Genomic DNA, 57,671 nt, shown 5'->3' on the forward strand with positions numbered 1-57,671 from the left:
TGAGTCTTTTCTTCCAATTGGACAAAAGTCTCAGAAGAGATGAATGACAGCCATTTTTGTATCATTTTTCGGGATGGCGCTTTGCTTTGTTTCCAGAGCAGCTCTGGCTGAATTTTAATGGTGCTGCTCGCACGGAGTTCCACGACCGGGACGAACGCATCAGTGGCTCGCACTCGCAAAATGTAATCACCGAACAATGGATCATAAACATAGTCGGTAGAGTCCTCATTGAGGCGGTAATCGCCCTGGCCGCGTTCGACCTTGATGGGGATTCGCTCAAGCTTTGCAACTTGAGTGTTCGAAACCTGATAATACCAGTTGGTGGTAATCGCCTGATTTAGAGCAGAATAATCAGCTCGGAGATCGGCCAGATCTGTCAGCTTTCGGCCCACAGTTGGATCCGAATAATTCCGTTCTCGATGTGTGTATTGAAACGCCACCGAAAGTCGTTTCCAATCACGTAATTCCCAGTTTGCGGTTTGAGTGATGGCTTCAGATTCGCGTTTGAACCCCCCAGCGTCCCATTTATCTTGCTGGCGCTGGCTAATACCAAATGAGACGCCCATTCTGTGCCAATCGACCAATTTGAGCATTGGTCCAATCTCGTAATACCGGAACCCCAGCGCCATTGAATCTTGAAATCGCTCCTGTTTTTGTTCGGCCTGAAAATCGAGCGAGGATTGCAGCTTCCAGAGGGAATATCTGCCGCTGCCAAATTGTCGAACCCAGCGACTCGTGCGTTGTTGCTCGGGCGCATCGCTGGAGATGGACTCGATGCGGTACCGAAGCTGGGGGATTTTTTGAAACAGGATTTCTGACCCCATTTCCCAGCGTCGGGACTGAAAACTATCGCCGCGCTGGTTCTCGCCCAAAGCGCCTGTGATTTTGAGGGGCTCGGCTGGAGAATAACCCCCCTGAAGCTCGAAGATTCGTTCGGACTGGGGAGCGAGATTGATCAAATCCCATTTGCGATTTTTTTCCACCTCTTCAGAACGATCGATGTATTGAAACTGCTGATGGACGCGCCGAATGCGACCCAATAGATCGAATTGGCCGAACTTCTTGCCAGCAATTCGAATCGGCTGCTGCTTGAACCCCAATCGGGCAAGCATGGCCATCCCAAAATTATCATCATCATCTCGGTCAGAAATTAGATTTCGATCAAAGCGACTCGCGGCCAGTTCAGTATGGATCTGAAAATGTTTGCCAGGCTGATAGGCGAATGCCAAGTCGATGAGATCGTGGCTCTCTGGCGGCGTCAAAAATATCACCGGCAAGTAGCTTCCCTTTCCAGGTCCGACGTATTTGTAATTGGCGTAACCAGCCAATTGATACGAGCCATTATTGGGGCCGACGTAATTGAAGCCAATGTTATAATCGCCAAGGCCTGGACCAACATACCGATAGAACTTCACCCCAGCGGAATCGACGGCGACATAATTTCCTTTGCCTGGGCCGAGATAATTAACCCCGGAAACAAAGGCCGAATCGCGATTGTCCCCAGCCTGTTGGAGACGGTTGCGGTTGGCTTCAGTGAGGGTGTAATCTAGCGGATTGTTCTTATTATCAGCTTCGCGCAGCATTCGGACGCCAAATTTCAATCGTTCATCATCGGTGGCTGTTGAAACGTCAATCCCATAAAGGCTGCGCTGAAATTTCTGATCCGAATATTGAAAGTCCACAGTGATTCGGGAGTCAGCCGTAATAAGGCGATGGCGTGTGAATGTGATTTGGCCATTGCTGTATTCAATCACATAATCATTGTTTTCACCGCGGGTCATGAGTTGGCCATCGACCCACACTTTTTCCGTGCCAGCCAGTACGATGATGTCGATCTGCCCGCGGTCACCTTTGAGCTGATAGGGCCCCTGATTTCCCTCTTGACCCAAGAAGAAATTTGTAGTGAATTTTCCGCGGGAGACGGCAGCCGAAATCGCCCCCTTTGTTCTTCCCAGTTCAAATGAACCCATCACTCCCTGCAATTTTCGATTGTAGGGACTGAACTCGGTCCCTTCAAAGCTCAAATAATAATCGCCTAAGGTTGATTGGAACTGCTCTCCTTTGAGTTGAATGAACACCTTGTCAATTTCCTGCAGCGTCTGAGTGTTGCCCTCAGGCTGAATGGGCGTATTCTGATCAGTGAGAGCTGCAACGACCTCCAATTTTTCAGCGATCTTGCCTGAGATCTGCATTCGCAGCCCAGATTCCAGCTTTAGCCCTTGGTTGCTTCCAATGCTGATACCTCGCACAATGCTACCGTTTTGCCTTAGGGCCGAAGCGCTTTCAGAAGCGCCACGCCGCGAAACGATCGAGCTGCGGACGGCCGGAGTGGACGAGTCCGACGGCTGATAGACCATCAACTCCCGATGAAAATATTGCGCTCGTATCGGCAGCGGAATGAATTGATAGTAAATTTGAAGCTTCTGCATCCCTGCAATCGGCTTCAGCCAGATCAATTTGCCACGGCTATAGTCGATCTGATAATCAATTCCTTGATACAATTTGGTACTGTCTCGATAAATCCGCTCAGAGCCTCTGATCAAAAAACTGTCGGGAAGGCTATAGACCGTGGTGCTGGAATCAACGGATAGGCTGAAGTTCCGTTCGAACTGGCTATACCTGTGTTGAAATTGGGAATAGCCGTTGCTAATGATTATGATGGCCAAAACGCATGTCAACCAATAAATTTTCATAATGAGCCGAACAAGGTGTGTTTCTAATTCGATCTGGAATGATAATACAAAACGGCGGGCTAAATAGCAAGCCAATTTTTTGTCAGTTTTGGACTAAGCGGGTAATTGCGCAAAGCTCAATCAAAAGCTAATGCCAAAACTCAAGCGGGAGCGAAGCTGCGATGCGACCGAACCGCCTCAATTTTATCCTCGCAACGGACCTCAACTCCCGCTATCTGTCCTGTCCCGATCACTGATCACTGATCACTGATTACTGATTACTGATCACTGATAATCATCTCTTTTTCCAGTCCATATTCAGCGGTTCTACTGTTGGGAAGATTGAGAAATTCGCTTGTTTGAGCTTCAACTGGAAATCAGCTACATCTTTTTCAAAAAGCTGATTGAATTGATCCAGTGCTTTTTGCATGGCCTCTTCAGCCTGATGCAAATACATCATCTGGGAATCGGTTGGTTTTTCCCAGGAAGATGTCAATGAATTGGAAACATACCATAATTTGCGACTGACATTTTCCTGGCGAGTAATACCCTGTTTGGTGGCATCGTCGACAAAGAGATGCAACACCTGCTTCAACCGCTTTTTCAATTCATTCGCGGCAGTCTTTAATTCTTTTGTTGCTGGAGCTTCTTTATCTTCATTTATTTTCTCCAGCACCAGGTCCACGCTTTTTTCCACCTTCCGAATCCGCTCGACCGCCTCGGTGACCACCTCGATTCGTTGTCCCACGTGAAGCAACGTTTGATACTTCTCCAGCCGTTCCGCCATGGGGATTGAGACTCTGGGATCTGGCAGGACCTGGAATTTTTCAATTGCCTCATTGTTTCCCAATTTTATCTTCACATAATAGGTCCCCGGCAGAACCTCTGGTCCGGCGGGAGCAAAGCCGCGGGCGCGACCCGTGATGCTGGGCATCTGCCAGCCGTCGCGGCGCAGATCCCACCAAGCCCGGTTGATACCCTTCTTCATTGGGCCATCAAATTTGCGAATTACCTGCTGCGTTGAATCCAAAATCTCGATGGTGATTGTCGGTTCCTTTGCCCTCTGCTGTTCCTCAGCGGATGCATCTTTTTGTTCGGATGGCTCTTGTGTTTCGGCGCGGTTATCTGTTTTATCCGGTGGGATTAGATAATAGCTGATCATTGCGCCATAAGGTCGTCCCTCTCCGCTGAACATGGCATCGGCTGGGAAATGATAGCCAGCCGCCGGGCGGATGGTATGTTGATATGCGGTTGGTACTTCGAAAATATGCAATGGCCTTTCGATTATGCTCTTTGAAATCGATCGCAGCGGCCGAACGTCATCCAAAATAAACGCCGCGCGACCATGCGTGCCGATCACCAGGTCGTGTTCCCTGGGGTGAACGATCAGCGCCCGCACCGGGACAGTTGGAACCCCATGTTTCCACTTCATCCAATTTTTGCCATCATCAAAACTGATGAATAGCCCGAACTCCGTTCCAAGGTACAATAGATTCTTGTTGACTGGGTCCTGTTCAATCACATGCACAAAACCCCAGCGCTCCGGAGAATTTTTGGCCCGAGAGGCCGTTGGATCGTTTTTGGTCAGGCTCTCCCATTTCTTCCCGAAATTCTCAGTTTTATAAATATAAGTTGTCCAGTTGCTCCGCTGATGATCATCGAATACCACATAAGCCGTTCCAGCATCGAATTTCGATGGCTCAATATGAGGACACCAGGTATTGGCTGGCAAATCTGGGATGTTCTTCACCACATTCTCCCAATTTTTGCCCCCGTCGCGGGTCACCTGCACATTGCCATCATCAGTCCCGACCCAGATTGCCCCACGTTGCACAGGGCTAGGCGCAATGGTCAAAATCGTACAGTGATTTTCGGCATGGGTGACATCGTAGGTCAAGCCCCCGCTCTCGATCTGCCGCTGCTTCTCTGGATCATTCGTGGTTAAATCAGGGCTGATGATCTGCCAACTATCGCCGCGGTCGGTGCTCTTATGCACAAATTGGCTGCCGTAATAAACGGTATTCGGCTCGAACGGATCAATGGCAATGGCAGCGTTCCAATTGAAACGCAATTCGATCCCATCAGGCGCTGCCGGCCGAATGTCCTTGCGCTCCCCAGTGATGCGATTGAAACGGGTGAGATAGCCTCCCTGAGACATGCTATAACCGATAACAGGATCATGCGGATCGCTCAAAGTGGCAAAACCATCGCCAAAGCCGACCTCTTCCCAATGATAATTTCGAATCCCGCCCGTCTCCCAAACATCGCTGGGGCCGCACCATGAACCATTGTCCTGCATCCCACCATAGACATTGTAAGGAAGCTCCATATCGATATTGATGTGATAGTATTGCGCTAAAGGCAAGTTCTCTACAAAACGCCACGTCTGGCCTCGATCGTAACTGATCGCCACACCACCATCGTTCCCATCAATCATAAAATTGCCGTTATCCGGATGAATCCACAGCGCATGATGATCCGAATGAATCCGCGAACGAATGCGCTCAAATGTTTTGCCCCCATCTTCGCTCACCACCAAATTGGTATGCAGGCTATAAACACGGTTTTCGTTCTGAGGATCGACGCGGATATCCGCATAATAAAAGGGACGAGGGTTGACATTGGGAGATTGATTCACGATTTTCCAATTTTTTCCCCCATCATCGGAGCGACACAGGGCGCTCTTTTTCGCCTCAACCAGGGCATAAACCACTTCAGGATTGCTTTTGGCGATCGCCACACCGATGCGTCCCAATTCGCCCTCTGGCAATCCATCTTTGCTGGTGATCTTTTGCCATGTTTCTCCCCCATCATAAGTGAGATAAAGTCCACTTCCCGGACCACCTGATTTGAAGAACCAGGGCCAACGTCGATGTTCCCACATCGCCGCAAACAATTTGTTGGGATTGCTCGGATCCATCACCAGATCAGCACAGCCGGTCCGTTCGTCGACGAATAAGATCTTCTGCCAGCTTTTGCCGCCATCCGTTGTTTTGAACACGCCGCGCTCTGGATTCTCTCCCCAGGTGGTTCCCAGCGCGGCCACGTATGCCACCTCTGAATTGGATGGATGCAACACCACCCGATGAATTTTTTCGGTTTTCTCCAGGCCTAAAAATACCCAGCTATCTCCAGCGTTGAGGCTCTTGTAAATGCCATTGCCCACACCCACGCTGTTCCGAGGGTTACCCTCGCCCGTACCAACCCAGACGATGCTCGGGTTTGCCTGAAATACCGCCACTGCGCCGATCGACGAAGCGGGCTGATCATCAAAGATCGGTTTCCAAGTAATACCCCCATTTATCGATTTCCATACCCCACCAGTCGCTGAACCCACGTAAATGATGTTGGGGTTGGAAGCCACTGCCTCAATAGTGCCGATCCTTCCGCTCATCCCGGCCGGCCCAATGCTGCGCGCCTTCATACCAGCAAATAGCTCAGGATCAAATTGGGCGAGCGCATCCGATTGGGTGCTTATTGGCAAGATCAGTGCGAATAATAAAAAATACCAGGCATGCTTTCTCATTTTCTACTCCTTCCTAATTTTTAAATCCTAAAAAAGGATATCATGATGTGGTGTGAGCTTTCGATGTAATAGAATATAGCAGATAAAATATCGAAATCAAGCTGAAATTCACTATCAGATTTAAAATTTGCAGTAACCATCATTCCACGATTCCAAAGCGCTTTTGCACCGAGGCATGATTTTGAGGATCATCGTTCCATGAAACCGTAACGCTCATGAGATAATCTCCAGCTTTTAGCTTACCCAAATCGAGTTCAATCAGCTCCAGCTCACGATCCTGAACCGGCGTGCGCGTTTGATCGAGGGAGATAAAGCCATCTTTGGCGCGGGTCAGCCATCGGAGAGCGCGCTTCAATGCCCCCTGACTGACTTTGTCTTTGGCTATCTCTAATTTGAGTTTGAATTGGTTTGAGATAGCAGCCGATTTGAGGTTATAGACCTCGAAATAACAAAAAACCGGTCGTTTTTTTTGTACCTGCTCGAAAGGGTAGGGGATTAGTCGCACATCCTGGATCGTCCGAACGATCGATTGGGGCAATTTATCGATTTTTTGGGGAGAGAAATAGAATTGGATGTCGCTGATCATCACTTTGGGCGCTGAGAAATCCCGAACGACGATCGGTTGTTTAATAAATCCGACCTGCTCTGTCCCACTCATGCGCAATTGTAGGGTGATATCTCCAACGATTGGAAGAGCTGAAAATTGTATTAAGCCGATCGCATTGGGAATTTCTTGAATCAATGAGGCTGAATAGCAAGTGGAATCCTGAACATGACGGACTGGAGCAAACATCTGATCCCGAATCAGGGTCTGGTATTCTATTGTGAGTAATTCTGAAAAGCTGTTCTTGGTGATATTGCCGCGAAACGGCATCCGAAAATGAATCTCAATTCGAGTCGAATCATGATCCCCTCGGAATTGAGCCACATCGGTCGAAAAATGGATTTTGTTGAGATCAGAGTGGATCGGTACGAAGAAGCTTGGAGCGGTACTCACGTAGCGAGTTGTCTCGATCTCTTGAATTTTTTTTTGTTCGAGCAAACGCTCATGCGGCAAACGCCGGTCTTTTTGGATGGTGTTACTAGAGCGCATGACGGATTGGTTCAGCAAATCCTGTTGAATTTCCAGTGCTAGATTCGCAGCCCGGGAGAACGACGGTGTCAGATGAGCGCGGGATTGCACCAGATCACCCCAATACCAGGCCATGTTTTTAGCAATGCCACTTTCGATTGCCTGGCTGAGATCGCTGACCTGGCGAAAATCATCCCCCTGCTTCACGAAATGAATGACAAACTCCAGCCCAAGATCTCGATAAACCCAGCTTTCATTGGGATAAACGAAATATTCCGAAGCTGGGGGAAATCCACCATAAAGCTGGCTGATATAGCGATAAACCTGGCGATCTTTGAACAAATTTATTGACCTGCGGCCGCCACTATCCTGATAGCGGAGCGACGGCTCACCATACTTGAGATAGATTTGGCCACGGTCGTCGAAAAACGGCGTCCTGACGCTGGAAAAATGGCGTTGAACATAATTCCATCGCGTCAAAAATGCTTCCAATAAATCATGCCTGGGCGAGAGAGGATTTGGTTGTTGCTGAAGCCAATAGCCTCTAATGAATGATTTTCGCTGATCAATGGAGCTGAGTTTTAGATAGGATGTCTTTGTATTATTATCGAGCAGTGCCAAAAACGGAAATTCGAATTTTCGCTGAAAAATCGCTTCATCAGCTGAGGATAATGAATCAAAATAGGCATGTGCAACCGGGATTTCACCTTGACTTGCTATCTGGAGAAAAGCGCTTTTCACGGAAAAGATCAGCAGCCAAATCGCAATTTGTAAGATGAGGTTGAGATGTTTGATCGTTGCTAATTTCATGATGGTCACCCGGATTTCCGTATCAAAACGAATGAACCATCCTATAAAAAGGCACAAGCATCCGATGTTTGGATGCTTGTGCCCGAAATCAATCATGAAATAATGATGTTATCATGGATGGCCTAGGTTGGGGTTGATATTTCGCTCGCGCTCAGTAATTGGGAAATAGCGCCAGGAGCCGGCTGGGAGATGCCAGGTCTTGAACTCGCTATCCAGCCGTCGCTGATCCAAAAGCCGAGCGCCGGTGACGAACAATTCCTTATCGCGCTCCGTAATCAGAACGTTCATATCCGCACTGGCTAATGGGCTGAGCCCATGAGAAGCACGGACTTTGTTAATTCGGTCAAGCGCGCCGGCTGAGTTCCCAGCTCTTAGATCACATTCTGCCAACATCAATTCGTTCTCTTGCCAGTTCATGAAAGTGATCGGCGAGGATTCGTTGGGATATTTGCCCTGCCGATAATACATGACCTTGTTATTTCCGAGTATCGAATCGATTGGCACACGGGCGAGTTCTGCTGGATCGTCGATCACATACTGCCTGAACCTTGGCGCCAGCACCGCTTGGGTTCTTCCCTTTCCGGCTTGTTGCCAGAAATAATTGTCGGACTGGATGCTATGCTTGGATTGGAACGGCTCATCTCCCTCAATCATGCCGTTCTGGGCGAAATTTCGCACATTCGCGAAGTCGCCTTTCAGAAGATAAATCCGAGCGATCAAGGAGTTAATCAGCCGTTTCTGTGCATCATTGGCAAGGGTCAGTGCCTGCTGGAATTTTTCAATGGCCAAACCGAACATTTCATTAGATGGAATAAACGGGCCATTGTCGATCACGCCGCCGCCCTGTTCCTGGCTTAAACCGAAATAGGCGCCGTAGATGTAACGCGCAATGCCGCCATACAAATTGCCATTAAACAGCGCCTCATTTTTTAAAGCCTCATTGGTGAAGGTGATTTCACCGACGCGACGGATGATGTCATCCGAAAAGAATCGCAGCTCACCCAGAGCATTAAATACGCCATCCACGGAATTATTATCCAACGTGATTTGTCCTTCATCGATATCGCGGAACGTCGGAAAAGTCGCGTTCGGGACATTTGAGTCAAAGAAAAGTTCATCGGAAAGCAATCCGGCCAGGACCCCTAACTGATCATGTGTGGTGGCAAAGCGGGTTTTCAATCCGTTAATGACAAACGGGGTCTGGCTCTCACTGGTCAATCTGGCATCCTCGACCTGATCGATGAGCGGGTCTACCGATGTGGCATAATCCTCGCATGAGCTCCAAATAAGCAGCGAGGATAATAGCAATATTAAAAGTGCAGTTAGTCTTTTCATTGAATGTGCCTCCTTATCCTAATCCTATAAGGAAATTCTTAGCCAAAGATTATAAACTCTCGGATTTTGCAGCGTCAAAAAGTCCTGCCCACGCTCCAGGCTTCGAGCTCCTGAGAAATTCATCTCGATATCTGCCCCGCTGTACTTGGTCGCTGTCCATAGATTTCGGCCAGAGACTCCGATGACCAAATCGGATATGTAGCGGTTGGCATAAACTTTATAAAGGAGGTCGCGGAAGCTGAAGCTGAGGCTAATCTCGCGCAGCTTGAAATAGTCGGCATCCTCAATGAAATTGCCATCATAACGCCGATCCATTTTCGCATATTCTACCGCCGCTGCCTTGTATTCCTCTGAGCCAACTTCGGCCTTTTGAATGTTGTCATACCATTCTTTAATGCCGAGGATGTCCTGCAGTTCTCGATAACGTTTGTTATTTGCTCCGATGCCGAAAGCATTGCCCAGGTAAATGGCAAATTCTTTGGTATTGTTGAACATCTTATGACCAGTCGCCCAATCGGTCAACACGTAAAGGCTGAAATTCCGCAAGAACCTGAGGTTCATCGTGAACGAACCAGTGTAAGTCGGAATTGGAGTGCCAAAATTCACCCGCAATTCTTGACCATTTTCGTCCTTCAACACATCTGGGCCTTTATAGGTGCCATCAGGATTGAACAGCGCACCGACTACCTTCTGGGTGTAAAACGCATGTTTTGGGAGGCCTTCCTTAAACACGTTGAGGTCGAACGCATCGAAAATCGGCTGCGCACCACCCAAATCTTTGACCTTATTGGTCTGATAATTATTGGTCACTGAAAGATCGAGCTGGAGATTCCGGCGATTGATAAGTCGGGCTTGTACGAGAGACTCGATGCCCCAACCTTCTACCGCACCGATGTTGTATGGCACGGCTGTGGCGATCTTGCCAGTCGATGGCGCATTCCGAAACTCGATGATTGAATTTTGGGCATATTGCCGATAGTACGAGAACTCCACAGAATAATTAGTGAACAGTTCTGCATCAAATCCAAATTCTAGTTCTTTGATGCGCTCTGGTTCAATTTTTGGATTGCCAATGGCAGACAAAACTGCACCCGCACCATAGCCAGACGGCTCTGCCCGCCACAGCAATGGGATGCCATCGATGGTGCGCGGAAGCACCCCGGTCTCGCCATAGGCCGCCCGCAGTTTCATCAGATTGAAGAAGGATGGGAAAAACTTATATCGATCCATGCGAACCGCAAAACTTGCTCGCGGATAGAAAATGCTGGGCGCCTTGGAACCGATAGAACTGGCATAATCATTTCTGAGCATCAAAGAGAAGAAATATTGATCGAGATAAGAGAACGAATGATCCGTAAAGATGCCGGCCTCTCGTTCATGGCTGTAGGTCTCATCTCCTCCCTCAAATGTCTCGCCAGCGCCGATGTTGGTGATCAACTCAGTGAGATAATCCTTCTTTTGAATGTTGAATGTTCTCAGCTTTCGATCGAATAATTGTGCGCCCACCACCGAACTGATGTTCAAATTCGGCAGCGGTGAATAGGTGTAGCGGGCATCGAGATTGTAGGTGAATTGGCGGTTTTGACGATTGTAAATAGCGCGCCGACCTTTCGGATAGAATGAATATTTCAAGTTTGCTGGATAGGTCTGGTCGTTCCTCAGATCGCCATCATCGACACCAAATGTGAATGAAGCTTCAAAGTTTTTAAATGGATTATACTGAGCTCGAACTGACCCGATGAATCGGTTGGCTGCCCGGACATTTTTGAGTCCTCTCACAGAAGCGCTATCCGTGAACCAATAGGGCACCGGGGTCAATAATGTATTGCCCAAAAAACCAAAAATATTGTTGTCGTTATTGGGCAAACGATTCTCGGTGAGCGAATAACTGGTGTTCACATTGACCACAAGACGGTTGTTCGGGTAGATGTCGAAATTGGCTCGCAGTGTCCTTCGATCCAGATAGTTATTGGGGATGATCCCATCCTCGTAGCGACGGTCGATGCCCAGATAATATTTCATGAGACCCGTGCCGCCGTAAGCGTTCAAGGTATGCTGCAAAACTGGACCCTTTTTGAAAATGGCGTTGGCGTGCTTATAAGATAAGAATTCATCTTCGGTATATTTGTGAGATTGCTCATTATAACCAGTGACCACTTTATAGTCGATCGAAATGGCTTTCGGTGCACCAGGGACCATCTTGCCCTTCTTGGTCGTGATTAGGACTACGCCGTTGGACCCGCTCGTGCCGTAGGAGGCAGCTCCGGCTGGGCCCTTGAGAATATCGATGGACTCAATATCCTCAGGGTTAATGTCCGCCAATGTCGAGGTCCCCTGACCGCCAACACCAAAACCGATAACTTCAGAGTTGTCCACTCGGACGCCATCGATATAAATGACTGGTTGTTCGTTCCCATTCAATCCGCCACCCGATCGGACATTGAAGCGGATCGCACCACCTACGTTTCCTGACGCTGGCGCAATGTTCACTCCAGCCACTTTTCCAGCGATCAATTGTGAAATTTCTTGATAGGAGTTTGCAGTCGTTAGCTGATTGGCCGTCAAGCGGGCAACTGCCACTTCGGCCACCGATTTGGCGGTCTTCGAAGCAATCCCAGTGACAACAATTTCTTCGCCTCTGAACACGTCTTCGATCATTTCGAAACGTAAATTGGTGAGATCTTCGCTGGGAGAAAGTGTACGAACTTCGGTCTTATAACCAATGTAGCTAACGGTTAAATTGAATGAGCGGGTCGGCTCATACGAGAAGCTAAACCTCCCATTGATATCTGTGGCAGCACCAAAGGTTGTTCCCCGAATGTATACATTTGCTCCCGGCAAAGGAGCGTTGGTTTTCTTGTCAACCACCACGCCTTTGATCTCCTTCGCCAGGGTTGGCAAGCTCAGCGCTGCAATAAGCAAGCAACACAGCAAAAAAGTTAGTTTTCTCATTTTCTCTTTTCCTCCATTCATTGGTCCTCAAATACTGTTCATATTTTCGCTCGTTTCAGCTTTAAAGCTCACCTCCTTCCCCTGAAACAGAGCGTCTTGATGGGTGCTATTCGATTTTATAACTGATGCATCTAAAACAAGTAACCATTTAAAAGCGTTCAAATTCAATTTTAGCTAAAATAAATTTGATGAATTGGGGACGGATGAATAATGGGGCTCGTCCGTTCAGACGCATTCATCAATTTCGCTAAAATCAAATTCTCGATTTAAAAATGGGATGTAGGATGATAATAGTGGTGCAAGTGCTTGGTTTGAAGTTCAAATAAAAGATTAGAGATTTATTAACAAAATGCATGCCAGTTCAGAACATCAAAAAGTGCAAAAATTATCATGAATAGTGAACTATTTTTTCTATTGTTATTCAAATCAATTTTTCTTGTCGCCTGTCTCGAAATTATCGCAGTTGTGCACTATTTTTCACCCACGGTGCAATTCATTGCATGATTTTTTTACTTCGAATCGGTTATATTTGCTTGCCTCAGCAATGAATCCGCTTCGGTATTAATGGAAATCTGATCAATACTTTTTGCTGTCAGATTTGCATGGATCCATGGCAAAAGCAATATCCTTATTAGCCCGTTAATGAGGCGTCTTTGAATATGATTTGCGTGAAAAATATTGCTTGCATATCAGAATTAATCTTTTTATCTTTTTGTCAATAAAGCAGCAAACGCATAACACTTGCCTCGTTTTTCCAGAACCAATTTACGAAAGGGGTACTCAAATGAGAAAAAGGCACTACTTTCTTGCCTTCGCTCTTGGATTTTTGATTTTTTTGAATTGCGCCGTAATGCAGCCGAAATGGAAAAGCGTTCCGCTTTCCCAGGAGGAGCTCGAAACGATTGGTTTGCTAAATATTCAAGCAGATGAACTGAAAAAATTGAAATCTCAACCCCTATACAAATTTACCCCTGCTCAAATAGATGCTTATTTAGGCTATCTTCAGAGCACAGAGCCAAACCTCAGGCTACGGGTACAGCATTTGGCGCAAAAATGTCTAGGGCAACCGTATCAAATCTACCTGTTGGGCGAATTTCCGTTTGAAATATACGATCCTGACCCACTATATTCTATCGACAAAAGCGATTGTGTTGTGTTTGCCGAGCATATTTACGCCATGGCGTTAGCCTATGATTGGAAGAGCTTTTTTGCCATCTTGCAACGCATTCGCTATAAGAACGGCGAAATTGGTTTGGCGACCCGAAACCACTATACTGAGTTCGATTGGGATGTCAATAATAATTGGCTGGTTCAGGACATTACAGCCGAACTTGGTGGCGACCAAACCGCATGGGAAACCACGGTGGTGGATCGAGCCAAATTTCTTTCAAGATGGGGCATTGGTCAGTTCATCCCAGTTGAAAAAGCAAAATGGTGCTACCTTCCCTACGACCTGCTGCCCAAAGTGATCGATCAGTTGCAACCTGGAGATTTTGTGAATATTGTTCGGGGCTTTGAGAATAGCAAATGGGTTGGGCATGTGGGATTGATCACGAAAAGCGAAGATGGGACCATCAATCTATTGCACTCCACGCATCCACGAGTGAAGCAGGAGCCACTGATAGATCTCTATCGCAATGCCAAGAAAAATAATGAAGAACGAAAGCGATTCAATGACGAGGCTCGGATCAAAAATCAGAAGATCATGGCAGAGAACGAAAGGCTACGGGCAAAAAATCAAGGCAAAAAATCGCCGAAAGAGAAGCCATTGATCGCCTATAAGCCATATTTTTATGGGTTCAAATTTCTCCGCCTCCGGGAGGATCCACTCTGGGAATTGATGAAGCGGGATGGACCACTGGCGCCAAAACTGAAAATCGGCCCTGTATTTTAAATTTCGTTGGGCTGGATTTGGGATAGAGGACATGCATTGCGATCGAAGCTAAGATGGCTGAAACCAAATCTTGATTTTAGTCTTCAGCGGCTCTTTTTGACCAAGTTCGCCAAGTTGCATTTTATTCCACTATCCATCGGGTCATTTCAGTCGGTAGAATCATGAGACTTTGACGTCGCCGAAAACGTGCGAGATATAGATTTTCAAACGATTGAAGGCAGAAACATAATCTGGCGATTTGAATTCCTTATCGAGCAATAAGCCGCTGTGTCTTTCGCCCAACAATTTAATATCCCCGGCTAAAATTGAAGCTTTTAAATAGAAAGGCACATGTTTCGGTGTTATCACATGGATGTCTCCAAAAACACCAGTCACATTTATTTGCTTTTCTCCTGAAACAATTTTCAGCTCGATCAAATCAAGCGTTGTATCGCCACACTCATTTTTTATTCTACCAGTTTGAAATTCATGATTCTTCAATTTGATCTCCAAATCGCCGAACACATTGGAATAGTAAGCCTTTGGTGTATCAGATAGCGTTTGATCATCAACAAGTTGGCTTTTGGCAATATGGCGTTTTGTGCTAAGCAATCCCATGCGGATGCCTAAAAGGATCAGCAGGATGGGCCAATTTCAGCAATTACACGGCCAAGATCGATAATGCCAAGATTATTGAGCAAGATCAGCACACCGATGACAATGATAATAGCCCCTGCAAGCATTCTTCTTCGGTTGAAAATACCGCTCTGGAAATAATCACTCATTTTATCCCTTTCCGTTATTCGATTGTTACATTGGTGCGCTGATTTGATACGGTTCAAAGCTTTATGCGTTTCATTTTTATTACAGTCTGAGAAATAGATTGTATCGCAATAACGCCTCTGGCAGACCGCCTTTTAAAACAAATGCAGCGGCTCGCAAATCGTGGTGCTGAGTATCTGCGAAAGGTACAGCTACGCATAATCCGATCCCAGCAGCCCGAATAGCGATCGTACCGCTCTCACTGTCTTCGAAGCCAATTACCTGATTAAATCTCTCTTTCGGAATGCCTAACTGATGAAGGGCAATGCTGTACAAATCCCGATGCGGCTTAAGCCGGATCTCGCTCGAATCGGAAGCCGTGACAAAACCATCATAGATGAGCCGATAATCAGTAAATTTTTCAAGCAACAACTTTTTCCGAGCTGTACTAACAGGCCATTGCTCGATCTGCTGCTTTAGCACTCGAAAGACTTCTCCGAGCACTACCCTTGCTTCGTATAAAATAGAGGAGGTGACAACCGCTACCTTGAGCGGATGATGGTCGAATCTGTTTCCCAGCGTCGTCAGCTTGCTTTTTGCAGTTTCTATATCCAAATGCGGATCATAAGTGGCATCAGATCGAAACTTGTCGATGAGCATAGGCAAAAGGTTTTGTATTTCATCGCCAAGCCAGCCTTTGACCAGAGCTAAAAATTCACCTACACCAGGCATGGGTTCGATTAGATGAGCATCTGATCGCCCTAATATTTGTTCGGATAAGTTTTCACCTTTTCCCGCCTCTATCAGACTGAGAATCTCATGATAGCGCTGATAATAAATATCTATCCCAGCTCGGACGATTTCCGAGAAAGTCCTAGCATGGAACTTTGGGCCATATCGATCCAGCAAGCATGAAACGATCGATTCGACCATTTTCGGTTCTGATACCGGTTTTTTTGTAGCTTGGATAAGGTGATCGTCCATTAAAACATCCTGGCAGCCTAAGTTGATAAGATTATTTTTGACTTCTTCAGCCCGCCTTTTATCCTGGCCGTTCAATATCAACCACACTGCAGCTTGAAAATACGCGCGTTTCAATGCCTCTGGATCGATGAACGGACGGTACCTTTGGATCAGATATTCCACATGTCGGGTCGTGCTATTGCCAATAATATGAGGATAATCGATTGTCCGGTCCAATCCAGTCCAGCACTCCTTCGTCATCCGGCTGGTTATTTTTCGGATCATGTATTCCAATGAGTGCAAGCACAATGATTCGGTCGTGGTTGTCGTGCCGTCCATGTCCATCACGATTGCATGCAGTTGTTCAATTGGGTGGGTAATTTTGGGCGCCAGGGGATACACCTCGAACTCGGGATGGATGTAATCTGGGTTTTTTACTATAACAAATTCTTCGCCCAATTGGGAAATTAATTGTCCTGCCTGTTTAGCGTTGATAAATTTTTCCATTTGCGGTGCAGCATCCTCTATTTAAATAGGCCCAATAAAAAATTAATCATTTATCATGGTTCTTGCTGGGTTACTTAGCCAATTTATTCAATCAAATACTCAACAGATGCCAGCATTTGCAGGCATAACATTTAAGTATCAGCCAACGGGAATTATCACGGCAATGCATGGTGATTAAAAATTGAAGCTGAACATAAGAAAATTTTGGAAGTTTTTCAAGAGTTTTGTTGTGCGTGCCAAAAATGGCAAGAATCGAAATTGAAGAAATAGGCTGTACAGTCGCAATCATATCTTTTGCTTCACCATATTGATTTTCGAGAAAAGTTTTGCCCGTTTATGAAAAGTAAATTTTCTTTTTTTTATCCTTTGCTGAGATGATGATAATTTGGATCAGATCAATTCGACCATAGCTGATAGAGCTAAATTGGGAAATAGCTTAAAATGATCATTTTTCTCGGGCAAATTTTGGCTTGACTCTTATCGGAATATTTTTTATTTTGTGACACTTTAAGAGAACCATTTGACTAATGCTACGGATCTTTTGATGATCGTGCCCTCTTGGAGTTTCAGGATATTGCTTGAGAAGAACTGAAAATAAATCCATCTAATTTGGAATATGCCGGAAGTTTGAAGTTGCTTGGTTAAAGCTCGGAAAAAGGTGACTTTCGTCCTATTGCTGGTTTACTGATCAATTGGAGAGAATTCAAATTTAGACATTCGGACCTTATCGGAGGAGAGTGAACATGAAAGCAGCAAGGCTTTTTGTCCTGCTATTGGTATTGTGGGTTGTCGCTTGTTATGGACAGAAACTGGAAAGCAATCCGGAGATCGAGCGCCGGATCGATGTATTGTTGGAGCAGATGACGCTGGAGGAAAAAATTGGTCAACTGCATCAGGTAAGTGGTGTCAGTGATACGTTCAAACAACAGGTTCGTGAGGGCAAGATCGGATCATTTTTGAATATTCACGGGGCAAAACAGGCCAATGAACTGCAGCGCATTGCGGTAGAGGAAACTCGATTGAAAATCCCATTGATATTTGGGAACGATGTGATCCATGGCTATCGAACGGTTTTTCCGATCCCGTTAGCCGAGGCGGCCAGTTGGGATCCTGATTTGGTAGAGAAAACCGCAGCGATGGCAGCCAGGGAAGCGGCGGCCAGTGGGACACATTGGACGTTCGCGCCCATGGTCGATATCGCTCGAGATCCACGCTGGGGCCGTATCGCTGAAGGCGCTGGAGAAGATCCTTATTTGGGGTCGGTGCTTGCGGGGGCACGGGTGAGAGGATTTCAGGGCAAAGACTTGAGAGACCCGCTTACGATTGTCGCTTGCCCCAAGCACTACATAGGCTATGGTGCCGCTCAGGCAGGGCGTGATTATTTTACAGTGGACATGTCACTTCAGACCTTGCTGGATGTCTACCTGCCGCCGTTTAAAGCTGCCATTGAAGCAGGCGCTGGAACCATCATGAGCGCTTTCAACGAATTGAATGGCTTGCCCGCCTCAGCCAATCCTTACATATTGACTCAATTGCTGCGTAATGAGCTTGGATTCCAGGGATTTGTTGTCAGTGATTGGAATGCGATTGGTGAATTATTGAATCATGGAGTCGCCGCAACGCCAGCCGAAGCTGCAAAGTTAGCCTTGTCTGCTGGTGTGGATATGGATATGATGGGTTTTGTCTATCAAAGCCAACTTTCGCAACTGGTAAAATCAGGCGAGATCGATGAACGACTCATCGATACCGCTGTGCGTCGGGTATTGCGCATCAAATTCATGCTGGGATTATTCGATCGTCCTTATATCGACCCGCAATTGGAAACATCGCTCATTTTAAGCAAAGAACATCGGGAGCTGGCACTGGAAAGCGCCAGGAAATCCATCGTGCTTTTAAAAAATGAAGGCCAGATTTTGCCTTTGAGCAAAAATATAAAATCGCTGGCGCTGATTGGGCCTTTGGCCGACAATAAGCATGATCCATTGGGCTGCTGGCTCGGCGAGGGCAAAGATAGTGATGTGATCTCTGTTCTGGAGGGCATCAAAACTAAAATTCCAAGCGAGCGAATTCGATATGCGCAGGGATGTCCAATCGAGCGCAAATCTGGTTCGGGAATTTCGAAAGCGGTTCAATTGGCCAAAAACGCTGAGGTCGCAGTCCTCGTTGTAGGGGAAAGCGAAGCCTTGAGCGGAGAGGCATCCAGCCGGGCTTCATTGGACTTGCCTGGCGATCAGGAACAACTGGTGAAGGCGGTGTTTGCGACGGGCACTCCAACCATCGTTGTGCTGATGAACGGTCGGCCGCTGACCATCCCATGGATTGCAGAACATATCCCAGCGATTATTGAGGCCTGGCAGTTGGGCGTCGAATCGGGAAATGCCATCGCTGATGTTTTGTTCGGTGACTATAATCCTGGTGGAAAATTGCCAGTAACATTCCCGAGATCCGTTGGGCAGATCCCCATTTTTTATAACCACAAGAACAGTGGACGTCCTCCGGCTTCAGAAAAATACAGCTCAAGATATCTCGACCTTCCGGTCACTCCGCAATTTCCGTTTGGCTTTGGCTTGAGCTATACACAATTCAAATTCAGCAATCTTCAAATTCGCATCGAAGGTGCTGGACGCGACAGCCAGGTGAACGCCGGTATCGAAGTTGAGAATGTCGGAAAGCGGAGCGGCGATGAGGTGGTCCAGCTCTACATCCGAGATCTCGTTGGCAGCCTCGCTCGTCCAGTGAAAGAACTGAAACGATTTCAGCGGATCCACCTTCAACCAGGGGAGAAAAAACTGATCGAGTTTCAATTGTCAGCAAACGAGCTAGGTTTTCACAACCAAAACTTGGAATATGTGGTAGAGCCAGGTGCTTTCAAAATCTGGATCGGCAACAGTTCGGTTGATGGATTGGAAGCAAGCTTTGAAATCGCACAATCGCCAAAGTAGCGAGTGCGTGAGAAAGATCCCGTTTTTCATACTAAAATTCGAATCCCATCGGGCCAGCAACTAAGCAGATTCTGTTGCAAAATTCCAAAAACAAGGGATATGTCATGCCTGCGAATGCAGGCACCTCTTTATTTAATTGACCCAATATCCTATTAGAAAGAAATTCCGTCATCCGCAGGAATGACACTATTATTTATTTCCAATTTTTGCATCAAGAACTGTTTATCTGATCCTGTGAATCAATTTCTCAGCGTTGCTTTTGAAAAAATTACAGGACATGGTTTCAATTGCTCGATGGGATTCGCTTTTCGTTAATGCATCAATTGCAGACCAAGCAATAAATTTCTCGCTGAAAGGAAAATGAGAATAGAGGGAGATGTTCGATCAGTCAATATAGGAAATTAGATAGGGTTCGCCCTCACAGCAAAGCCGCCGCAATCAGCGTTTTTTCGCACACCCCATTTGACCTCATTTCACTTTAAAAATGTGTCTTGACTTTTATTAAAATTTTTACTATAATAACCAGTTTTAAAAATGCGGATTTGCCTCAATTTGCTGTTCTGATTTGATTCAAAGAGAAGATTTCAACGGAACTGAAACGGATGGAAGGGATGATATGTCGAAGATTACGCCTAAGGATGTGATACCGATTTTATCGAGGCACATGTTGATCGATGGGTTTGAGATCATTGTGGATTTAAAAAACAGCTCTGGAAGCTATTTGGTCGATGAACGAGATGGAAAGAAGTATCTCGATTTTTTCACGTTTTTTGCAACTTTACCAGTTGGAATCAATCATCCGAAACTGCTGACTCCAGAATTTAAAGAAAAGTTGCTTACGGCGGCCATCAATAAGCCGTCGAATTCGGATTTTTATACGGTGGCGATGGCGGAATTTGTGGATACTTTTGTGCGGGTTGCCATGCCGGAATCGCTGCCTCATCTGTTTTTCATTGATGGGGGAGCCTTGGCTGTTGAAAACGCATTAAAAACCGCATTCGATTGGAAAATTCGGATGAATTTTCAAAAAGGGTATACCCGGGAAGTTGGGACACAAGTGATCCATTTTCAACAAGCCTTCCATGGTCGAAGTGGATATACATTATCGTTGACCAATACCGCTGATCCACGAAAAACCATGTATTTTCCGAAATTCAATTGGCCGCGAGTGTTGAATCCAAAGATCACTTTTCCGCTGAACGAGGAAAATCTGCGCCGCGTGGAAAAGGCTGAACAAATGAGCTTGCAGCAAATCAAGCGCGCCATTTTAGATAATCCTGATGATATTGCTGCGATCATTATCGAACCGATCCAAGGAGAGGGCGGTGATAATCATTTTCGAGCCGAATTTTTCAAGGAACTAAGGATGATTGCGGACGAAAACGATCTCTTATTGATCTTCGATGAAGTGCAATGCGGCATGGGAATTAGCGGCAAAATGTGGGCATATCAGCACTTTGGCGTAACACCTGACATTGTCGCGTTCGGCAAGAAGTCGCAGGTTTGCGGTATCATGGCGAGCAGAAAAATTGACCTGGTGGAAAACAATGTGTTCGTCGAATCAAGCCGCATTAACTCGACCTGGGGCGGCAATCTCGTCGATATGGTTCGCTGCCAACGGTATCTCGAGATCATGGTTGAGGAAAATCTGTTAGAAAATGCCACCAAAGTCGGCGCCTATTTCTTGGAAAAACTGTTGGAATTACAAAATAAATTTCCTCAGTTGCTTTCCAATATTCGAGGTCGTGGCTTGTTTATCGCGTTCGATCTCCCAGCAGATTTTATCCGGGATCAATTCATTCGGGAAGCCAGAAAAAGGGGGATGTTGGTGTTGAAATGTGGCGAACGATCGGTGCGATTTCGGCCCGCATTGAACATCACCCCACAGATCGTGGATGAAGCGATAGGCATCATCGATGCCACCTTGTTATTCATCACAAAAAAAGTAAATGCCATCGGCATTCAAGGAAAAGGAGAGTTATAATTGCATTGACGCTGGTTTCTTCAGGAAAATTGTATTTGGTCAGTACGCCCATTGGAAACTTAGAGGATATCACGCTTCGGGCGATCCAGGTCCTGAAGCAAGTAGATCTAATTGCAGCCGAGGACACTCGGCATTCATCGGTTCTTTTAAACCATTACGGTATTACAACGCCAACCACCAGCTTCCATGCGTTCAATATCGCGAAAAAGACACCGGCACTGATCCAAAAATTACTCCAGGGACGATCTATCGCCCTGATCTCCGATGCTGGGACGCCAGGCATTTCTGATCCAGCTTATCATCTGGTTCGCGAAGCAATTGCGAATAATATTGCGATCGAGGCCATTCCTGGCGCCACGGCGCTCATCCCAGCGCTAGTGATTTCTGGTTTGCCAGCTAACCGATTTGTATTTGAGGGATTTCTGCCGACCAAAAAAGGTCGACAAAAGCGGTTGCAAGAATTAGCTGACGAACAGCGAACAATGATCATCTATGAAGCTCCTCATCGGTTGCTCAAAACGCTGAACCAGTTGCTCGCTGTTTTCGGAAATCGTCGCGTGGCAATTATCCGAGAATTGACAAAGAAATTCGAGCAAGTTTACCGAGGGACATTGGCGGATATTACGCTGAACCCAGATCAATTGGTCCTCAAAGGGGAGTTCGTGGTGGTCATTGAAGGAAAGGGTAGAGAAAACGATCAGGAAACGGCGGCCAGTAAACAGTGATTAGTTAGTCAGAGAGAAATGAAGGGGAATTTTAGGGAATCATTATGATATGCGAGGGAAGAACCAAAATCCTTGCATCGGGTAAAAATCATCGCAAAGTGTACGCTTGATCATTTTGAATAATATTGTGGTTTGAGCATAAATTCGCTTTCAAGAGCATGTTTCGTTCGGAAGCATTATCATCTAATTTAATTCTGCTAAAAATCACTTGGTAAATTGTGACCATCAAGACGGGTGAAAATTGAAAATAAGAATTGTGTTTTTGCCAGATTGGCTTAAGAATCTCTATCTTCGGCTGATAACGCCAGTGATCGATTTTTTTATCAAGCGAAGGCTAAATCCGAACCATTTTACCACGCTTGGTTTTCTACTCAGCGTCCTGACCGCCTATCTGTTCGGTTCTGGATTTCTGAGGACTGCGGGGATCATCATGCTGATTTCTGGCACCTTCGACATTATCGATGGCAAAGTTGCCCGAGCCACCAATCGAGTGACGAAATTCGGTGCGTTGTACGATTCGACACTGGACCGATATTCTGAGGTGTTTATTTTTTTCGGCCTCGCCTATTACTTCGTAAATGACAAATGGGCAACAGCCCCGATGCCGCTATCTTTATGGAACTTAACTTTCGAGAGCTTCAATCTTTCCCTGGTTAGCATCATCGCTGTTTGTATGGCGCTCGGGGGCTCGGTGATGACCAGTTACGTTCGCGCGCGTGCCGAGGGATTGGGTCTGGAATGCAAGGTCGGCTGGATGCAACGGCCAGAGCGAGTGGTTTTCATCGCATTCGGTGCGATCTTTCATAAGCTTTTGCTGATCGCTGCCTTAATTTTGGTGGCAATTTTTGCCAATCTCACCGCCGTGCAGCGGCTCTACCACATCTGGGTCACGGACAAAGAAGCCCGCAAAAAATTGATCTCTGAATAGTTTCCGCTCTGATCAATTCATATTAGAGCTTTTGCGGGCATAATCATTTTGCCTTTTCAATAGAACTGATACCGAAGAGGCTGATTTGCAGGGCAAATTGATTGATTCAACTTTTGCTATCGCTGGATCATCAGCCAAGGGGATGACGGCTAAATTTTCCCGATCGATTCTTTAGTGCGAATTGTTACCTAAAAAATAACCAATCAACTGCTGTCAATATGACATTGCTTTTTGAATGAAATGAGAATATCAATTGATTTGATATCGTTTCATAAAGTTTTTTCGCTGGATGCTCGGATCAAAATCAAGGAATCAGAGAAAATCTGCGTTATCAATAAAGAGCATCTTAGTTCCATCAAGCTTGATCAAATTGAATTTGCTTTTTAGAATGCTATGTTGAAATCTTCATGTTGTTAAGCATGATGAAGATTTGGAGTGAACATTTCATTCGAAAATGATTATCCCATGCTTTAAGTTTAGGAGGGGGGCGCTATATGTTGATCAACATGTGCAAATCAAAAATCCATCGGGCGACCGTAACCGATGCCAATTTGAATTATGAGGGCAGCCTGACCATCGATTCGAAATTAATGGAGGCTGCCGACATTTTGCCATTTGAAAAGGTCCAGGTGTTGAACATCAATACTGGAGAGCGGGCTGAGACCTATGTGATTGAGGGAGAACCCGGCTCGGGCACGATTTGTTGCAACGGCGCGCTGGCCAGAATGGTGCAGATCGGTGATCTGGTCATTATCGTTGCTTATGCATTGATGTCCCCAGAGGAGGCAAAACAGTACGTCCCGAAAATTGTCCATGTAAATCAATCTAATCAGATCTTAGATTGAACCAGAAAATACAGGCGATTGATGGCTTCAACAATATCAACTCACTTTGAGAGGCAGTATGCTAATCGAGAGGCGTACATTTTTGATCATAAAAATGCGATGATTTTAAATTCATACAGGCGATTTTGACCTGACCGCACTTCAGCTCCATGAATTAAACCATGGTAATTTAGCTTGAAAGAGAACAGATCCGGGCAGATCAAAATTGTCAGCTAATTAATAACAGGTGAACCAGGAGGGAATAAGTGAAGAACATGGTAAATATTGAACAGCCGAAAGGCAAGCTTGGCATTCTTACGCCAGGGATGGGTGCTGTGGCGACGACGTTCATCGCTGGCGTGATGGCGGTGAGACGAGGGATTGCAAAACCAATTGGATCTTTGACTCAGATGGGGACGATTCGACTGGGGAAGCGGACTGAAAAGAGGGTGCCAAAAATAAAGGATTTTGTGCCATTAGCGGATTTGAACGATTTAGTCTTTGGTGGCTGGGATATTTTTGAGGACAATGTTTATGAGGCCGCCCTCAAGGCTGGCGTGCTGCAGACTGATTTACTGAACCAAGTGAAAGATGATATTGAAAAGATCGGACCCATGCCAGCGGTGTTCGATCAAAATTACGTCAGAAAGCTGCATGGCACTTATGTGAAAAAGGCCAAAACCAAGTACGATTACGCCCAACTGCTTATTGAAGACATACAAAATTTCAAGAAATCGAATCAGCTTGATCGAATGGTGATGATTTGGTGCGCCAGTACTGAAATTTATTTGAAGCCGCAACCGATTCATGAGACGCTGAGCGCTTTCGAGCAGGCGATGAAGGACAATCATCCTGGAATCGCTCCGAGCATGATTTATGCTTATGCAGCGATCGCAGCTGGGGTGCCATTTGCGAATGGGGCGCCAAATCTAACCGTGGATATCCCCGCTCTGATTGAATTTGCCCGGGAACGACAAGTTCCGATCGCTGGGAAGGACTTTAAAACTGGGCAAACGCTGATGAAGACCATCATCGCTCCTGGGCTCAAAGCGCGATTGCTGGGTTTGCAAGGCTGGTTTTCTACCAATATCCTGGGCAATCGCGATGGCGAGGTGCTCGATGACCCTGAGTCCTTCAAAACCAAGGAGGAAAGTAAACTTTCGGTTTTAGAATACATATTGCAACCTGAAGTTTACCCCGATCTATATAAAAAATTCTATCACAAGGTCCGCATCAATTATTATCCGCCGCGAGGCGATAATAAAGAGGGCTGGGATAATATCGACATTTTTGGGTGGTTGGGCTATCCGATGCAGATCAAGGTCGATTTTCTGTGTCGGGATAGCATCTTGGCAGCGCCTATCGTTTTAGATTTAGCTTTATTCATGGATTTGGCCCAGCGCTGCAAGATGAAAGGGATTCAAGAATGGCTGTCTTTTTATTTTAAAAGCCCGATGGTTGCCCCAGGCCTTTATCCCGAACATGATTTGTTCATCCAATTGATGAAGCTCAAAAACACGCTGCGCTATTTGAAAGGCGAGGAGCTAATTACTCACCTGGGATTGGAATATTACGATTAAGCGAGGATCTCAGTGGGTCATGGGTCGCCATTAAAAAATATTCTCAAAACCTCTCTGCCAGCGGTGATTGACCTATCATCACAAACGATCATGTTCACGATCGAGGCGATTTTGATTGGCCGGATCAGTACCGCTGCCTTTGCTGGTCAGGGACTGGCGATCCAGGTGATCATTTCGTTTTTGACCATATTGATTACCTTTATCGTTGGAAGCTCTTTGATCGTCGCCCGTCACCTCGGGGCTGAGGAACGCCGGGAGGCGAATCACGTGTTTGGTCAGGCGTTGATGATCAGCATTATCATTTCGTTCCTATTTGCCCTGATCTGGTTCTTCGGCGGGGTGCATCTTTTCAAATTGATCGAAGAGAGTGGTTCCATCGAAGCTCAGCGTGCCGGGGTTAGCTATTTGAGGATTGTGGCGTTGTTCGCCCCAATCATCATCACGAATTTCACGGCGGTCGGCGTGATTCGCGGGGCAGGGGATACCCATCTATCGATGTTGGTGAATGTCTGCATCAATGGGCTGAACCTGATTCTTGCCCCGCTATTTATCTTCGGCTGGTTCATGTTCCCCAGATGGGAAGTGGAAGGGGCTGCTATCGCGTTGGGCATCTCCCATTCGGTCGGATTTTTGATCACTCTCTATATTTTGCGAACCAGAAAAGGTTCACTGTTTTTATCGTTTCGCGAATTAACGAGGCCCAATTTTCAGACGTTTAAACGGCTGCTCAACGCCGGGGTGCCCACGACGGTCGAACAATTGGTCTGGGCGATCGGGATGTTGATCGTATCAATTTATGCCGCCAGATTGGGAGAAAAATACCTGGCGGCTCATATCGTTTTGATCCGCATCCAAAACATCCTTTCGATGGCTTACCTGGGCTTTAGTCTGGCAGCCATGACGCTGATGGGCAAAAACCTCGGAGCCGAGAAACGAAAATTGGCGGAACGAACCGCTAAAACCGCTGGCTGGGTTGGATTTGTGTTTTCGCTATTCGTTGCCATTGTCTTGGCGCTATTTTCGCGATCCGTTCTGTATTTCTTCACTCCAGAACCAGCAGTTTTGGCCATTGGCGTTAATGCGATGATCGTGTTCGCGATCGTTCAAGTCCCCAAAGCTGTTGATAGCGTCGTGATCGGAAATCTTCGAGGAGCTGGGGACTTGAAATGGCTTATGTATATGACCATGATTGGAGTTTTTATCTTTGAGATTTGTTTAAATTGGATTGTTGCCTTTCACACCAGCCTGGCGCTGACTGGATTATGGCTTACTCACTTATTGGATGAGTCTTTGAGGTTACTTGCCAATTATTGGAGATTCAAAGGCGGTCGCTGGAAATTCCTGAAAGTTTAGCCTCATATTTCTCATCTTCCGGCTCTATCACAAGCTGATTTTGGCGCATCAGGTCTTAAAACAGAGAAATGGAGTTTGATTCAGCCCAATGCTATGGCCCGAAATTTCTCTCCAAGATTGAACGATCAGATTAAATGAAATTGAAATTTGTTCATCGAGCCATTATTGGGCTATGAAAGAGAAGATCTTGAGTCATTCGCAAAAATCCGGCTCCCAATCAACGGAGGAGATAGAAATAATTCATGGTTTCGTGAAGAGATGAGATGGCACTGACCATAGGGGATTTTAATGGGCCCTTGGCGCATATGCCAATTGGTTTAAGGACATCGGTAACTCATGATTTAAGCGTTCTGCATGGGAAAAATCGGAGTGAAATAAAAGATCGAATATGTTGTAAGCGTTGGGTGCATTTTTTAACCCCAGCTCGAAACAACGGCAATTGCAGAATTGGATTCAAACTCTCAAAGGAGGTTGGTATCTGGGGCTCAATTCGATTATCGTCATTGGTCTCATGGATGCAGCGCTGCCAACTTGGGTCTTTGAAAACTGGAATTGAACAAAATGATGACTGGCAAATTGATCACTTTTGAGGGGATTGACCTCTGCGGCAAATCGGTTCAGATCGAGCAATTGGTCGCAAAGCTTCATGACAGAAATTATCCATTTTTATTATTACGCGAACCGGGTGGAACACTCATTGCAGAAAAGATCCGGGATACGCTGTTGAGTAAGGTCCCAGAGCCCATGAATCCGATTACCGAATATCTGCTCTATTCTGCAGCGCGGGCACAATTGGTGCAGGAGAAGATCATTCCAGCGCTGCAGCAAGGGCGTCTCGTGATTTGCGATCGATTTTTTGACTCATCTACGGCTTATCAGGGCTATGGTCGGGGAATTGACCTCGATTTTGTGGAGCGGACCAACCGATTTGTCACCCAGGGGATAGTGCCAAATTTGACTTTTTTGATCGATATTGACATTGATGAAATGGAGCAGCGCAAGAAAAGGATGAATAAGCAATTGGATCGTATGGAAGATCAGGATCGTACTTTTTTTGAACGAGTGAGAAACGGATATTTTGAGATCGCGGCGAAACAGTCGGAACGATTTCGCATCATTGATGGTAAAAGCACTATTCAAATAATTGCCGATGAAATTTGGGCGCAAGTAAAACGGATCGTAGCGCTCAACGAGTAATTGGCCTATTGGCAGCAACGCCAGGGATTCGAATCATGATACTATTCAGAGGAGGTTACGATGAATAGTTATAAACATTATCTGTCGTTGGCCATTGTTGTGGCATTGATTGGCGTAGTGATCCTATTCGGTGGCTGGGTCTCTCGCGGGGCCAACGTATCCAAGCCAGATTTTTACTTTGAGATCGATAAAAACCTCAAGTTGTTCGGTAAAGTCTATGAAGAGATCGCTACTCGATATGTGGAAGAGATAGATCCTGAGAAATTCATGAAGTCTGGCATTAATGGGATGCTGGACAATTTGGATCCCTATACAGTTTTCGTGGAGCAGGAGGGGAACAATGAGCTTCAGATTATGACCAAGGGGAAATACGGGGGCGTCGGGATGCGCATCGCCAAGCGAGAGGGATGGCCGACTGTAGTGGAGCCACCGTTCGAGGGCACACCGGCGGCAAAAGCTGGGATCCGCGAGGGAGATCAAATCATCGAGGTCGATGGCGTCGCTACTAACAATCTCTCCATTTCTGAAACAGCGCAACGGCTGCGCGGTGAAATTGGTACTGCTGTGAATATCAAGATTCGACGCGTGGGTGAAGAAAAGGTATTGGAATTCCGACTTATTCGCGCTGAAATTAAGATCAGCGATGTGAGTTATGCTGGCTTTGTGAAAGACAAAATTGGTTATGTGCGATTGGGTCAATTCTCTCGCTTTGCGGGAAAGCAGGTTCGAGATTCCATCGCCGTGCTGAAAAGCAAGGGCATGGAGGCCCTAATTCTCGATCTGCGGGGCAACCCAGGTGGCCTGCTGGAGTCCGCAGTCCAAGTGGCCGAAAATTTCGTTAAGCAGGGAGACTTGATCGTTTATACCCGAGGGCGAGCCACAGGCACCAATGTCGAATATCGCTCCAAAGAGACTCCGATTTGGGGGGATAAGCCGTTAGTTGTTTTAGTGGACGAATACAGTGCCTCCGCATCTGAAATCGTTGCCGGCGCGATTCAGGATTTGGATAGAGGATTGATCATCGGTTCGCCCACGTTTGGCAAAGGCTTGGTCCAAACTGTCGTTCCTTTGGATCGGGAAGGCACCTCATTAAAGATCACTACGGCTAAATATTATATCCCCAGCGGCCGTCTGATCCAGAAACCAGATTTTATCCGATCAAAAGAGATTTTGTATGGCTATGATAGCAAGAAGGATTCATTGAGCAACGTTGAGCCCGACCAATTCTACACAGTTGGAAAACGTCGGGTGCATGGCAAGGGTGGCATTGTCCCCGATATCAAGATCGCTTCAGAAGAGATCTCTCCATTGGTGGCGAATCTGACCATGAAATCGATGTTCTTCAATTTTGCGCTCGAATATGCCTCGAGCCACAAGTCGCTGAATACCGATTTCGTTATTGATGATAGCATTGTTGCTGATTTCAAAAAATTTCTGAAGGCCAAGGATTTCAGCTATAAAACTCGGAGCGAGATGAAACTTGAGGAATTGATCAAGGTTCTTAAAGAAGAAAAATATTCGAGTGCAATGGAGTCATCATTAGAACAATTGAAAAAAACGCTTCAAGAGGCAAAAGATCAGGACTTTCAGCGGGATCTCGAGACCATCAAATGGAATTTAAAAGCCGAGATCGCGGCGAAGCTTTGGGGAACACCTGGAAAGTATCAAGTGGAATTTCAATGGCACCCAGAGATCAAAAAGGCGGTTGAAATTCTATCGAATGATCGAGAATATTTTTCATTATTAAGCAGCAACGTAGATATTAAATAAGCCAATGATCATTCTCAATATTTAATTGGTGAACATCAAAATTGAAGCCCAAACTGCCGCACTTATGAAAAAGCTCAATAGCGATTTCCATCTTGTTTTGGGGCCTAATCATGATTCAAGCTTGTTCAAGGCAGCTATGTTTGAATTGCAAATAAAAAAGGCAATGCAAGTATTTTGTCAATAATGTATCACGTTTCATCTATAAAAGTCAAATAGCGAATTTGGTAAAAAATGTTAGGGAGAACGGTTAATGGGTAAAAAGTATGTCTATTTTTTTGGAGAAGGAAAAGCTGATGGTAATGCTAACATGAAAGAATTGTTGGGTGGCAAAGGTGCTAATCTGGCTGAGATGTGCAATTTAGGCATTCCAGTCCCACCCGGCTTCACGATTACCACTGAGATGTGCACTTATTATTATCAGAACAACAAGCAAGTTCCAAAAGAATTAGAAAAAGAAGTTGATGATGCAATTGCCCGAGTCGAGAAAATCATGGGCGCAAAATTTGGAGATCCAGAAAATCCATTGCTATTTTCGGTTCGATCCGGTGCCCGCAGTTCGATGCCAGGAATGATGGAGACGGTTCTCAACATCGGTTTGACCACCAAAACCATTCCAGGGATGATCAAGCAGACCAAAAATGAGCGTTTTGTGTACGATGCGTACCGTCGCTTGATTGCCATGTACTCGGATGTGGTGATGGAGAAAGCTGAAGGGATTGAACCAGCGGACGGCCATGGGATTCGGGAGCAATTGGAACATGAGCTGGATCGCATGAAGCAGGCTCGGGGATACAAATATGATACAGATTTGACAGCTCAAGATCTAAAAGAGCTGGTTGAAATTTACAAGGCGAAAGTGAAAGAAGTATTAGGCAAGCCGTTCCCAGATGATCCTCGGGAGCAACTATGGGGCGGTATCAAAGCGGTATTTCAATCATGGATGGGCAAGCGGGCTATCTCTTACCGTCGTATTGAAGGGATTCCCGACGATTGGGGGACTGCCGTGAACGTTCAGGCCATGGTATTCGGCAATATGGGCGATGACAGTGCTACGGGCGTGGCGTTCACCCGAAACCCGGCGACGGGTGAAAATGTGTTCTACGGTGAGTGGTTGCCCAATGCCCAGGGTGAAGATGTCGTTGCTGGGATACGGACGCCCAATCCGATCAACCGGGCTGGCAAAACGGAAGACACTCAGCACCTTCCGAGCCTGGAAGAGGTCATGCCGGAGCTGTACAAGCAGCTCGATAGCATTCAGAAGAAATTAGAGCGGCATTATAAAGATATGCAGGACATCGAGTTCACCATCCAAAAAGGCCGTTTATGGATGTTGCAGACCCGAGTTGGAAAGCGGAACGGTCCAGCAGCGGTCCGAATGGCGGTGGAGATGTGCCAGGAAGGCTTAATCGACAAGAAGACGGCATTGATGCGCGTGAAACCATCGCAATTGGACGAACTGTTGCATCCGATGCTAGATCCTGAGGCTGAGAAAAAGGCCAAGGAGTTGGCGAAAGGTTTGCCAGCAGGGCCCGGCGGCGCCAATGGCATGATCGTTTTTACAGCCGATGATGCAGAAGCTTGGGCCAAGCAGGGCAAAAAGGTGATCTTGGTGCGCAACGAGACCTCTCCAGAAGATGTCCATGGTATGCACGCTGCGGCTGCCATTTTAACGGCGAAGGGTGGTATGACCAGCCATGCGGCATTGGTTGCGCGCGGCTGGGGTAAGTGCTGCATCGTTGGATGTAGTGCGCTGCAAATCGATTTGGCCAATAAACAGTTGAGCGTCAACGGGAAACTGTTGAAAGAGGGCGATTGGATCTCGTTGAACGGGACGCGCGGCCGCGTTTATGAAGGGAAACTGCCCTTGGTCGAACCCGACCTGGAGCATAACCAGCTCTATCAGCAACTGATGAAGTGGGCTGATGAAGTCCGCGAACTGGGGATTCGCACCAATGCGGATCGACCTCAGGATGCGGCACAGGCGCGTGCTTTTGGTGCTGAGGGAATTGGATTGTGTCGGACCGAACACATGTTCTTCGACCCGGAACGGATTATGGCCATGCGCGAGATGATCGTCGCTGAGAACGAAACCGACCGCCGAAAGGCAGTGATGAAATTGTTGCCGTATCAGCGTAATGACTTTTACGGGATCCTCAAAGCTATGCATGATCTTCCTGTGACCATCCGGTTGCTCGACCCGCCGCTCCATGAGTTCGTCAACCTCGATGAGAGACAAATCAAAGAGTTGAGCAAACAATTGGGGATCACCGAGCAGAAGCTGAAAGCCCGCATTGAAGCCCTTCATGAGTTGAATCCAATGCTGGGCCATCGTGGCTGTCGCTTGGGCATTGCCTATCCAGAGATCACAGAAATGCAGGCTCGGGCGATTTTTGAAGCGGCCGCCGATCTCACCAAAGAGGGCGTAAAAGTCTACCCCGAGGTGATGGTGCCTTTAACTGGGATTTACACAGAGTTTGATCATCAGAAAGCCATTATTGACCGCGTCGCCAAGGAGGTCATGGAAGAAAAACAGGTCAAATTTAGCTACATGGTGGGTACGATGATCGAAATCCCGCGGGCTTGCGTCACTGCTAACGAGATCGCTCGAACGGCCGAGTTCTTCTCATTTGGTACCAACGACCTCACGCAGACCACCTTTGGATTTTCCCGAGATGATATCGGTAGCTTCTTACCTTATTATCTGGACCATAAGATTCTGCCCAATGATCCTTTCCAGACCCTGGATCAGAACGGCGTGGGACAGCTCATCGATATGGGGGTCAAGCGGGGACGTTCAGTACGGCCAGATCTCAAGATCGGCATTTGCGGTGAGCACGGTGGCGATCCAGATTCTATCGATTTCTGCCATCGTGTTGGCATGAACTACGTCTCTTGCTCGCCATTCCGTGTACCGATCGCGCGACTGGCAGCGGCTCATGCCGCCATCAAAAATGGGCCTCAGAAAAAGTAATTGGTGATCGATGTTTGGATTTGCAGCGGTGGTTAGTTTCGAATTCGAAAGCTACCACCGCTTTTTTTGTTCTGAGCCAGAATCAATCACGAGGATCTTATTCTACACAGGGACCAAATTGTGGACTTGTGTTTATCAATTCTGCAAGCACAGCAACCCCATTCTGCGCATTATAAGATGCCTGCATTCGCAGGCATGACAGCTTCTTATGCTCTAGTTTGCAGATGTCCATTTTTGTATTAAGCTGGATTCGAACAATATGCGGCAATGCATGCCCGCTCAGTTAAAAACGCTATGACCTAAAATAGGCGACACGAGATAGAGGTGGGGCCATTTCGCGGGGAGGAATTGTTGAAAGGTAGTCTTATAAATTTACTGTGAGGTCTTATTGTATGGACTTATCGAAAATCGCGCATATCGGTGAAGATTTTCAAGAATACACCAAATATCAGTATTTCTTCAGCCCGAGCGATATGAGTCGAGGGATCCCGGTCCCTCAAGCCGAAAAACCGATCCCGCCAGATGTCCCTCAAGTCGCTCTTCCAAAAACCGAACCATTGCTCTCCAAATTTGGAAAAGAAATTTTCTTTATAATCAAACAGCGGCGATCGAGGCGGGATTATTTGGAAAAACCACTCAGCCTGGAGCAACTATCGCTATTGCTGTGGGCCACTCAGGGGCTACAGCAGGCTGGTTATGGTTATACCTTGCGAACTGTTCCATCGGCCGGGGCGCGACATCCCTTGGAAACCTATTTGCTGATAAATCATCTTGAACAATTGCAGTCTGGCCTGTATCGTTATTCTCCCTCGCGACATGCAGTGATCCAGTTGAGGAATGATCCTGCGATTGTAGATCATTTAACAGAAGCTTGCCTTGGGCAGGAGATGTTCAGGACGTGCAGTGTAGCTTTTATTTGGACTGCCGTGATCCAGCGCAGTCGTTGGAAATATCAGCAGCGCGCCTATCGTTATATTTATCTGGATGCAGGTCACGTTTGCCAAAATCTCTATCTTGCTTGTGAAGCATTGAAATTGGGCTGTTGCGCCGTGGCGGCATTTGATGACGATGCTGTGAATCGCTTGCTGGAAGTCGATGGCAAAGAGGAATTTGCCATTTATTTGGCGACTGTGGGAGCTGTGTAGCGATATTAAAGAATCGAGCGTTTCGGCATAGGGCGAGAGACTTTGTGCGCTTATCGTCCCTCGCCACATGCCTTATTTCCATATGCGTTGAAGCAGCGGATTAATTATCAAGATCCCACTTTTGGTGATGAGACCCATATTGCCACGCGTTTGGTTATCTGGTGTTGTTTTTTAGGAGAATGATCCTTCAAGTTCATCAATGGTCTTTGGGATCGGCCTGCCCAACACCCGATGGCCTTTCGACGTCACCAAAACGTCATCTTCAATGCGGATGCCTCCAAAGCCAATGGTCGCTTCAACCTTGTCGTAGTTGATGAATGATTTATGTCTCCCTTCATTTTTCCATTGGGAGATCAATTCCGGCATGAAATAGATACCTGGCTCAACCGTAAGCACATGACCTGGAACCAGCTCCTTCGCAAAGCGCAAATAGGCGAGACCAAATTGTTTACTGCGCTGAATTTTGCTGTTATAGCCGACGTAATTTTCACCCAATCCCTCCATATCATGAACATCGAGCCCCAATTGATGCCCTAAGCCATGGGGGAAAAAGAGGGCATGGGCTCCTTCCTTGACTGCATCATCGAGGTCACCCGTCATGAAGCCAAGTTGCTTTAATCCATCGGCAATCACGCGAGCTGCTTCAAGATGAACGTCTCGAAATAGCACACCAGGTTTCATCATATCGATGGCTTTCAGTTGAGCTTCCAGCACGATATTATAGATGTCCTTCTGTAATGGTGCAAATTTACCGCTGACTGGATAAGTCCGAGTAATATCACTGGCATAATGCAGCGGCGATTCTGCACCAGAATCCATCACGATCAAATCCCCATCCTTCATCAAATTGGTGTGAGAGTGACCATGCAATACTTCGCCGTGCACTGTAAAGATAATAGGGAACGAGATGGCGCTGCCTTTAGATAACAGCAATCCCTCCACCTGTCCATAAATCTCATGTTCGTACATCCCTGGCTTAATGATCTTTTTAGCCAAATGATACATTTCATAGCTGATATCCAGCGCTAATTCAATCTGTTTTATTTCTTCCTCTGATTTGATTGAACGCTGCGCCACTACCGCCTTGATCAGTTCCACTGAAGCATAATGGTTCACCACCTGATGACGAATTCCTGTAAGATCTTCGATTTTGATCAGGTTTTCTGGTCGATACTGTGGCAAAAAATGGATTTTGCGGCGCTGCAGAAGCGCTTCTCTGATGGTCGCGTTCAATTTTTCAGTAGGTTCGGCCTTGGCGACACCGACCTTTTCAGCTTTAGCCGCCAATTTCTCCTGTGGCCCCATCCATACCATATCATCCACAGTAAAATCGTAACCGAAAATTATCTCTTGATTATTGTCAACATCGATTATCGCCGCCAGTCCAGGGAAGTCCAACCCGAAAAAGTATAGAAATGAACTATCTTGCCGAAAGTTGTAAGTATTGGCAGCGTAATTCATCGGGCTTTCTTCATTACCTAAAAACAATATTAAGCCAGAGCCGATCTGCTGTTTTAGTTTTGCTCGTCGCTGCACATAAGTTTTCGTATCGAACATGACCCCTCCGTCTTTTTTGAGTGTACCGAATATTCCATCGCCACCTATTCTTTGCTATGAATTAGATTTTGTTTCGAAGGCTTTTGCCCAGCAGATAATACCAGGAGCGATGATGTTTTCCCACGAATGATAGAACAAACGCGGATTGTTGCTCCAAAAATCCTTGGAAGTTCTACATTCGTGGGAAAAAATATCGGATTAGGCACTGATGAACAAAGATGCCTCGTCCTTTCACTGAATTTGTGAAAACGAAATGGCTCTGGCAGCAGATTGCTCATAGGGCAACCAGACCGCCATTTCACCTGGGCCGCGATGGGCCCATGCATAATAGGGAATAGCGACGAATTCTTGCGTGCGCTGCTGGATGCCCTGTGGATCGGAGAAGAGCGCCACAGCTTGACCTTTTAACACGGTTACCCCATTGAACAGATCAGCCCGGTGCTCGGCCTGAAGCTCAGCATCTTTGGGCAACATGAGATTAAGCACGTGGCCGCCATTATCAACCCATTCTGCACAATAAACGATCGGGCCGCGCTCCAGCGATAATTTCCCCACATCGGATTTCACGCTGTCGTGCGCTACCACCTTATGAATAGTCATTGGCAGATGAAGCTCAATGGTGTCTCCATTTTTCCAGCGCCGCTTAAGCAGGGCAAATCCTTTGTTCAGTTGAAAATCGGTCGGTTGACCGTTAATTAGCAATGTTATTTTTTCATCCGTGGGGTTAAGATATCGGTAAAGATCACTGGGCACAGGCGACCCAAGAGCCCAGCCAGGAATTCGGACGTGAATTGTGAAATCGTCTTCTTGCTCAGGGCTCACCGTAATGGTGATCTTCCCATCCCAGGGATAATCGGTCGCCTGCGTCACCTTTACGGAATTATCTTTCATTTTGATCGTCGCTGTGTTGCTCATGAACAGATTGACGAAAATATCATCATCCTGCTGGGCGTAGACATAGCCGGGCAAAGAGGGGAGGAACCGAACCACATTCACTGGACAACAGGCACAATCGAACCAAGGGCTTCTTTTATGTCGGCCATCGGATTCCAGCGGATTAGGATAAAAGAACTCATTGCCGTCCAATCCGACGCCAGATAGAAAGCCATTGTACAATGTCCGTTCGAGCACATCGATGTATTTGGCATCACCATGGAGCAGAAATAGGCGATGGTTCCAGAACATATTGGCGATCGCCGCACAGGTTTCGTTGTAGGCTTCCAAATTGGGCAATTCGTAATTGTCGCCGAACGCTTCTCCTTCCGATCGTGCTCCGATGCCGCCAGTGATGTAGAGCTTCTTAGAAACGACATTCTCCCAGATGCGATCGATGGCCTTGATATAATCTTGGTCACCCGTCAATGCCGCTACATCGGCCATCCCAGAGTACATATAACCAGCCCGAACTGCATGACCGACAGCTTCATCCTGCTCGATCACTGGCTTATGGTCTTGGGTGTATTCCGCGCTGATATATTCGTCATAGGGTTTCCGACCGATGTATCGTCCTCGCTGATCGAGGAAAAATTTGGCAAGCTTCAAATAACGTTCATCGCCGGTCACACGATACAGCTTGGTCAAACCGATTTCAATTTCCTGATGTCCTGGTGGATCGTGCTTCTTGCCTGGGCCGAACACCGAATCGATCAAATTCGCATTCTTAATCGCCACGTCCAACAACGATCGTTTCCCAGTCGCTTGGTAATAGGCCACAGCCGCTTCATACATGTGTCCCACGTTATATAATTCATGGCTGTGAATGAGATACGACCAACGTTCTGGGCCGGCGTTTTTCGGCGGCTTGGCGGGATTGATCGTTCGCGCGGTATAAAGATAACCATCATCTTCCTGTGCGGCAGCGATCTTGGCAATCAAATCATCCAGGTATTGCTCCAATTGTGGATCCGGATAAAGCCGCAATGAATAAGCGGCACCTTCTATCACTTTGTAGACATCAGAGTCATTATAACGAATCCCAACGAACTCACCCTCCATCAATCCCCCTGCTTTAGCAAAGTTATCGATGCGACCAGTTTCTTCACATTTCTTGAAATCGTAAGGGATGGTAACAGTTCGGTTGGTTTCCATCCGTGGTTGCCAAAATTGATCAGTAACTTGGACATCGGTAAAAGGAACTGGCTTGATGGGATAATCTTTCTGAGGTTTTTTTGAACATGCAGTGAATAGAAGCACCATTGCAACAAACAACATCAATTTTTCCATCAACACTCCTCCATAATTTGTAATGAATGATTTTCCAGCAATCGAATCTACACTGATTGCTGATCTTCTGTTATCCAATTGCAAAGCGAATTTGGTGAATGAACCTGCTTGATTCACATAGCTCGGGAAACCCAGTGAATGCCCCCTTAATATCGAAAAAAATTTTTAAATTTGCAAGGCCAATTTTAGAATCGGGTAGCTTAGATGAAACTCCATTGTGATGAACAAATAAATGAACGCTTAAAAATTTTTGCTTGACATTTTAAATAATTTTTTGTATAATTAAATCGGTTCAATTAAAATTGAACTGATAATATCGGTATTGTTCACCATCCTTCTCTGGGCAGATGAACCGCGTGTCTGAGGACGACGGAGTTTATCCCGCCGCGCGGTTGGCAAGTCAAATCATCATTGGCAACTTATAATGAGATGAGCATGGACTTTGTCTATAGTCAAAAGCGACTCAAGCCCCTCATTCTAATGCCTGCCCTGTTGCTGTTGGGCCGCGCCACATTAAAAGATTCTCCACCCTGTATCAAGACCGTCAAAGCCGCGGGTCCCATAATCGCATCGGCAGCAGTTCTCCCAATTATGAGTCCATTCCTGATTCCAAATCTATATTCTGAACTTGACATGTATCGCATTTCTCCGAGTTGCCCATCACCAATCTTAGTTAAGCCTTTTCTTCTTCCCGCACTGCAACGACACCGCGCGACGACCCGATTTGATCAAAAATCAATCAATGCGCTAAATTTTGATTCATTGTCCATAAACTTTCATTTAAATTTTTGCCGCTTTTTTCAGACAATCGAAAGCAATTTTTTCAGTTTCGATTTGAGGAATACCAGTACTAATTTAACTAAATAAGGGTATAGCCATGAAAAAACTATTTCGCCTACCATGCAGAAACCTGCAATTGTTTGGCAGTGTAAGGGCTCCCTGGTTAAGTCCCAGAATACTGCTTTTCACGGGAATTCTTCTGTTGTTGCTGACTCACTCCCTTCTGGCAGGTGGGGCAATTCGAGGCAGGGTTTACGACCGGGAGACCAAGGATGCGCTCCCAGGGGCAAATGTGATCATTAAGGGGACCAGTATCGGGGCGGCTTCAGATCTCAATGGTAATTTCTATATTCCTAATGCACCAGCAGGGCGTCAAGTTCTCATGGTCTCTTATATCGGGTATGCCACTGTCAGCATCGAAGTGACGGTTCCCGAGGGTGGTCGATTGCAGCAAGATTTTGGTCTCAAGCCAGTGGTAATACCTGGGAAGGAAGTGGTCGTCACCGCCCAGGCGCAAGGACAGATCCAGGCCATTAACCAGCAACTGGCATCCAATAAAATCGCAAACGTCGTCTCTGAAGCTCGCATTCAGGAATTGCCCGATTTCAATGCAGCGCAGGCCTTGAGCCGATTGGCTGGAGTTTCAACCCTGGAAAGCTCTGGAGAAGCGAATAAAGTCGTCATCCGTGGCTTAGCACCCCAATACAATACCGTTTCGGTAGAGGGCGTTAAGCTCGCTGCGACGGGCAGTTCTCAGATTGGGGTCTCTGCTTTGGGCAATACCCCCGGCAATATCAATAATGACCGAAGCGTTGATCTTACTATGGTTTCGCCTTACATGATCAAGTCGATGTCCGTGTATAAATCCCTGACGCCCGACATGAATGCCAATTCCATTGGCGGCGCGGTGAATATGGAGCTGCGCGAAGCACCTTCGGGCTTGCGATATGATGTGCTGTGGCAATCGGGATATACGGCTAAAACTGAAAATTATGGGAATTATCGGACTGTGGCATCGGTGAGTGATCGGTTCTTTGGGGATAAGTTCGGTGTCTATCTCCTGGGAAATTTAGAGAAATATGATCGAGATGACGACAATATGAGTGCCAACTATCGGACCACCAGCAGTAAAGTGGATACGACCACGGGCTTTCGACCCGTCAGTGTCACCAGTGTGCCGCTCAATCGCCATATTGAAACGCGACAACGCTTTGGTGGCAATTTGATCCTCGATTATCGGTTGCCGTCTGGTTCGATCAAATCAGTGAACATGTATACCCGTTTGCGTTCTGATTTTCAGGACAATCGAACGATATTGAACTATTTTGATAAGCTCTTGAATTTCACTTATCGGGAAGGGATCAATACCACCGATTTGATGGTGAACTCGCTCGATTTCAAATATGATTTCAATCGGGTCTTCTTAGATTTTAAATTTGCTAACACTGCATCGAAAAACCACTTGCCAGAATCTCCATTCGTCGAATTTAAGACCGGTCAGGTCACCACTGGGCCAGTAACTGTCAATACCATTCCCGACAGCTTGAAAAAACTGTGGGCTTACCCCGGTCCAGAACAGGTGTATTTGGACAATATTAACTTGTTTAGTTCATTGTATAAAGAGAACAATCGATCCGTTTCTTCAAACCTCAAGTTCCCATTCCGATTGGGGAGTTCGTTTTCTGGATACTTTAAGCTTGGAGGAGAATATCGCCATCAAAATAATAGCAACGATCAAAAAACGCCTTATGCCAGTATCCGATCGAGTGGGACGTTTCAAACCGCGATGGTCAATGATCTGTCGAACAAGTTTAATATCCCAATCGATCCTGCGACTGCCAAGTTTGCCGCATCGAACTTCACAGGTAGTTCGAAATTGACTCGTCCGTTCCTTAACGATCAATTCGGTCAACTGTATTGGGCATGCGACCCAACGATCTTGGTTGCCATGGCGAAATATTTGGATAGTTCTCCAGAGTGGAAAGGGAGAGCCACTGGCGGTGCGGATGTGACCGGAGGATGGTATAAAGGCATGTTCCAAACCCTCGCCAATTCTTATAAATATGCCGAGGATTATTATGCCACTTATGTCATGTCGGAACTGGTGTTCAAAAATCTCATGGTGGTTGGCGGCGTTCGATATGAAAGGACCGAATCCAAGTATACGGCCTATAATATGTTCGATATGCGCAATCCAGATGCCCAGGACTGCGATACGGTAGTGGTTCGCCCAAAGAATGAATATTGGCTGCCAATGGTCCAGGGTAAATTTTCCCCATTGAACTGGCTTGATATTCGTTATGCTTACACTCAAACCCTGGCGCGGCCAGACTATCATCAGATGTCGCCCAAGGTGACCTATGACAACCCGAGAAGAAATGTTCGGGCTGGCAATCCTGATCTCAAACCTGCCCACGCCTTCAACCATGACCTGAACTTCACATTTCACAGCAACAAATTGGGGTTGCTTTCGATCGGTGCTTTCTATAAAACGGTAAAGGAATTTACCTACTACACCACCTATGTTCTCCATAAGACCGCTGTTTCAAAAGATATCAAAACGATCAATGATTTCGATATCATGGGTATCAAGCCGGTGGAAGGGGCAAATCTGTATACTTATATCAATAGCCAACATCCAGCTTATGTCAAAGGGTTAGAATTCGATTTTCAAACCCGCTTATGGTATTTGCCCTATGGATTGAACGGAGTAGTGCTCGGGATCAATTACACGAAAATCAAATCGGAAGCCACTTATCCTTTGCGGGATGATGTCACGGATTACAGCACGCGTCCCCCAACGACATTCACTTATGATAGCACTCGCTCGGGACGTTTGATCTATCAACCGAATGACTTGATGAACGCTTATGTTGGTTATGAATTCAAAGGATTTTCAGCCCGGTTATCGTTCTTGTTCCAGGGTAATTCCGTGAGCTATGTTGGTGCCTTTCCTGAACAAGATGGTTATACCAAAGATTATTTTCGCATCGATGCATCTGTGCGACAGACGCTGCCGTTCCCTGGGCTGGAGATCTATCTGGATATCAACAACCTGAATAACGAGAAAAACGAGTCGGCTCAGAGGTCGATCAATGGCTTTACAAATGTCAAGCATTATGGAATGACTGCCAATGCCGGTATTAGAATTCGACGGTGAAACAAAGCCCTATCGTTCACAATGCAGAATTGAATGAGTATTGCGATCTGAAGAACGCCAAAGAGGAGATCCCTCGTTTCGCATAATTCACGTTTTTTTATTCTAACATAAATCTTATCAGGAGGTCAAAGTCATGCGACGCTTTGTTACGATTTTGGTATGCCTCACCGCTTTCACGGCATCCCTATTAGCGCAACAGAAGGATACCACCTATGTGAAGGGCATGTACAGCGGAGGCATCGAGGGCGAATTGAACAATGTGGTTCAGGATGCCATCAATGCTGGAAAATTGTCGACCACCGTATTCAAACTCAATCTCTACGATTGGTACGTGGTTACAGGGACGATCGAGGTACCAGCCGGAGAAACCCTGGAGCTTGTGGCCCCTCCGGCAGGAAACACCCAGCAAACCGCGCCACCTCAGATCCTCTGGACGGCCAGTGGCAGTGTCACAAAAAATTTCCTTATCGCTGTCTACGGGAATCTGATTATGAAAAATATCTGGGTCAGATTCGCAGATGCTGCTGGTGTTCAAACAGGGACACCGATTGTGTTCGAAGGGGCTTCGGTAGGACAAGGGGATGTGAAAAATTATGGTACTTTTGAAAACTGTATCTTTGAATGGATGCCCTGTCCTGCGGTCACCGCTTCTGGTTCGATCTGCGTTCGCAGTCGACATTTCAACGGTGTCTTTAAAAATTGTTTCTTCCGCAACTGCACCGATCGACATTTCATGTATTATGGAAGAGCGGTCTCTTTCCCCTATGACGTCCCGGGTTATCATACGGATTCTGTTTACTTCGAAAATTGCACTTTCACCAATATGGGCTATGTCTACATGCAGGAGGGCACGAATTACGGGGATAACGTCTATTTCAATCACTGCACGTTCTATAATGTCGTCATGTTTCCGCTGGAAAGCGGCTGGTGGTGGCGACTTAACGTGACCAACTGCCTATTTGTTAATGTCTGGATGCTGGGCTTTATTCCCGCCCAAGGGACAAACCCTGCCAGCGGAACCGTCACCATCACCCCAGTTGCCTCGATACCGTTCTCCGTTCCGTTCACCGATGATGATCGCCATATCCTGTTTGCCCACAGCGCCTATTACCTGGATAATTGGCTCGTCGATTGGATGCGTGGTGGCTGGGATAAAAATTATAGCAATACACCATGGCGGCCCAATCCGAGAATCAACGAAGTCGGCAATCCTTATAGCAAAGATCAATACAAGCAACGGCTGTTCGATATGATCCCTTATCCAAGACCCATGGTGGACAGCACTTCGATGGTGTATTTCGACTCAACCTATATTGATGCTTCTGGAAACAAGGTAAAAGCCTATCCCTACATCAATCGCGCTGCGCTGTATGATGTTTGTGAACTGCGAGATAAGGTCAATCCAAGATTCATTGTTCCGCCATTGAATTTGGAACCTCTAAAATATTTCCTTTGGCAGAAATGGAGCACCAATTTGGACACCATGTGGGCCTATATGCCAGAAGCTGGATTCAATCAGCAGTGGCCGTTACCAGAAAATCTTGCTTATGCGAACGACACTTTGTTGACCGCTGGTATGGGCGGTTTTCCGCTGGGGGACCTCTATCACTGGTGGAATCCGAAAGTGCGGGAAGGGGCGAAGGATTATTATTCCAAATGGCTGGCACAGGCCGATGAAGAACATGCGAAAATCAACAGATGGTTGGAACTTGGCCTGCATCCTGATAGCGCTTTAGCCGTAAGGCCGTTGCCCAGTTCGACCATCCCAGAGAAATTCACTTTAGAACAAAATTACCCCAATCCGTTTAACGCTATCACAAAAATTAGATACAGTGTACCAAATACCAGTCCGATCACATTGAAGGTCTACAACAGTCTGGGACAAGAGGTCGCGACCCTATTTGATGGCGTACAACGCGCTGGCCATTATGAAGCCATTTTCGATGGTAGCAAATTGGCGGGTGGCATCTATTTCTATCGGTTGCAAACCGAAAACGTGTTGATCACCAAAAAACTTGTTCTCATCAAATAATTCGTTAAAATTGGTTTTCGGCAAAATAATCTTGGAAACGCAGCTTGCAAAACAAAGAGATTGGCATTCCGAGGGAACAGATTATTTCAGAACGTTTAAGATACCAATCCGTGTGCCATTCTGATCCGCCAAATGTCTTTAGTAAGAAGCTAAGGATGGAATGTCGAGGTGAGTGATCTGTCTGCTAATTGATGGATGATTCGCCTGAGATATTTGCCATATGATCAAGGGATTCTTATCTGCCAACAGGCAGATCAGAAGGGCATCAATTCGCCCTTCGATCGCTGAGATGGGCGCGCTCGGCCGAGTGGAAACGGGAACCGTTTCAAATGGGAAGAAATCAGGCGTTTTTTGGCTCGGTAGAAGCGAGGAAACACGGAATTGTTTAAATAAGCTCCTCATGGTTTTGTCGCATTGATCGTCGCAATGTTGCTCTAGTGTTGGATCAATCAAAAATTCATCAAAATGAAAGGAGGTGCGGAACATTCCAATCCCAGTTACAATTTTATGCTAATTGATCAGTTGTTTGATTTTTAACGATTCCAAAAAGAACCCAAACCAGAAGGAGAATTAAAATGTTCAAGAAGGTTGGCAATGTTTGCGTGGCAATGCTGGTCATCCTTTTCTTATGTAGCCTGACCGCACAGTCACAGGTCCTTGTGGAAAAATGGGGCAAGACAAACCGCGGGACAGCTTGGCCGATCCTAAACACTGCGGCCACGCCCCCTGGGAATGCCAGTATCGGATCAGGAGCTGTGCCAACAGGGTGGGCCACGATCCGTGGCGATTTCGGCCAGGTTTTTGAAGCAACTATTGATAAAGCTGTTGTCGTAACCGGAAAAATCGAATTCGTCGGTGGCGGCTGCGACGCTGCTTACACCCATCTCCGTTATGCGCTGACATTTCAGGATAGCATTGCTTTAAATTATCAATACACCGACTCAGCCAGGTGGGTCACTATTGGCACAACTGAGAAAGGTCATTACGGATACGAGTTCACGCCAAGAACAGGCGCAGGGACGATGGCCAATGGTACTCTGGGAGTAGGTACTGTTTGGACAGTCCCAGGTGTTTTGGGATGGAATAGCACCTATAGTGGCAATGCGCCCCTCATTGCTGTTAATCAGGTTCCAAGAAATGCAGAGATGACCGAGGGAATTTACAATTGGGCGATTTCGGTCCGCCAGTTAGCGGATGGAAGCAATGAAATCCGCTGGTACATGGTGGAACAGAACAATAAATATTGGTTCGGCGGAATTACCAAAGATACAGCTCAAGTGAGCACCAAATTCAACGGCATTTGCTTTGGTTTCAATAAAGATATTCTCGCAACTCAGGTCAATCTATATGAGGTCAAAGTTGAGCTGGGTGAGCCAATTGAAATCCCCGAGGCGCCATGGGAAGCGTTTTATGTGAGCAAATGGGGAAAGACAGCTCGTGGAACCGCTTGGCCTATTCTAAATGATCAGAACTACTTCGATGGAGATGCTAGTATTGGATCTGGTGCACCGCCAACTGCTTGGGCGACTATTCGAGGCGGTTTCGAGAGAGATGTGAAACCAACCACGGATAATGCCATCATCGTTACTGGAAAACTTGAATTCGTTGGCGGAGGCTGCGGCAATGCGTACACTCATCTGCGCTATGCATTGACCTTTCAGGATAGTGCCGTATTGAATTATCAGTTTACCGATTCTGCCATTTGGGTTAGTACAAAACCGCACTTCGGCTATGAGTTTACCCCGAGAACTGGTACCGGAACAATGGCCAACGGTACTTTAGGCGTTGGCACCGTTTGGACGGTCCCAGGAGTGGCTGGTTGGAATAGCACTTACAGTGGCAATGTTCCGTTGATTGCGGTCAATCAGGCGCCGCGGAATGCGGAGATGATTGCAGGGGTGTACAAGTGGGCGATATCGGTTCAGCCATTGCCTGATGGGAGCAATGAGATTCGCTGGTACATGGTGGAAGAGAACAACAAGTATTGGTTTGGAGGGATCACCAAGGACACGGCGCAGGTGGCGACCAAATTCAATGGGATATGCTTCGGATTCAATAAAGATCTTTCGGCCACGCAGGTGAATTTGTACGAGGTGAAGGTGGATTTGGGCAAGCCGATTGAGATACCGGAGGCGCCATGGCAGGCGTTTTATGTGAATCAGTGGGGGAAGACCAATCGAGGGACGGCGTGGCCGATTTTGAATGATGTCAATTATCTGGATGGGGATGCGAGTATTGGTTCTGGAGCGCCGCCGACTGGTTGGGCGACGATTCGGGGTGGATTTGGTGATCCGGTGGAGGCGACCGTAAACAGGGCCATAATTGTGAGTGGTAAGTTGGAGTTTGTTGGTGGAGGATGTGGTGATGCGTACACGCATTTGCGCTATGCGTTGACGTTCCAGGACAGCATGAAATTGGATTATCAGTACACCGACTCAGCGAAATGGGTTCCGCTGGGTGCGGCTGAGAAGGGACATTATGGGTATGAGTTTACGCCGCGGACGGGAGCTGGGACGATGGCGAATGGCACGTTGGGAGTAGGTACGGTTTGGACGGTTCCCGGAGTGTTGGGTTGGAATAGCACCTACAGTGGCAATGTTCCGTTGATTGCGGTCAATCAGGCGCCGCGGAATGCGGAGATGATTGCAGGGGTGTATAAGTGGGCGATATCGGTTCAGCCGTTGGCGGATGGGAGTAATGAGATTCGCTGGTACATGGTGGAGGAGAACAACAAGTATTGGTTTGGAGGGATCACCAAGGACACGGCGCAGGTGACGACCAAGTTCAATGGGATATGCTTTGGATTCAATAAGGATCTTTCGGCCACGCAGGTGAATTTGTACGAGGTGAAGGTGGATTTGGGCAAGCCGATTGAAATTCCTGAGGCGCCATGGCAGGCATATTACGTGGCCAATTGGGGATTCAGCGGCGGTCAACTTGGTGGCTGGAACTTAACGCCGGGTGAGTTCGAAGGTGACGTAGCCATCGGTGGAACTACAGCTCCAACAGGTTGGTCGGCGGTGCGAGGCAGTATCGATCCCTACGTTTTGAGCGTTGAAAAAGATCGCGCGCTGATCGTAACGGGGAAAATGGAACTGGTCGGCGGCGGTTTCGAAGATCTGTCCAGTCTCCGATTCGGGCTATTCTACAGCGATAGCGCTGGAACACTCAAGCAGGATCCCAATCTGGATTCGAACTGGGTATGGACTGGGACGGATCGGGCTCATTCTGGTTATCTATTTGTACCTCCAAGCGGTAACAATGTCGCCAGTTGGTCAGGTGTGACTGGCACCTGGGGTGGTATTATAGATGGAACCTGGTGGGATATTAGCAGCACTAAAGCCATGCCGTTTGGCGTACAGCTTCAGACGCCCACCAATGCAATAGCTGGACCTGGCTTTTATGAATTCGCCATCTCAATCTCCGCTCAGGCGACTGGCAATCTGGTGAGAGCGAAGCTATCGAAAATTGATAAAACTTACTATTGGGAAACCTCAGCGATTGTACCAGCAACGACAGGCAAGATCAATTGTGTAGCTTTCGCTATCAATAATTCAACGACGACCAAGTTGAGTCTGTCCGAGGTCAAGGTTGATCGCGGCCCAGATATTACAACTGCAATTCATGATGAAGACGCGCCTTTCGCGCATGTCGATCAATTGCCAGCCAACTTTGTGCTAAAACAAAATTACCCGAACCCGTTTAATCCAACGACCACGATCGAGTTCGCTTTGCCACAGAGCAGCGAAGTTGATCTAATTGTGTATGATATTTCGGGTCGCATCGTTGCTGAGCTAGCAAAGGGTCGATTTGAGGCGGGCTATCACAAAGTTACTTTCGATGCTGGTCATCTGGCTTCGGGCGTTTACATCATCAAGTTAAAAGCTGGGGAGTTCATCAGCTTCAGCAAGGCGCTGCTGGTCAAATAGATTGATTGAGCGATGATGTCAATGAGACATCATATTGGCGAAAAAATTAGTTACTCACTTTGATCGCACCTCCAAAATCAAAAACAGCCCCGGCCGGTCAACCGGGGCTGTTTTCATTATCAAGAGGAACTAAAAATGAAAGTTTGGCATTTATGGCAATCGCTGACCGCACTCATTATGATCTTGATTTTTGAAATCATTCCAGCACAGACTCAAATTGTATCATTGCCTCATCTCATGAAAAAAGGCTCGGCCACCCAGATTGTTGTTCAAGGAAAGCCGTTCTTAATTTTAGCTGGAGAGTTGGGGAACTCTACTCCATCTGACCCAAAATATCTGAGACCTTTCTGGCAAAATTTTAAAAGGATGAATCTGAACACGATCCTTAGTCCAGTTTATTGGGAATTGATCGAGCCGGCTGAGGGGAGATTTGATTTTGCATTGGTCGACAGTTTGATTCACTCAGCCCGAAGTTATGATTTGAAACTGGTGCTGCTCTGGTTTGGATCATGGAAAAACAGCATGTCGTGCTATGCCCCCTCGTGGGTCAAGCGGGATCAACAGCGATTTCCTCGAGCGCGAACCAGATCAGGCCAGGCGCTCGAAATTCTAACCCCATTCAGCGAACAGAACCGCAAAGCCGATGCTCGGGCATTTAAGGCGCTGATGCAGCATATTCGTTCGATAGATGAACAGCAGCAGACCGTCATTATGGTCCAGGTCGAAAACGAGATCGGCATGATCCCGGATGCGAGGGATTATTGTGATCAGGCAAACCAATTTTTTAGCGAACCAGTGCCATCGGATCTGATGAGCTATTTGCAAAAGAACAAACAATTCCTGATTCCAGAGTTCCGACAGATTTGGGAGCAGATGGGCTATCCAACATCAGGGACATGGGAACAAGTATTTGGGAAAGGTCTTCATACGGACGAAATATTTATTGCCTGGCATTTTGCGCGATACGCCGATGAAGTGGCAAAGGCCGGGAAAGAGGCATATCCCCTGCCTATGTTTGTCAATGCGGCGCTTATCCGTCCCAATTATCATCCGGGACAATATCCCAGCGGCGGTCCCTTGCCGCATCTTTTGGAAGTTTGGCGAGCAGCCGCCCCTCATATCGATTTCCTTGCTCCCGATATCTATTTTAAAAATTTCAAAGAGTGGTGCGAAAAATATGATCGATCTGGTAACCCACTGTTCATCCCTGAAGTGGCCAATACCCAAAGTCCGACCAATGCGTTCTATGCAATTGCTCAGCACAACGCCATGGGCTACAGCCCATTTTCAATCGAATCGTTAAGAGACCCGGATTCTCATCCGCTAACCAAAGCTTATGATGTATTGCGTCAGCTTGAGCCATTGATCCTGGCTAAACAGGGCAAAGGCGAGATGGCTGGCGTATTGCTCGATAGCACCCATCATAAAGCCCAAGTGCAACTCGGGGATTTCATCTTTAACGTTCGGCACGAATATAGTTGGCCTTATGCCCAAAAGAGCGAAGGAGAAATGCCCCGATTTGGGGGCATGATCATCATGCTTGAGCCAGATGAATTTCTGATTGCTGGGAGCGGCATCGTGGTGACATTCGAAGCCCGATCCGGTAATGGTGCAATTGCCGGAATTGACCGCATAGATGAGGGCCGATTTATCGGTGGAATTTGGTCTCCAGGCCGTCGCATGAACGGCGATCAGAGCCATCAGGGAAGACATTTGCATCTGCCTGGAACTACTTATGGAATTCAGCGGGTGAAGCTTTATGCTTATCGATAATCATTTTTTGGCTTAGCAACGCAAAAACCAGATTCAAAATTTGTAGCTCGATGATCTCGTCTATAATTTGTTGAAAGGCACTCGAATGAAATTGAAAACAATTCATCAAAGTACTCATCAATTTTTTGGCTGGCTTCTGTTACCTTTTTCGCTAATATTGTTTGGGATGGTTTCGAATTCATTATGCGTAGAGGTTCGAGGTACGGTAAGCACCGCCACCGAACCAGTGCAAAATGCGTTGGTGACGTTCACTGATTGTCTCGACACGACCCGCCAATTCTGGGCAGTGACCAATCATATTGGTCAATATTCAGTCTCTATTCCGACTTCTGTGCATTCGACCGAAATTCCGCCAGTTGAGTTTGAATTAGAACAAAATTATCCCAACCCATTTTCTTCTGTGACGATGATTTCCTATCGACTGAGCGCTCCATCGGAAGTCCAGATCACCATTTTTGATATCCTCGGCCGAGAGGTCAAAAAATTTGATCTTGGTACTCAGCTCAGGGGGGGCCATCAGTTGCTGTGGGACGGTATGACTCGAAATGGAGTTAAAGTGACTTCTGGAATCTATTTTTGCCGTTTGCGAGCTTGCGGAAAAACGCAGGTCAGAAAGATGATATTCTCATCCGAGGAGGGCGACCGCACCCCCATGGGAATGCCCAAGCCGATGTCGACAATGATGTTTCAGCTAAATCATGCAACAATCGGGATGCAAACCGATTATGCGGTTCGAATCAGTAATACCGACAGCACCATGCCCAGGATCGTCCCAAAACAAATTCGCTCTGTATCGATTCAACCCAATGCTGTGTTGAATTTTCTCGTAGAAGAGGATATTAATGCATCGGCGGCGGTGATTTATTTGGACAGTACCCGTCAGCACATTAGTGGCTTTGGAGCGGCGAACATTCTGCGATGGCGGCCGGACATGACGGCTGATCAGATCGAAAAGGCGTTCGGCACCAATGACGGCCAGATCGGATTGACAATCCTCCGTCTCCGAATTCCGCCAAGTTCCAGTGAATTTGGCTATAACGTTCCCACAGCAAAAGCGGCGTATTCGCGCGGTGTGAAAATCATTGCCTCGCCTTGGTCACCGCCAGCCAGCATGAAAACCAATAATAATTTGGTAGGAGGCCGACTGCGCGAATCAGCTTATGCTGATTATGCCGCCCATTTAAAATCATTTGCAGATTTCATGGCGAACAACGGTGCACCGCTTTACGCCGTATCAATTCAAAACGAACCTGATGTTCAGGTCACCTACGAGTCATGCGATTGGAATGCTGACGAGCTGCTCAAATTCGTCAAAGAAAATGCCCCGGCGGTAGGCGCGAACATCATCGTTCCAGAGTCGTTCAATTTCAACCATAGCTTATCTGATCCAATTTTGCTGGATTCTGTCGCTGCATCGCATGTTGCAATCATAGGGGGGCATATTTATGGGGGTGGACTGAGTAGTTATCCTTTGGCGGAAAATAAAGGTAAAGAGATCTGGATGACTGAACATTTAGATACAGATACCTCATGGGCAAAAGTTTTAGCAACCGGCAAAGAGATCAATGATTGCATGTTCACTGGGATGAGCGCTTATATCTGGTGGTATATTGTCAGATTTTACGGGCCAATTAAAGAAGATGGCAATGTTAGCAAGCGCGGCTTTGTCATGTCGCAATTTGCCAGGTTCGTGCGGCCCGGGTACTTTAGAGTGCTTGCCACTCAACGTCCCCAAATTCAGGTTTATGTGACCGCATATAGAGGAGATTCGAGAGTGGTGATTGTTGCCATTAATCTGCGGTCCACTCCAGTAGATCAAGAATTCGTTTTAAAAAACATGAGCGTGGCCGTCTTCGCGCCTTATGTGACTTCGGTTACCGACAATACGGCCAGAAAAGCCGATATTGTGGCACGGGCTGGAAGGTTTACCGCCACGTTAGAGGCCTCCAGTGTCACGACCTTTGTGTCCCAGTAGCGGGTTTCTTATTAGGGTGCAATTTTGGCGAACTCAGAAACCTAATTTTTCTATTTGAAATGTTGCCCAATATCCAGAATCTGTTTGTGGGGGACGGACTGCTAATGGGGCTTCCATCCATGAGGTAATTAACGAAAATTTCCCAAATTAATTTGAGTTGAAAACGTTGTTCAATCATTCAATTCCTGAGAGCGGTTGATTCTCTCTGAATATGTTCAATCTTTCGAAGCAACAGATCGCAACCCTCGATGAAGGCTTTCAGCAAGCTGGAAATTATGTTGTCGAGTTTGATGGCAAAGAACTGGCCAATGGCATTTAGTTTTGTCAACTGAAGGCCAAGAATTTTGTTCAAACCAAAAAATTGATTCTGCTAAAATAGATTGTATGATCCGAAATGAGGGACACAGTGAAAAGAATTCTTTTTGCGTTTGCGCTCTGGTTATCTTTGGGGTTCAATAAAAATGCCCAATCCCCTTTGGTCATGACCTACATGAATCCTGTCATCCCTGGCGATCATCCCGATTGTACGCTGACCAGAGTAGGGAGTCATTTTTATACGACCGGGTCCTCGTTCAACCCAACGCCAGTCATCTATCACTCAACCGATCTGGTTCATTGGGAAGCCATTGCCCAACCAGTGAATGCTTCATGGACTGGGTATGGCGATGCGCCCGGCGGAGGCTGCTGGGGAGGTCACATGGTTTATTATAATGGGGAATATTGGCATTTCTTCTCTCGCGCCAATTCGATGTATTTTGTCAAAGCACCCGACCCAAAAGGTCCTTGGAGCATGCCAGTAAAAATAAAAGATCCTCCAAACCTTCCCTACACTTTGGGATATGATAATTCGATCTTCATCGATGATGATAACAAATGGTATCTGGTTGTTAAAAATGGCAAGCCCAATAACGGCATTGTGGAATTAGGCCCGGATGGGCAACCGACCGGTGTCGTATATGATCTAAAATGGTTGAATCCCGATCCATCGTATCCGTACAGTTGGGCCGAAGGGCCAGTGATGTGGAAATATGGTGGCTACTATTACTATTCGTTTGCCCGGGATCTGGGTGGCGGCCAAAAGGTCATGAGAAGCCGGGTGTTGACCGCCGAACAATCCGCATGGGAAATGTTGGGTGATTTTTTCAATGAAAATGATCCTCAAAAAGGTTCTTCATTGTTCACCAGCCCCAATCATGCCTCGCCGGTGATCATGCTGGACGATAGCACGTGCTGGGTGTTGCATCCGCTCTACGCCAAAGGCGAGTGGAAGGGCCAGGGAAGGCAGGGGCTGCTCAACCAGGTCCATTACGATGCCTATGGTAAACCTGTGGCAGATTATCCGATCAACCAGCCGTTTACAGCTCCTAAATTGCCGAGCAGCGGTATCCCCTGGATGGTGCCAAAATCAGATTATTTTAATTCAAGTAAATTGCACCCGGAATGGTCATTTCTCGGATATACTGCTATCGATCGCTATTCGCTAACTGAGCGTCCCGGTTGGTTACGATTATCGCCCAAAAGCAGATCGAAAGCCAACACTGTGATCAAAAATGATGGGGAACATAACTATTCGCTCATCACCCGTCTTGATTTCCAGCCGAAAGCAACTTCCGATGAGGCAGGACTTTGGATCATGCGAGGCGATGAACAAATGTTCGTCAAATTGGTCAGCACCTTATCGTCTGATCAGAAAAGGTCAATATCGTTCAGCTTTGAAAATAATAAGTACGAGCTGGAAAATCCAGTGGGAGATACGCTGTGGTTTAAAATGGTGCGGGTCAATCACAAAATCAGCGGCTACTTTAGCGATAATGGGACTAATTGGACTGCAGTAGGGCAGGAGGTAGATATATCGGTAATTGATGCTTATTCTGATTTCACTACGTTTGCAGGTACGCGACAGGGATTATATGTGAAAGGATCCAGTGATGCCTGGTTTGATCTTTATATATATCGAGATGCCTATACACCTATTTTGGCGGAGTGCCCAGCCAACCAATATGGTACTTCCCGATCATACAATCCTCAGGCTGGTTATATTCTCGACAATATCCATGCGAATGATTGGGCGATGTATGCTGGTGTTGAATTTGGTAATCATGGAGATTATCGTCGCACACCAGACTCAATGAAAGTCATTGCCTGCTGCGGTTCGGGTGGTGGCTCCATCGAGGTGTGGCTCGATTCGCTGGATAGTGGGGAGAAAATTGCTGAATGTCCGATTCGCAATACGGGTGGCTGGAGGACATTTCAAACATTCGCTTCAGCCGTAACTCCCATATCGGGTCGTCATGATGTCTATTTGAAATTTATTGGTTCTGAGTCTGGCAAATTGTTCCAGCTTCACTGGTTCTATTTCACTGCAAAAAGCGACACCAGCACTGATATTCCCCAAGATGACGATTCATTAAAGCCTAAAAAATTTGGCCTGGAACAAAATTTTCCCAATCCGTTCAATCTATCGACTCAATTTCGATATTCGGTTCCCAATAGCGATTATATAAGCATCAAGATGTATAATTTATTAGGAGAAGAAGTAGCGATATTGTTTGAAGGATATCAGCAGCCGGGTGCTCATCTCGCACAATGGGAGGCTTCGGATGCAGCCAGCGGCGTTTATTTGTGTCAACTAAAAGGATCTCATTTTAATTTCATAAAAAAGGCTTTATTGATCAAATAATCATGATGATCAATTTTTAAAAATTGTTGAACGATACAAAACTTTTCGTTTGATTTCTCGGAGAAGCGAAATATGAGTTGGTTCAAATGTCGAAGACCTCAACGCTCATCAGATAATGCAATCTTGAACTATTGCAATTACCTTATAGGAATTATTTCTCTCACTTTCTTAAATATAACTTTGATCCTTGCCCAGCCATCGGGTGGACCTTATGGTCCCATGCGCCAAAACTATCCACTGCCAAAAATATCGGGTCAAATCTATTTCGTCTCTCCTGATGGCCTGGCTGACGCCTCTGGCACATCCCCAGAACAACCCACAACGCTAGAGGCAGCAATTGAACGGGTAAAAAGCGGCGATGCCATCATCTTGCGAGGAGGAATTTATCGCACTGGGAATCTGATCTTCAACCAGCGAATTATCATGCAGCCGTACCGGGATGAACAGCCGATATTGAAAGGGACGTATGTTGCTACTGATTGGCAAAATCTGGGCAATGGCTTATGGAAGACCTCATGGCCTCATCTGTTCCCGGCCAGGCCAGCGGATTGGTGGCGCCGCGATCGTGAGGGCAAGCAGACGCCATTACATCGCTTCAATAACGATATGGTCTTTGTGGATGGAAAATTCTTGCAAAGCGCCAGTTGGGAGGGCGAGGTCGATGAAAATTCGTTTTATATTGATTACGACACCAAATCAGTTTATATTGCGGTCGATCCAACCAATCGCCTGGTAGAAATCACAGCTTTCGATGTTGCTTTGCTCAGAACGACTCAGGAGGTTCATGGTAAAAAATCTGACCGGCGAGGCCCGATCATTCGGGGCATAACGTTCACCCAATATGCCTACCGTGCCATCGAAGTGGAGGGCAAATTTCCAGAGGGCCTATCCCCGGAATCGAATCATGGCAAGGATGTGGTTGGCACGGTGCTGGAAAATTGTACGATCTCGTTCTGTTCTCGAGTGGCCGCCTACCTTCGAGGTGATTCATTGGTGATTCGCCACTGCCGGGTGAGCGATACCAGCACCGAAGGAATTTACATCATGAGCTCGAATGATGTTCTGTTGGAAAAAAACGTTTTCACCCGCAATAATATCGAGCGTATTACTGGCTATTATCCAGCAGCGGTGAAAATTTTCAACCAGTGCTATCGTGCCACCTGTCGGGATAATCTGGTGATTGATCTGCCTTATTCCAATGGTATCTGGTACGATGTCGGCAATGTGGATGGCCGTTTTTTAAACAATTGGGTCGAAGGGGTAGGCAATTACAAAAGCCCATTCGCCATCGAACAGCCCTGGCCCAGCAATAACGGATTTTTCTTTGAAATATCAAAAGGAGCGATTTGTGCTGGCAATGTGTTCATCAATTGTGATCATGGCCTCTGGGTGCTCAATAGCTCCGATGTTCAAATTTACAATAATACCTTTGTGAACAGCACAGCGTGCATCTCGCGGAATGCCCGAAGCGCGGCTGGAGATCATTTCGGCTGGCATCCTAGTACTGGCCCTGATGTTCACGAACGGGATGGCCATGTGTTTATCAATAATTTGCTGGTGGGGGACGATGATTTCGATCGATTGTTGTTTTATGTTTGGCAGCCAGCATCCTTGTGTGATCGGGTTAGCAATTCTCAATTGGATCAATTCGATTCCAACGTATTTGTGGCCGGAGCGAAATTGTTGGATCGGCCCATCATTTTATGGAGCCCAGAGAAGAACAAAAATTGCCGGCAGCAGTTTCATTCGATAGGTGAATTTCGGAAGCATCATCCCGAATTCTTGACCAATAGCCAGTATTTTCCCGATTACCATGGACCGTTGTTTAAAAGTCTTGAACTAAGAAATTTGGAATTGTTACGCGATTCTCCAATATTGAAATTCGGCCATTCTCTGCCATTGGAGATCCGTAAACTAATTGGTATCTCATCGGGCAAATCCAAATATGTTGGCGCTTATCCAACAAACCAGAAGAATTTTTAAGGCTCGAATGCCTCATCAATTGGATAAGAAATGTTGGAGTTTTGATTTTCTATTTTGCTTTCGCTCGAAAAATGTACATCCCAAAGAGTAAAGGAAAAGAGAGGACGATTTAAAATGAGATCAATATATGCTGCTATCCATTGCTATTTTGCATATCGGAATTCCCATCAATTACATCGCTGGTTTGTTGCAATTTTCAGTTTGCTCGGTTTCAGTAGCGGATTATTCACTCCGATAAATTCTATGGGACAGCCCTTAGCAGCAGGCAAGGATAAGTTTTTGGGCTGTGCTACCAGCGCAAATATCTATCGCTATCTCGATCGCTATTGGAACCAAGTAACGCCTGGAAATGAAGGGAAATGGGGATCGGTTGAGGTAGTTCAGGGACAATACAATTGGGCACCGCTGGATAAAATCTATACCTTTGCTGCAAATCACAAAATGCCTTTCAAATATCATACGTTGATCTGGGGTCAACAGCAGCCAGGCTGGATTAATTCTTTGGATTCCACAGCACAGCGCGCGAAAATAGAAGAGTGGATTCGGCGCGTGGGCGAACGCTATCCCAAAATGGCAATGGTGGATGTCGTCAATGAACCTTTTCACGCGCCCCCTGCTTACAAGAACGCTTTAGGCGGCGATGGAATAACCGGCTGGGATTGGGTCATTACGGCTTTTCAACTCGCCAGAAAATACTGTCCTGATACAACCAAACTTCTGATCAACGAATATAATATTTTGCATAGCAACAGCCAGACCATTAATTATATCAACCTGATCAATCTGTTGAAGGACCGCAATCTGATTGATGGGATTGGTATCCAAGGTCACTATTTTGAATTCCGGAGCGATCTGCGGGCCACCAGCAACATTTACATCTATGACATCAATACGATCAAAGCCAATCTCGATAAACTTGCAACGCTCGGATTGCCGATTTATATATCGGAATTTGATATCGATGAACCCGTCGACTTGGATCAGCTTGCCCAGTATAAAATCTATTTTCCGATATTTTGGAGTCACTCGGCAGTGAAAGGGATCACTTTATGGGGCTATATCCAAGGGGATACTTGGGCTGCGCATCCTTACACGTATCTGTTATTGGCCGATGGGACCGAGCGGCCTGCCTTACAGTGGTTGCGGACGTATATTGCCAGTCCACTGCCACCAACGATCATTTCGCCCAACGCAACAGGTGGCGTTTCGCTCCGCCCCTTGCTGATTTGGCATGCCTCCAAAACAGCAACTTCGTACCACGTTCAATTAGCCACGTTGAGCACATTTGTGCCTTCATCAATCGTGCTTGACACCACAATTACCGATACACTTATTCAAGTGGGGCCACTGGATCCGAATCGGAGATATTTCTGGCGCGTGGAAGCATGGAACGAGCATGGATCGAGTGGCTATTCAATGATGGCAATTTTCATGACCGGGGACCAAACAGCAACGGGAACAGAAATGATGCTACCAAATAAATTTGAGTTGTTTCAAAATCATCCAAATCCTTTCAATACGGCAACGATCATTGAGTTTGAACTCCCCCGCGATTGTTGGGTTCATCTGAAAGTTTATGATGTATTAGGCAATGAGATCGCTACCCTTATCGATCAAAAGATGAAGGTAGGGAGACATTCAGTAGCTTTTCAAGCGGAAAATTTAAAGTCTGGAATCTATTTTTATCA

Annotated in this window: 30 protein-coding genes (1 of these 30 running past the window's edge); 20 read left to right on the top strand and 10 right to left on the bottom strand. The window is 46.6% G+C overall.

The window, feature by feature from the left end:
* The 5 genes from ONB37_11525 to ONB37_11545 form a co-directional block, all read right to left on the bottom strand.
* Positions 1-2,666 (bottom strand): hypothetical protein (locus tag ONB37_11525; GenBank protein ID MDZ7400786.1); only part of this gene is annotated, 2,666 nt, incomplete at its 3' end.
* A gap of 301 nt (positions 2,667-2,967) precedes the next feature.
* Positions 2,968-6,198, bottom strand: coding sequence for a hypothetical protein (locus tag ONB37_11530; protein ID MDZ7400787.1), 3,231 nt, complete (start codon positions 6,196-6,198; stop codon positions 2,968-2,970).
* A 139-nt stretch (positions 6,199-6,337) separates the two neighbouring features.
* Entirely contained in the window at positions 6,338-8,080 is a 1,743-nt protein-coding gene (locus ONB37_11535) for a GWxTD domain-containing protein (protein MDZ7400788.1), read from the bottom strand.
* 111 nt (positions 8,081-8,191) lie between these two features.
* The gene (locus ONB37_11540) at positions 8,192-9,415 is read right to left on the bottom strand and encodes a RagB/SusD family nutrient uptake outer membrane protein (GenBank protein ID MDZ7400789.1); all 1,224 of its coding nucleotides are present in this window, start codon (positions 9,413-9,415) and stop codon (positions 8,192-8,194) included.
* A gap of 24 nt (positions 9,416-9,439) precedes the next feature.
* On the bottom strand, positions 9,440-12,367 hold the full coding sequence (locus ONB37_11545; protein ID MDZ7400790.1) for a TonB-dependent receptor: 2,928 nt from the start codon (positions 12,365-12,367) through the stop codon (positions 9,440-9,442).
* A 784-nt stretch (positions 12,368-13,151) separates the two neighbouring features.
* Between ONB37_11545 and ONB37_11550 the strand changes: the two genes are divergently transcribed.
* Positions 13,152-14,261, top strand: coding sequence for a DUF1460 domain-containing protein (locus ONB37_11550; GenBank protein ID MDZ7400791.1), 1,110 nt, complete (start codon positions 13,152-13,154; stop codon positions 14,259-14,261).
* 159 nt (positions 14,262-14,420) lie between these two features.
* On the opposite strand, the gene liaF is transcribed toward ONB37_11550, so the two are convergent.
* The 3 genes from liaF to ONB37_11565 all read right to left on the bottom strand — a co-directional run bounded on the left by liaF (position 14,421) and on the right by ONB37_11565 (position 16,472).
* Entirely contained in the window at positions 14,421-14,858 is a 438-nt protein-coding gene (gene liaF / locus ONB37_11555) for a cell wall-active antibiotics response protein LiaF (GenBank protein MDZ7400792.1), read from the bottom strand.
* A 17-nt stretch (positions 14,859-14,875) separates the two neighbouring features.
* On the bottom strand, positions 14,876-15,025 hold the full coding sequence (locus ONB37_11560; protein MDZ7400793.1) for a hypothetical protein: 150 nt from the start codon (positions 15,023-15,025) through the stop codon (positions 14,876-14,878).
* Between the two features lie 79 nt (positions 15,026-15,104).
* Positions 15,105-16,472: a hypothetical protein gene (locus ONB37_11565; protein ID MDZ7400794.1), complete on the bottom strand. Its 1,368-nt coding sequence runs from the start codon at positions 16,470-16,472 to the stop codon at positions 15,105-15,107.
* A gap of 743 nt (positions 16,473-17,215) precedes the next feature.
* Here ONB37_11565 and ONB37_11570 point away from each other — a divergent pair.
* From ONB37_11570 to ONB37_11620, 11 genes are all read left to right on the top strand, one after another.
* Positions 17,216-19,414 (top strand): glycoside hydrolase family 3 C-terminal domain-containing protein, encoded by a 2,199-nt coding sequence (locus tag ONB37_11570; protein MDZ7400795.1) that lies wholly within the window; start codon positions 17,216-17,218, stop codon positions 19,412-19,414.
* Between the two features lie 616 nt (positions 19,415-20,030).
* The gene (lat, locus tag ONB37_11575; protein MDZ7400796.1) at positions 20,031-21,398 is read left to right on the top strand and encodes an L-lysine 6-transaminase; all 1,368 of its coding nucleotides are present in this window, start codon (positions 20,031-20,033) and stop codon (positions 21,396-21,398) included.
* Positions 21,399-21,403: 5 nt separating this feature from the next.
* Positions 21,404-22,123, top strand: coding sequence for a 16S rRNA (cytidine(1402)-2'-O)-methyltransferase (rsmI, locus tag ONB37_11580; GenBank protein ID MDZ7400797.1), 720 nt, complete (start codon positions 21,404-21,406; stop codon positions 22,121-22,123).
* A gap of 256 nt (positions 22,124-22,379) precedes the next feature.
* Positions 22,380-23,051 (top strand): CDP-alcohol phosphatidyltransferase family protein, encoded by a 672-nt coding sequence (locus ONB37_11585; protein MDZ7400798.1) that lies wholly within the window; start codon positions 22,380-22,382, stop codon positions 23,049-23,051.
* Positions 23,052-23,545: 494 nt separating this feature from the next.
* Entirely contained in the window at positions 23,546-23,896 is a 351-nt protein-coding gene (locus ONB37_11590; protein ID MDZ7400799.1) for an aspartate 1-decarboxylase, read from the top strand.
* A 254-nt stretch (positions 23,897-24,150) separates the two neighbouring features.
* A complete protein-coding gene (locus ONB37_11595) occupies positions 24,151-25,455 on the top strand; it encodes an inositol-3-phosphate synthase (GenBank protein ID MDZ7400800.1) in 1,305 nt (434 codons plus the stop codon).
* A 12-nt stretch (positions 25,456-25,467) separates the two neighbouring features.
* Positions 25,468-26,808 carry an MATE family efflux transporter gene (locus tag ONB37_11600; GenBank protein MDZ7400801.1) on the top strand — a complete coding sequence of 447 codons (1,341 nt, stop codon included), beginning with the start codon at positions 25,468-25,470 and terminating at the stop codon, positions 26,806-26,808.
* Positions 26,809-27,369: 561 nt separating this feature from the next.
* Complete coding sequence (gene tmk / locus ONB37_11605) at positions 27,370-28,005, top strand: dTMP kinase (protein MDZ7400802.1); 636 nt, start codon at positions 27,370-27,372, stop codon at positions 28,003-28,005.
* A gap of 60 nt (positions 28,006-28,065) precedes the next feature.
* A complete protein-coding gene (locus ONB37_11610) occupies positions 28,066-29,775 on the top strand; it encodes a S41 family peptidase (GenBank protein ID MDZ7400803.1) in 1,710 nt (569 codons plus the stop codon).
* A gap of 250 nt (positions 29,776-30,025) precedes the next feature.
* Positions 30,026-32,746: a pyruvate, phosphate dikinase gene (gene ppdK / locus ONB37_11615; protein ID MDZ7400804.1), complete on the top strand. Its 2,721-nt coding sequence runs from the start codon at positions 30,026-30,028 to the stop codon at positions 32,744-32,746.
* Between the two features lie 392 nt (positions 32,747-33,138).
* Positions 33,139-33,891 (top strand): SagB/ThcOx family dehydrogenase, encoded by a 753-nt coding sequence (locus tag ONB37_11620; protein ID MDZ7400805.1) that lies wholly within the window; start codon positions 33,139-33,141, stop codon positions 33,889-33,891.
* A gap of 171 nt (positions 33,892-34,062) precedes the next feature.
* On the opposite strand, the gene ONB37_11625 is transcribed toward ONB37_11620, so the two are convergent.
* On the bottom strand, positions 34,063-35,448 hold the full coding sequence (locus ONB37_11625) for an aminopeptidase P family protein (protein MDZ7400806.1): 1,386 nt from the start codon (positions 35,446-35,448) through the stop codon (positions 34,063-34,065).
* 231 nt (positions 35,449-35,679) lie between these two features.
* The gene (locus tag ONB37_11630; protein MDZ7400807.1) at positions 35,680-37,671 is read right to left on the bottom strand and encodes a glycoside hydrolase family 127 protein; all 1,992 of its coding nucleotides are present in this window, start codon (positions 37,669-37,671) and stop codon (positions 35,680-35,682) included.
* A gap of 877 nt (positions 37,672-38,548) precedes the next feature.
* On the opposite strand from ONB37_11630, the gene ONB37_11635 reads away from it, so the two are divergent.
* The 8 genes from ONB37_11635 to ONB37_11670 form a co-directional block, all read left to right on the top strand.
* On the top strand, positions 38,549-41,611 hold the full coding sequence (locus ONB37_11635) for a TonB-dependent receptor (GenBank protein MDZ7400808.1): 3,063 nt from the start codon (positions 38,549-38,551) through the stop codon (positions 41,609-41,611).
* Positions 41,612-41,744: 133 nt separating this feature from the next.
* Positions 41,745-43,643 carry a T9SS type A sorting domain-containing protein gene (locus ONB37_11640; GenBank protein MDZ7400809.1) on the top strand — a complete coding sequence of 633 codons (1,899 nt, stop codon included), beginning with the start codon at positions 41,745-41,747 and terminating at the stop codon, positions 43,641-43,643.
* Between the two features lie 575 nt (positions 43,644-44,218).
* Positions 44,219-47,572 (top strand): T9SS type A sorting domain-containing protein, encoded by a 3,354-nt coding sequence (locus tag ONB37_11645; GenBank protein ID MDZ7400810.1) that lies wholly within the window; start codon positions 44,219-44,221, stop codon positions 47,570-47,572.
* A 135-nt stretch (positions 47,573-47,707) separates the two neighbouring features.
* Complete coding sequence (locus ONB37_11650; GenBank protein ID MDZ7400811.1) at positions 47,708-49,345, top strand: DUF5597 domain-containing protein; 1,638 nt, start codon at positions 47,708-47,710, stop codon at positions 49,343-49,345.
* An 85-nt stretch (positions 49,346-49,430) separates the two neighbouring features.
* Positions 49,431-51,320, top strand: a complete 1,890-nt coding sequence (locus ONB37_11655) for a T9SS type A sorting domain-containing protein (GenBank protein ID MDZ7400812.1) — start codon at positions 49,431-49,433, stop codon at positions 51,318-51,320.
* A gap of 406 nt (positions 51,321-51,726) precedes the next feature.
* The gene (locus ONB37_11660) at positions 51,727-54,000 is read left to right on the top strand and encodes a family 43 glycosylhydrolase (GenBank protein ID MDZ7400813.1); all 2,274 of its coding nucleotides are present in this window, start codon (positions 51,727-51,729) and stop codon (positions 53,998-54,000) included.
* A gap of 219 nt (positions 54,001-54,219) precedes the next feature.
* A complete protein-coding gene (locus tag ONB37_11665; protein ID MDZ7400814.1) occupies positions 54,220-55,983 on the top strand; it encodes a right-handed parallel beta-helix repeat-containing protein in 1,764 nt (587 codons plus the stop codon).
* Positions 55,984-56,097: 114 nt separating this feature from the next.
* Positions 56,098-57,671, top strand: the 5' portion of a protein-coding gene (locus tag ONB37_11670) for an endo-1,4-beta-xylanase (protein MDZ7400815.1). Its footprint extends 52 nt past the window's final position; only the first 1,574 of its 1,626 coding nucleotides appear in the window; the start codon lies at positions 56,098-56,100; its stop codon lies beyond the right edge, outside the window.

The organism is candidate division KSB1 bacterium (assembly GCA_034506395.1).
GTDB lineage: Bacteria > Zhuqueibacterota > Zhuqueibacteria > Thermofontimicrobiales > Thermofontimicrobiaceae > Thermofontimicrobium.

Excerpts from the sequence above, each read along its gene's own strand:
- ONB37_11625 (MDZ7400806.1), bottom strand. The coding sequence starts at position 35,448 with ATGTTCGATACGAAAACTTATGTGCAGCGACGAGCAAAACTAAAACAG.
- ONB37_11665 (MDZ7400814.1), top strand. The coding sequence starts at position 54,220 with ATGCGCCAAAACTATCCACTGCCAAAAATATCGGGTCAAATCTATTTC.
- ONB37_11570 (MDZ7400795.1), top strand. The coding sequence starts at position 17,216 with ATGAAAGCAGCAAGGCTTTTTGTCCTGCTATTGGTATTGTGGGTTGTC.
- ONB37_11565 (MDZ7400794.1), bottom strand. The coding sequence starts at position 16,472 with ATGGAAAAATTTATCAACGCTAAACAGGCAGGACAATTAATTTCCCAA.
- ONB37_11610 (MDZ7400803.1), top strand. The coding sequence starts at position 28,066 with ATGAATAGTTATAAACATTATCTGTCGTTGGCCATTGTTGTGGCATTG.
- ONB37_11655 (MDZ7400812.1), top strand. The coding sequence starts at position 49,431 with ATGAAATTGAAAACAATTCATCAAAGTACTCATCAATTTTTTGGCTGG.
- ONB37_11645 (MDZ7400810.1), top strand. The coding sequence starts at position 44,219 with ATGTTCAAGAAGGTTGGCAATGTTTGCGTGGCAATGCTGGTCATCCTT.
- liaF (MDZ7400792.1), bottom strand. The coding sequence starts at position 14,858 with ATGGGATTGCTTAGCACAAAACGCCATATTGCCAAAAGCCAACTTGTT.
- ONB37_11635 (MDZ7400808.1), top strand. The coding sequence starts at position 38,549 with ATGAAAAAACTATTTCGCCTACCATGCAGAAACCTGCAATTGTTTGGC.
- ONB37_11550 (MDZ7400791.1), top strand. The coding sequence starts at position 13,152 with ATGAGAAAAAGGCACTACTTTCTTGCCTTCGCTCTTGGATTTTTGATT.
- ONB37_11535 (MDZ7400788.1), bottom strand. The coding sequence starts at position 8,080 with ATGAAATTAGCAACGATCAAACATCTCAACCTCATCTTACAAATTGCG.
- ONB37_11630 (MDZ7400807.1), bottom strand. The coding sequence starts at position 37,671 with ATGGAAAAATTGATGTTGTTTGTTGCAATGGTGCTTCTATTCACTGCA.
- lat (MDZ7400796.1), top strand. The coding sequence starts at position 20,031 with ATGTCGAAGATTACGCCTAAGGATGTGATACCGATTTTATCGAGGCAC.
- ONB37_11595 (MDZ7400800.1), top strand. The coding sequence starts at position 24,151 with ATGGTAAATATTGAACAGCCGAAAGGCAAGCTTGGCATTCTTACGCCA.
- ONB37_11545 (MDZ7400790.1), bottom strand. The coding sequence starts at position 12,367 with ATGAGAAAACTAACTTTTTTGCTGTGTTGCTTGCTTATTGCAGCGCTG.
- ppdK (MDZ7400804.1), top strand. The coding sequence starts at position 30,026 with ATGGGTAAAAAGTATGTCTATTTTTTTGGAGAAGGAAAAGCTGATGGT.
- ONB37_11620 (MDZ7400805.1), top strand. The coding sequence starts at position 33,139 with ATGGACTTATCGAAAATCGCGCATATCGGTGAAGATTTTCAAGAATAC.
- ONB37_11590 (MDZ7400799.1), top strand. The coding sequence starts at position 23,546 with ATGTTGATCAACATGTGCAAATCAAAAATCCATCGGGCGACCGTAACC.
- ONB37_11560 (MDZ7400793.1), bottom strand. The coding sequence starts at position 15,025 with ATGAGTGATTATTTCCAGAGCGGTATTTTCAACCGAAGAAGAATGCTT.
- ONB37_11650 (MDZ7400811.1), top strand. The coding sequence starts at position 47,708 with ATGAAAGTTTGGCATTTATGGCAATCGCTGACCGCACTCATTATGATC.
- ONB37_11640 (MDZ7400809.1), top strand. The coding sequence starts at position 41,745 with ATGCGACGCTTTGTTACGATTTTGGTATGCCTCACCGCTTTCACGGCA.
- ONB37_11540 (MDZ7400789.1), bottom strand. The coding sequence starts at position 9,415 with ATGAAAAGACTAACTGCACTTTTAATATTGCTATTATCCTCGCTGCTT.
- tmk (MDZ7400802.1), top strand. The coding sequence starts at position 27,370 with ATGATGACTGGCAAATTGATCACTTTTGAGGGGATTGACCTCTGCGGC.
- ONB37_11530 (MDZ7400787.1), bottom strand. The coding sequence starts at position 6,198 with ATGAGAAAGCATGCCTGGTATTTTTTATTATTCGCACTGATCTTGCCA.